This window comes from Streptosporangium sp. NPDC049376 (assembly GCF_044466505.1).
Taxonomy (GTDB): Bacteria; Actinomycetota; Actinomycetes; order Streptosporangiales; family Streptosporangiaceae; genus Streptosporangium.
In genome coordinates this window covers 224247-281917 of sequence record NZ_JBITMT010000006.1, presented here as the reverse complement: position 1 = coordinate 281917, position 57671 = coordinate 224247, and the positions used below count along the sequence as shown (strand labels likewise).

43 protein-coding genes and 2 pseudogenes (2 of these 45 cut by a window edge) are annotated in these 57671 nt (G+C 72.5%); 35 read left to right on the top strand and 10 right to left on the bottom strand.

Translation table 11 applies throughout. The annotated features are described in order from the left end of the window. Together ACIBVQ_RS19270 and ACIBVQ_RS19265 are read left to right on the top strand one after the other, a co-directional pair. Positions 1-908 carry the end of a xanthine dehydrogenase family protein molybdopterin-binding subunit gene (locus ACIBVQ_RS19270; RefSeq protein ID WP_399178890.1) on the top strand. Its footprint begins 1189 nt before the window's first position, so 908 of the gene's 2097 nt are visible here — the last part of the coding sequence; the start codon falls outside the window, past its left edge; its stop codon occupies positions 906-908. A gap of 59 nt (positions 909-967) precedes the next feature. Then, positions 968-2812, top strand: coding sequence for an FUSC family protein (locus tag ACIBVQ_RS19265; RefSeq protein ID WP_399178888.1), 1845 nt, complete (start codon positions 968-970; stop codon positions 2810-2812). 5 nt (positions 2813-2817) lie between these two features. Here ACIBVQ_RS19265 and ACIBVQ_RS19260 read toward each other — a convergent pair whose 3' ends face one another. Then, positions 2818-4248, bottom strand: coding sequence for an amino acid permease (locus tag ACIBVQ_RS19260; RefSeq protein WP_352012665.1), 1431 nt, complete (start codon positions 4246-4248; stop codon positions 2818-2820). A 197-nt stretch (positions 4249-4445) separates the two neighbouring features. On the opposite strand from ACIBVQ_RS19260, the gene ACIBVQ_RS19255 reads away from it, so the two are divergent. Continuing rightward, positions 4446-4853, top strand: a complete 408-nt coding sequence (locus ACIBVQ_RS19255; RefSeq protein WP_352012664.1) for a hypothetical protein — start codon at positions 4446-4448, stop codon at positions 4851-4853. Here ACIBVQ_RS19255 and ACIBVQ_RS19250 read toward each other — a convergent pair. The 3 genes from ACIBVQ_RS19250 to ACIBVQ_RS19240 form a co-directional block, all read right to left on the bottom strand. Then, the gene (locus tag ACIBVQ_RS19250; protein WP_399178885.1) at positions 4787-5632 is read right to left on the bottom strand and encodes an MBL fold metallo-hydrolase; all 846 of its coding nucleotides are present in this window, start codon (positions 5630-5632) and stop codon (positions 4787-4789) included. The two genes, ACIBVQ_RS19255 and ACIBVQ_RS19250, sit on opposite strands and share 67 nt — an antisense overlap. 51 nt (positions 5633-5683) lie before the next feature. Next, on the bottom strand, positions 5684-6745 hold the full coding sequence (locus ACIBVQ_RS19245; RefSeq protein WP_352012662.1) for an LLM class flavin-dependent oxidoreductase: 1062 nt from the start codon (positions 6743-6745) through the stop codon (positions 5684-5686). Positions 6746-6850: 105 nt separating this feature from the next. Beyond that, positions 6851-7699, bottom strand: a complete 849-nt coding sequence (locus tag ACIBVQ_RS19240) for a protein phosphatase 2C domain-containing protein (protein WP_399178883.1) — start codon at positions 7697-7699, stop codon at positions 6851-6853. A 553-nt stretch (positions 7700-8252) separates the two neighbouring features. Here ACIBVQ_RS19240 and ACIBVQ_RS19235 point away from each other — a divergent pair. Continuing rightward, on the top strand, positions 8253-8858 hold the full coding sequence (locus ACIBVQ_RS19235; RefSeq protein WP_352012660.1) for a DUF4142 domain-containing protein: 606 nt from the start codon (positions 8253-8255) through the stop codon (positions 8856-8858). A 55-nt stretch (positions 8859-8913) separates the two neighbouring features. Here the strand turns inward: ACIBVQ_RS19235 and ACIBVQ_RS19230 are convergent. Next, positions 8914-9144, bottom strand: a pseudogene (locus tag ACIBVQ_RS19230) (response regulator transcription factor); the annotation flags it as partial. A 91-nt stretch (positions 9145-9235) separates the two neighbouring features. Here ACIBVQ_RS19230 and ACIBVQ_RS19225 point away from each other — a divergent pair. The 8 genes from ACIBVQ_RS19225 (at position 9236) to ACIBVQ_RS19190 (ending at position 18164) form a co-directional block, all read left to right on the top strand. Next, positions 9236-9895, top strand: coding sequence for a TetR/AcrR family transcriptional regulator (locus tag ACIBVQ_RS19225; protein WP_386189056.1), 660 nt, complete (start codon positions 9236-9238; stop codon positions 9893-9895). After that, on the top strand, positions 9892-11406 hold the full coding sequence (locus tag ACIBVQ_RS19220) for an AMP-binding protein (protein ID WP_399178880.1): 1515 nt from the start codon (positions 9892-9894) through the stop codon (positions 11404-11406). Before ACIBVQ_RS19225 ends, ACIBVQ_RS19220 begins: the two co-directional genes overlap by 4 nt. Next, positions 11403-12272: an enoyl-CoA hydratase/isomerase family protein gene (locus tag ACIBVQ_RS19215; RefSeq protein WP_399178878.1), complete on the top strand. Its 870-nt coding sequence runs from the start codon at positions 11403-11405 to the stop codon at positions 12270-12272. The genes ACIBVQ_RS19220 and ACIBVQ_RS19215 overlap by 4 nt, the downstream gene beginning before the upstream one ends. A 300-nt stretch (positions 12273-12572) precedes the next feature. Then, on the top strand, positions 12573-13961 hold the full coding sequence (locus ACIBVQ_RS19210; protein WP_399178877.1) for an amino acid permease: 1389 nt from the start codon (positions 12573-12575) through the stop codon (positions 13959-13961). Further along, entirely contained in the window at positions 13961-15082 is a 1122-nt protein-coding gene (locus ACIBVQ_RS19205; RefSeq protein ID WP_399178875.1) for a serine hydrolase domain-containing protein, read from the top strand. Before ACIBVQ_RS19210 ends, ACIBVQ_RS19205 begins: the two co-directional genes overlap by 1 nt. Positions 15083-15248: 166 nt before the next feature. Further along, positions 15249-15479: a ferredoxin gene (locus ACIBVQ_RS19200; RefSeq protein ID WP_352012654.1), complete on the top strand. Its 231-nt coding sequence runs from the start codon at positions 15249-15251 to the stop codon at positions 15477-15479. After that, on the top strand, positions 15469-16863 hold the full coding sequence (locus ACIBVQ_RS19195) for an FAD-dependent oxidoreductase (protein WP_352012653.1): 1395 nt from the start codon (positions 15469-15471) through the stop codon (positions 16861-16863). Before ACIBVQ_RS19200 ends, ACIBVQ_RS19195 begins: the two co-directional genes overlap by 11 nt. 62 nt (positions 16864-16925) lie before the next feature. Further along, positions 16926-18164, top strand: a complete 1239-nt coding sequence (locus ACIBVQ_RS19190) for a cytochrome P450 (RefSeq protein ID WP_399178872.1) — start codon at positions 16926-16928, stop codon at positions 18162-18164. Positions 18165-18176: 12 nt separating this feature from the next. Here ACIBVQ_RS19190 and ACIBVQ_RS19185 read toward each other — a convergent pair. Beyond that, a pseudogene (locus ACIBVQ_RS19185) lies at positions 18177-19157 on the bottom strand (RNA polymerase sigma factor); the annotation flags it as partial. Between the two features lie 593 nt (positions 19158-19750). On the opposite strand from ACIBVQ_RS19185, the gene ACIBVQ_RS19180 reads away from it, so the two are divergent. From ACIBVQ_RS19180 to ACIBVQ_RS19135, 10 genes are all read left to right on the top strand, one after another. Beyond that, positions 19751-23587 (top strand): hypothetical protein, encoded by a 3837-nt coding sequence (locus ACIBVQ_RS19180; RefSeq protein WP_399178870.1) that lies wholly within the window; start codon positions 19751-19753, stop codon positions 23585-23587. A gap of 149 nt (positions 23588-23736) precedes the next feature. Beyond that, the gene (locus tag ACIBVQ_RS19175; protein ID WP_362917003.1) at positions 23737-24534 is read left to right on the top strand and encodes a TIGR03084 family metal-binding protein; all 798 of its coding nucleotides are present in this window, start codon (positions 23737-23739) and stop codon (positions 24532-24534) included. Positions 24535-24733: 199 nt separating this feature from the next. After that, on the top strand, positions 24734-25714 hold the full coding sequence (locus ACIBVQ_RS19170; RefSeq protein ID WP_352012649.1) for a DUF1702 family protein: 981 nt from the start codon (positions 24734-24736) through the stop codon (positions 25712-25714). Between the two features lie 178 nt (positions 25715-25892). Further along, a complete protein-coding gene (locus tag ACIBVQ_RS19165; RefSeq protein WP_352012648.1) occupies positions 25893-26915 on the top strand; it encodes a DUF1702 family protein in 1023 nt (340 codons plus the stop codon). 3 nt (positions 26916-26918) lie between these two features. After that, on the top strand, positions 26919-28886 hold the full coding sequence (locus tag ACIBVQ_RS19160; RefSeq protein ID WP_352012647.1) for a CRTAC1 family protein: 1968 nt from the start codon (positions 26919-26921) through the stop codon (positions 28884-28886). After that, positions 28883-29866, top strand: coding sequence for an enediyne biosynthesis protein (locus ACIBVQ_RS19155; RefSeq protein WP_352012646.1), 984 nt, complete (start codon positions 28883-28885; stop codon positions 29864-29866). The genes ACIBVQ_RS19160 and ACIBVQ_RS19155 overlap by 4 nt, the downstream gene beginning before the upstream one ends. Beyond that, complete coding sequence (locus ACIBVQ_RS19150; RefSeq protein ID WP_399178866.1) at positions 29863-35703, top strand: type I polyketide synthase; 5841 nt, start codon at positions 29863-29865, stop codon at positions 35701-35703. The genes ACIBVQ_RS19155 and ACIBVQ_RS19150 overlap by 4 nt, the downstream gene beginning before the upstream one ends. Further along, complete coding sequence (locus ACIBVQ_RS19145; protein ID WP_362772111.1) at positions 35703-36140, top strand: acyl-CoA thioesterase; 438 nt, start codon at positions 35703-35705, stop codon at positions 36138-36140. The genes ACIBVQ_RS19150 and ACIBVQ_RS19145 overlap by 1 nt, the downstream gene beginning before the upstream one ends. A gap of 24 nt (positions 36141-36164) precedes the next feature. Continuing rightward, complete coding sequence (locus ACIBVQ_RS19140) at positions 36165-36743, top strand: flavin reductase family protein (RefSeq protein WP_352012643.1); 579 nt, start codon at positions 36165-36167, stop codon at positions 36741-36743. Further along, entirely contained in the window at positions 36740-38146 is a 1407-nt protein-coding gene (locus tag ACIBVQ_RS19135; RefSeq protein ID WP_352012642.1) for a cytochrome P450, read from the top strand. The genes ACIBVQ_RS19140 and ACIBVQ_RS19135 overlap by 4 nt, the downstream gene beginning before the upstream one ends. Positions 38147-38238: 92 nt before the next feature. Here ACIBVQ_RS19135 and ACIBVQ_RS19130 read toward each other — a convergent pair whose 3' ends face one another. Beyond that, positions 38239-38964, bottom strand: coding sequence for an AraC family transcriptional regulator (locus tag ACIBVQ_RS19130; protein ID WP_362772115.1), 726 nt, complete (start codon positions 38962-38964; stop codon positions 38239-38241). Positions 38965-39535: 571 nt separating this feature from the next. On the opposite strand from ACIBVQ_RS19130, the gene ACIBVQ_RS19125 reads away from it, so the two are divergent. The 3 genes from ACIBVQ_RS19125 to ACIBVQ_RS19115 are packed head-to-tail and all read left to right on the top strand — an operon-like array spanning position 39536 to position 42861. Beyond that, on the top strand, positions 39536-40105 hold the full coding sequence (locus ACIBVQ_RS19125) for a DUF5987 family protein (RefSeq protein ID WP_352012640.1): 570 nt from the start codon (positions 39536-39538) through the stop codon (positions 40103-40105). Beyond that, the gene (locus tag ACIBVQ_RS19120; RefSeq protein ID WP_362916991.1) at positions 40102-41757 is read left to right on the top strand and encodes a GMC family oxidoreductase; all 1656 of its coding nucleotides are present in this window, start codon (positions 40102-40104) and stop codon (positions 41755-41757) included. The genes ACIBVQ_RS19125 and ACIBVQ_RS19120 overlap by 4 nt, the downstream gene beginning before the upstream one ends. Positions 41758-41811: 54 nt before the next feature. After that, on the top strand, positions 41812-42861 hold the full coding sequence (locus ACIBVQ_RS19115; protein WP_399178863.1) for a carboxymuconolactone decarboxylase family protein: 1050 nt from the start codon (positions 41812-41814) through the stop codon (positions 42859-42861). 93 nt (positions 42862-42954) lie between these two features. On the opposite strand, the gene ACIBVQ_RS19110 is transcribed toward ACIBVQ_RS19115, so the two are convergent. Beyond that, positions 42955-43476 (bottom strand): hypothetical protein, encoded by a 522-nt coding sequence (locus tag ACIBVQ_RS19110; RefSeq protein ID WP_352012637.1) that lies wholly within the window; start codon positions 43474-43476, stop codon positions 42955-42957. Positions 43477-43730: 254 nt separating this feature from the next. On the opposite strand from ACIBVQ_RS19110, the gene ACIBVQ_RS19105 reads away from it, so the two are divergent. Both ACIBVQ_RS19105 and ACIBVQ_RS19100 read left to right on the top strand, forming a co-directional pair. Then, a complete protein-coding gene (locus tag ACIBVQ_RS19105; RefSeq protein ID WP_399178861.1) occupies positions 43731-44840 on the top strand; it encodes an NAD-dependent epimerase/dehydratase family protein in 1110 nt (369 codons plus the stop codon). Positions 44841-44941: 101 nt separating this feature from the next. Then, on the top strand, positions 44942-46483 hold the full coding sequence (locus tag ACIBVQ_RS19100) for an acyl-CoA carboxylase subunit beta (protein ID WP_352012713.1): 1542 nt from the start codon (positions 44942-44944) through the stop codon (positions 46481-46483). On the opposite strand, the gene ACIBVQ_RS19095 is transcribed toward ACIBVQ_RS19100, so the two are convergent. Beyond that, positions 46480-47211 (bottom strand): TetR/AcrR family transcriptional regulator, encoded by a 732-nt coding sequence (locus ACIBVQ_RS19095; protein ID WP_399178859.1) that lies wholly within the window; start codon positions 47209-47211, stop codon positions 46480-46482. The genes ACIBVQ_RS19100 and ACIBVQ_RS19095 overlap by 4 nt on opposite strands. 84 nt (positions 47212-47295) lie before the next feature. Between ACIBVQ_RS19095 and ACIBVQ_RS19090 the strand changes: the two genes are divergently transcribed. The 6 genes from ACIBVQ_RS19090 to ACIBVQ_RS19065 all read left to right on the top strand — a co-directional run bounded on the left by ACIBVQ_RS19090 (position 47296) and on the right by ACIBVQ_RS19065 (position 54304). Further along, positions 47296-48447: a carotenoid oxygenase family protein gene (locus ACIBVQ_RS19090; protein ID WP_399178857.1), complete on the top strand. Its 1152-nt coding sequence runs from the start codon at positions 47296-47298 to the stop codon at positions 48445-48447. A 278-nt stretch (positions 48448-48725) separates the two neighbouring features. Further along, a complete protein-coding gene (locus ACIBVQ_RS19085) occupies positions 48726-50480 on the top strand; it encodes an amino acid adenylation domain-containing protein (protein WP_399178855.1) in 1755 nt (584 codons plus the stop codon). A 60-nt stretch (positions 50481-50540) separates the two neighbouring features. Beyond that, positions 50541-50756 carry an MbtH family protein gene (locus ACIBVQ_RS19080; RefSeq protein ID WP_352012632.1) on the top strand — a complete coding sequence of 72 codons (216 nt, stop codon included), beginning with the start codon at positions 50541-50543 and terminating at the stop codon, positions 50754-50756. Between the two features lie 153 nt (positions 50757-50909). Continuing rightward, entirely contained in the window at positions 50910-52043 is a 1134-nt protein-coding gene (gene pdhA / locus ACIBVQ_RS19075) for a pyruvate dehydrogenase (acetyl-transferring) E1 component subunit alpha (protein ID WP_386189085.1), read from the top strand. Between the two features lie 27 nt (positions 52044-52070). After that, a complete protein-coding gene (locus ACIBVQ_RS19070; protein WP_362916975.1) occupies positions 52071-53048 on the top strand; it encodes an alpha-ketoacid dehydrogenase subunit beta in 978 nt (325 codons plus the stop codon). Between the two features lie 2 nt (positions 53049-53050). Then, positions 53051-54304, top strand: a complete 1254-nt coding sequence (locus ACIBVQ_RS19065; protein WP_399178852.1) for a dihydrolipoamide acetyltransferase family protein — start codon at positions 53051-53053, stop codon at positions 54302-54304. Between the two features lie 60 nt (positions 54305-54364). Here the strand turns inward: ACIBVQ_RS19065 and ACIBVQ_RS19060 are convergent, their stop codons facing one another. Continuing rightward, positions 54365-54775 carry an SgcJ/EcaC family oxidoreductase gene (locus tag ACIBVQ_RS19060; RefSeq protein WP_352012629.1) on the bottom strand — a complete coding sequence of 137 codons (411 nt, stop codon included), beginning with the start codon at positions 54773-54775 and terminating at the stop codon, positions 54365-54367. 592 nt (positions 54776-55367) lie between these two features. Here ACIBVQ_RS19060 and ACIBVQ_RS19055 point away from each other — a divergent pair. Beyond that, positions 55368-56927: a 4-hydroxyphenylacetate 3-hydroxylase N-terminal domain-containing protein gene (locus ACIBVQ_RS19055; protein ID WP_362772130.1), complete on the top strand. Its 1560-nt coding sequence runs from the start codon at positions 55368-55370 to the stop codon at positions 56925-56927. Between the two features lie 207 nt (positions 56928-57134). Beyond that, on the top strand, positions 57135-57671 hold the 5' portion of the coding sequence (locus ACIBVQ_RS19050; protein ID WP_399178850.1) for a sensor histidine kinase. The gene runs 810 nt beyond the window's last position; 537 of the gene's 1347 nt are visible here — the first part of the coding sequence; the start codon lies at positions 57135-57137; the stop codon falls past the right edge of the window.

Genomic DNA, 57671 nt, shown 5'->3' with positions numbered 1-57671 from the left:
TCGCCTGCATGCGCGAGGGGGCGCGCAGGTTCGGCTGGGCGGATCGCGACCCGGCCCCCGGCGTCAGGCTCAGGGACGGCCTGCTGGTCGGCACCGGCGTCGCGGCCTCCACCTACCCGGTCTACCGCCGCCCCTCGAAGGCGAGCGCGACGGCCCTGGCCGACGGCACGTTCACCGTACGGATCGCCGCGATGGACATCGGCACCGGCGCCAGGACCGCGCTGACCCAGATCGCCGCCGACACGCTGGGCGTCCCGCCCGGCCTGGTCCGCGTGGAGATCGGCGACAGCGCGCTGCCCGACGCCTCACTCGCGGGCGGCTCGATGGGCACCGCCTCCTGGGGCACGGCCGTGGTCAGGGCCTGCGAGGCGCTCACCGGGGCGCTGCGGGAGCGGGACGGCCAGGTGCCCCCGGACGGCGTCGAGGTCTCCGCCGACACCGCGCGGGAGATCGGAGGGGAACGGCGTTTCGCGCAGCACGCCTTCGGCGCCCAGTTCGCCGAGGTCGGGGTGGACCCCGCGACAGGGGAGACACGGGTGCTGCGGCTGCTCGGGGTGTTCGCCGCGGGCCGGATCGTCAACCCCAAGACCGCCCGTTCGCAGTTCGTCGGCGGCATGACCATGGGCATGTCGATGGCGCTGTTGGAGGAGAGCGTCATGGACCGTGAGTTCGGCGACTACCTCAACCACGACCTCGCCCAGTACCACGTGGCCGCCTGCGCCGACGTCCGCGACGTCGAGGCCGTCTGGATCGAGGAGGACGATCCGCACCTCAACCCGATGGGGACCAAGGGCATCGGCGAGATCGGCATCGTCGGCACCGCCGCCGCCGTGGCCAACGCCGTCCACCACGCGACCGGGGTCCGCGTCCGCGACCTGCCGATCCGCATCGACAGGCTCGTGCGCTGATCTTCAGGCACACCGCGGGCAGGCTCGCGGACGCGGCGCCCGGCTGGCTCGTCGAGACGGTGCGGATCAGGCCCGCGGCGCCCCGCCCGTGGCCGATGCTGCGCACGGCGCTGGCCGTGGTCGCCCCACTGCTGGCGGGACTCGCCATGGGGCGCATCGCCCTGGGGCTGCTGCCCGCCATGGGGGCCATGGGCACCGCCCTGGCCGACCAGGGCGGCTCCTACCGGGCCAGGGTCGTCAGGATGGGCGCCACCGCGCTCGGCGGCGCGGCGGGCTTCCTGGTCGGGGCCGCGGCCAGGGAGACCGGCTGGTGGGCGGTGCTGGTCACCGTCGCGGTCGCGGTGCTGTCCGCGCTGGTCAGCACCACCGGCGCCGCCGGGTCGAGCGCCGGGCTCCAGCTCCTCGTGATGACCGTGCTCGGCACCGGCGTCCCGCTGGGACCGCCGGGGGCGGGCACGCTGCTGTTCCTGCTCGGCTCGGCGTGGGCGCTGGCGCTCGCGCTGGCCGACTGGCCGCTGCACCCGAGGGCGCCGGAGGAGGCGGCGGTGATCGCGGCCTACCGGGCGCTCGGCGCCCTGGCCGCCGGGCGTGACGCCGGTACCGTCGTCGCCTTCGACACCGCCCTCAGGAACGCCTACGACACCGTGTTCGGCGCCCGTTCCGCGTCGGCGGGGACCGACCCGTGGCGCACCCGCGCGGTCGCCCTGCTGAACCAGGCCTCGCTGGTCCGCAACGCCCTGATCTCCCTCGACCTGGAGGGGCGCGACCCGCCGGAGGGCACGAAGGCGGCCGTCGAGGGCGTCGCGGACGCGCTCGCCGGAGGGCCACTCCCGGCGAGGACGCCGCGGGAGGGGCCGGACTCGCCCGCGACCCGCGCCCTCGGCTCGGCCCTCGAAGGGGCCGTCGAACTGCTGTCCGGCGGGGACCCGCCCGCCGACGGCCCGCCGTACGAGTGGCGGGACCGGGGTGAGCGCCTCAGACAGGCCTGGGAACGGGTGTGGTCGGGCCGGCTGACCCGCGTCTACACCGTCAGGCTCGCGCTGTGCGTGGGGGTCGCGAGCGCGTTGAGCGAACTACACCTGGTCGAACGGTCCTACTGGACGACGCTGACCGTCGCGCTGGTGCTCAAACCCGACTTCGGCTCGGTCTTCGCCCGCGCCGTGCAGCGAGCCCTCGGCACTCTCGCCGGCACGGTGATCGGCACCGTCGTGCTCGTCGCCGTGCCGTACGGCCCCGCGCTCCTGGTCCCGGTCGCGGTCTTCGCCGCGCTCCTGCCGTACGGCATGCAGCGCAACTGGGGGCTGATGTCGGCCTTCCAGGCGCCGCTGGTGCTGTTGCTGGTCGACCTGCTGACCCGTGGCGGGCCGAGGCTGGCCGAGATCCGGCTGGTCGACACGCTGGCCGGGTGCCTGATCGTCCTGCTGCTGGGATACCTGCCGTGGCCCGCGAGCTGGGAGGCGCCGGTCGGGCCGAGGTTCGCCGACGCGGTCTCGGCGACCGCCGACTATCTCCGGCACGCCTTCGACCCCGGGCACACCGGCAGGGCGGCGCTGCGCCACCGCGTCTACGACGCCCTGGCCGACCTGCGCACCGTCTTCCAGCGGGCGATGACGGAACCGGCCGTGGTCAGCAGGCGCGTCACCACGTGGATGCCCGCGATGACCGCCCTCGAACGGGTGGCCGACGCGACCGCCGCGACCGTCGCCAGGACCGAGCACGGCGCCCCGCGGCCGTCGGCCGGCGCGGTCGGGGCGGCGGTCGCCTCACTTGAGGGGATCGCGCGGGACGTGCGCGCGGGCACCTCGCCGGGACGGCCGGAACTCGCGCGGGAGGACGCGCTGGAACGGGTGAACGCCGCGGTGCGCGGCCTGGGCGACACCGTCTCCGGGCACCACACCTGCTGACCCGGCTAGCCCTCCCCGGCGCGCTCCTCTGAGGCCAGGGCGGAGTGCCGGTAGGAGTAGGCGAAGTACACGACCAGGCCGATCGCGAACCACACCGCGAAGCGGACCCATGTCTGCCACTGCAGGAAGGTGATCAGCCAGAGTGAGAAGAGGATGCCGATCGCCGGGACGACGGGCATCCCCGGGCAGCGGAAGGTCCTGGGCAGGTCGGGCCGCCGGTAGCGCAGGACGATCACCGAGGCGCACACCACGACGAAGGCCAGCAGGATGCCGATGTTGGTCAGCTCGGCCGCCTCGACGATGGGCAGGAACCCGGCGATGAGCGCGGAGATGACGCCGACGATCCACGTCACCCGGGTCGGCACGTGCCGGGTGGGGTGCGTCTTGGCGAACCACCTGGGCAGCAGCCCGTCACGGCTCATCGAGAACCACACGCGGCTGACGCCGAGCATGAAGGTGAACATGACGGTCAGGATGCCGACGATCGCGCCGACCGCGATCACGTCGGCCAGGCCCCGCAGGCCGACCGCCTTGAACGCCGTGGAGAACCCGCTCTCCTTGTCGATCTCGGTGTAGTGCTGCATGCCCGTCAGCACCAGGCAGGCCAGCACGTACAGCACCATCGAGACGCCCAGCGAGTAGATGATCGCCTTGGGCATGTGGCGCTGGGCGTCCTTGGACTCCTCGGCGGCCGTGCTCATGGCGTCGTAGCCGAAGACGGCGAAGAACACCGTGGCCGCGCCGGTGAACGCGCCGCCGATGCCGTAGGGGAAGAAGGGGGTGTAGTTCGAGGTGTTGATGTGGAAGAGGCCGACCACGATGACCAGCAGCACCACGGCGACCTTCAGGCCGACGACCGCCATCTCGAACCTGGCCGCGTTGCGCATGCCGAGGTTCAGCAGGTAGGCGATCAGCAGGCACAGCAGGGCGGCGAACAGGTCGACCCGGTGCCCCGCGCCCGTCCCCGGCGCGCCGAGCATCCACGAGGGCAGGTTCACGCCCAGGTCGCCGAGCAGGAAGGAGAAGTAGCCCGAGATGCCGATGGCGACGACCGCGACGATCGCGGTGTACTCAAGCAGCAGGTCCCAGCCGATGAACCAGCCCGCGATCTCGCCGAGCACCGCGTAGCCGTAGGTGTAGGCCGATCCGGCCTTGGGGATCAGCCCGGCGAACTCGGCGTAGGAGAAGGCCGCCGCCGCGCTGGCGATTCCGGCGATCAGGAAGGAGACGACGACGGCCGGTCCGGCGATGCCGTTGGCGACGGCGCCCGCCAGGGTGAAGATGCCCGCGCCGATGATGCCGCCGACTCCGATGGCGGTGAGCTGCCAGAGTCCCAGCACGCGGGTGAGCTGTTCGGTTCTTCCACCCTCGGGTTCCTCGATGTGCTCGATGGGCTTGCGGCGCAGAAGGCCGGTTCCCGTCCGCAGTCTGGCCATGGCGCTCCCCTCGCACGACGACTCACGACGACTGCGGCGGACGACCCGATCTGGCCCGCCACGTCCGGGTCTTACCCCTTTTTCGTGATGCTTACTCCATGAGAGGTGTTCTGTCAGATTGGGGAGTATTGGCTGGTAGGAGGGGTTTTTGCAGGGTAGCGTCGAGGTATCGAATCCCGGACACGGGGGGAGACGCCATGCCGAGCGATCCCGATCATGTGCTCGACGCCATCGACGGAGTCGTCGACGAGTGGCTCGCCATGAGCGAGGACTCCATGCGCTGGGCGCCACCGGAGAAACCCGCGCCGAGACCGCGGCTCACGCTGCCCACGCCACCCCTGCCGCCCCTGGTCGAGGGGCTGCTGCAGGAGGCGGGCGCCCGCGCCCAGGCCGTGGTCGAGGCGTTGCGGCCCCTGGGGGAGGGGGTGGCCGGAGTCCTGTCCTCGATCTTCGACGGCGACGCCGTACGCCGTCTGATCGAGCCCGCCGACTGGCCCGAGGAGCACCCCGAGCTCGACGTCGACGACCCTGAGGAGCCTCAGCCGCCCTCGGGGGCGTCGGCTGAGGCGTCGCCGGGGGCGTCGTCGAGGGCGAACCGCAGGTAGCGCTCGGCCGAGCGCCGCACGGCCCGCGCCCCGTCGGTGCGCACGACCCGCTTCCACCAGCCGCCGTAGACCCGCTCGAAGTCGTAGGGCTCAAGCAGCGACAGGGCGCGGCGGACCGTCCTCGGGCGCTCGGGGATGAGATTCGGGTAGCTGTACATGAACGAGACCCAGCGCCGGTCGGAGACCACCTGGAGGATGTCGCCGGAGAACAGCGCCGCCGGGCCGTGCGCCCCCTCGCGCCGGTGCAGCACCTGGCCGCCCTCGAAGTGCACGCCCGCGTTGACCAGGGTCAGGTCGTCGCCGATCTCCAGGGTCTCGCCCTCCCAGAACACGACCGACTCGTCCGGGCGGGCCACCCACGCGCGGTCCTTGGCGTGGATGTAGACCGGCGCGTCGAAGGCGTGCGCCCACTCGACCATCGAGCCGTAGAAGTGCGGATGGCTGATCGCGATGGCCTTGATCCCGCCCAGTTCGCGGACCTGCCGGACGACCTCATCGTCGAAGTGGGTGACCATGTCCCACAGCACGTTGCCCCCGGCGGAGCGCACCAGCAGCGCGCGCTGGCCGATCGCGGTCGCCGGGTCGGTGCCCAGGCCGACGACGCCGGGCCCCTCCTCGGCGACCACGGCCCTGTGGCCGGCCGCGCTCAGCTCGGCCAGCGACGTCCAGCGCTGCCCCTGCCAGCCGACGTACTGCCGCTCGTCCTCACAGATCGGGCAGTTCTCCCTGAGAGCGGCGTACTGAACACCACAGGTCACACAGATCGGCAGGTCGTTCACGGTGACTCCCTCGTGAGCCGTACGGTTCCCCGAAGACTTCCTGAGCCGACGCTAGCCGACGGGTCCGCGGGGCAGGTCGTAGGCCTGGGCGAGAAGTTCGTAGGAGCGGATCCTGTCCTCGGGGTCGTGCACCATCGTGGTGATCATCAACTCGTCGGCCTCGGTACGCTTGCGCAGCGCGTTCAGGCCCTCCCTGACCTCCCCGGGGTCGCCCAGGACCACGTTGGACAGGTAGTCCTCGACGAAGACCCGCTCGGCCGGGGTGTAGGGGTGATCCCGCGCCTCCTCGGGCGTCGGCACCGGCTGGGGAGCCCCCCTGCGCAGCCTGAGCATGGACAGCGCGCCGGGCAGCGCCAGGCTCAGCGCCCGCTCCGAGGTCTCCGCGGCGACGGCGGAGACCCCGATCATCGCGTACGGCCGCTCCAGCACCGCGGAGGGCTGGAAGGCGGAACGGTAGAGCTCAAGGGCGGGCAGGGTGTTGGCCGCGCTGAAGTGGTGGGCGAAGGCGAACGGCAGGCCGAGGATGCCCGCGAGCTGGGCGCTGAAGCCGCTCGATCCGAGCAGCCAGATCGGCGGGCGCCCCGACTCCGGAGTCCTGGGGGTGGCGACGACCTTGCGCAGCGGGTGCCCCTCGGGGAAGGAGCCGTCGAGGAAGGCGGTCAGCTCGGCCAGCTGCTCGGGGAAGTCGTCGGCGTCCGGGCCGTTCCTGCGCAGCGCCCGAGCGGTCGCCTGGTCGGTGCCCGGCGCCCTGCCGAGCCCGAGGTCGATGCGGCCGGGATGCAGCGCGTGCAGGGTGCCGAACTGCTCGGCGACGACCAGCGGGGCGTGGTTGGGCAGCATCACGCCGCCGGAACCCAGCCGGATGGTCCGTGTCGCCGCGGCGAGGTGGGCGATCAGCACGGCGGGGGAGGAACTGGCGACCGAGGGCATGCCGTGGTGCTCGGCCACCCAGATGCGGTGGTATCCCCACTCCTCGGCTCTCCTGGCCAGCTCGGTGCTCGCCCGCAACGCCCTGGTCGGGCTCACTCCCGACCCGACGACCGCCAGCTCCAGGATCGAGAGCGGAACCTCGGCGGCCCCCCGGGCCACACCTCGGATGATGTCTTCAGCCATGACAGTGGCAACCCCAACGAACCGGAGGGTATTTCCGGTTGCCCGGGATCGTCCTTCCGCCCGAGGCCGGTGCCCCCGCCGGACCGGGGGCACCGGGGACGGGACTCAGCGTCTCCAGGCGCAGACGGCGGTGCGGTCGTCCTCGTGGGACTCGTCCCGGAAGCTGAGCTGCCAGAAGAACTCGGGCAGGGACGGCACCGAGGGCTGCGACCACCAGGCGGAGACCTGCTCGCTGATCTCCTCCGCGCCCATCGGCCTGGCCAGGCCGCCGGTGCACAGCAGCAGCATGTCGCCCCGCAGGAGATCGGCCATCGCGGTCCCGGCAGGGCCGTCCCCGGGGAGCGCGTCCGGCGTCCGCGCGCCGTCCCCGGCGGGCAGGACCGGGGACCAGTGCCCCTCGCGCAGGAGCGACGCCGTGCCGTCGCCGATCCGCGCCACGTGGACGCGGTGCTCGGCGGTGTCGATGATCGCGGCCAGCAGGGTGGTGCGCAGGGCGGCGGCGGGAACGCCGGTCCGCTCGGCCCGCTCGGCGAGGTCACGGGTGACGGCGGCGAAGAAGTCCTCCACCGGGGCTCCGTCCTCGGCGTGCCGCAGCAGGCCGAGCAGGTTGCGGCGGGCGGAGGCGCAGGCCTCGGCCGCGCCGACGTGGGACAGTTCCGCGTCCGCGAGTCCTCCCGCGGCGCACGCGAGCAGCCGGGAGCCGTCGATCTGCCACAGCCCCATCGCGTCCCTGCGGGGAGCCCCGTCGCGGCGGTTGGCCTCCCCCCTGACCGAGGCCGCCCTGACGGACAGCTCCGGCAGGTCGGCGCCGTCGAGCTCACTGTCCGGTCGTTTCCCGATCGCGTCGGGGACCGCCCCGGTGACGGGACGCGCCATCGGCCGCCCGCCGATGACGAGCGGGTCGAGGACCCTTCCTGCGGGGACGAATCGTGGCTTCGCCTGGAGTCGCTTCACATCCGTGCTTTCTGTTCGATCCGATGTCAGACCGCGTCCGCGGGCATGGGAGGGGAACCCTCCTGATCTGGTCTGGTCGGGACGATCGATCGCACGCCGGTCGGGGCGGACGGCCCGTGCGGGCTCCGTCACGAAGGGCCGGCGTCCTCTCGGTCGTTGGAGCTCCCGGCCGGGAATCCCGAAATTACCCTAAACCCTGGCAAATCATTTGATATCGGGAATTGGGCTTGCTAATCCGGCTTGTGGTGCGCATGTCAAACCGACGTGGCAGGGCGTGCGGGGGTTTACCGCAGGCCCAAAAACAGTCACCACTGTGACATGGCCGGGGGCGCTCGCCGTACGGCTCGTGCCCGGCGGTGGGAACGGCCGGTCCGGGACGGGACGGCCCGCTCAGCGGGACACTCACCCGTGCGATCCGTACGGCTCGGCTCGCCGGGGTCCTCCGCGGAACTTTGGACTTCATTTGCTGATTAATGCTGATATCTCGGTGAATATCGGTGCATATGGGGAGGAGATCCTAAATATTCCTAAGGAGTGATCCGCGGGGGTTTCAATGATGAGAAGGATCATCGTGCTGCTGGCCACCGTGGCCGTCGTACTCGGTGGCGGTGCCACCAGAGTCCTCGCCCAGCCCAGCCTCAACGAACAGGACAAGACCTTCCTGGCTCAGGCCCACCGGTCGAACCTGACCGAGATCGAGGCGGGCAGGCTCGCCGAGAAGAAGTCGAGCAACCAGGCCGTGCAGAACATCGCCAAGAAGATCGTGGCCGACCACCTCAAACTGGACGCGGCCGTCAAACGGGAGGCGCAACGGGCGGGCGTCACGCTTCCCGAACAGCCCGCGCCCAAGCAGCGCGCCACACTCGACAAGCTGTCGAACCTGAACGGCGCGGCCTTCAACAACGCCTGGATCAGGGCGCAGATCGCCGGGCACCGCCAGACCCTCACGGTCATCAACACCGAGCTGAGGGACGGCTCCTCCGCCGCGGTCAAGAAGGTCGCCTCGGAGGCCAAGCCCGTCGTGCAGGCCCACCTGGAGATGTTGCAGCAGGCCAGGGGCAACGGCGGCGGCGGGGGCGGCAACGGCGGCGGTGGCGGTGGGGGCGGGTCCCCCGCGCCGCGGAGCACCCCGACCGGCAGCATCCTCCCGCACGAATAGGCCCGCCTGGGAGACGGCGCGGTACGGAGACACCCCTGACCCGGCTCCGGCCGGGTCAGGGGTTTCCGGAAAGGCCCTGATGGCCCAGATAACGCAGGACCGCCAGGACGCGGCGGTTCCCGCTCGCGGTCGGCGGCAGGCCCAGCTTGGTGAACACACCGGAGACGTGTTTCTCCACGGCCGCGGCCGACAGGTGCAGCCGCGCCGCGACCTCGGCGTTCGAGCAGCCCTGCGCCATCAGCGCGAGCACCTCCCTCTCGCGGGGGCGGAGCGGGGGAAGGTCATCCATGGCACACCGTCTTCCTGGAGGTAGGGAAAACCGGAGAGTTGGCGCAGGCCCCTTGCGGGTTTGCGGCCGTACGGCCTAAATGTAGGCCATGCGGTCGAAAATTACGCCGGATGGCCGGAAAACACCGGGCAGGAAGAAGTCCACGTTCATCGAGGAGACGCGCAGGCGTCAGATCGTGGGCGGCGCGATCACGACGATCGCCAGCGCGGGGCTCGCCCAGGCGTCGCTGGCCCGGATCGCCGACGAGGTGGGGATCAGCAAGAGCGTGATCTCCTACCACTTCGACGGCAGGGACGAGCTGATCGAGGAGATCGTCACCTCCCTGCTGGCGGAGTCGAACCGGTTCATCAGGTCCAGGGTCGAACGGGAGACCGGCGGCCCGGCCAGGCTCCGCGCCTACATCGAGGCGAGCTTCGCCTTCATGGCCGACCATCGCGAGAACTTCGTCGCCATGGTCGACATCTGGGGAAGTTTCGGGACGGCGGAGGCGAAACGCGCCTTCAACGCCACCGCCTACGACCCCTGCCGCAGGCACATCGAGGGGATCCTGCGCAGAGGACAGCAGGACGGCGACTTCCGGGACTTCACCCCCCGCACGCTCGCCTCGACCGTTCAGGGCGCCATCGACGGCGTCATGCTGCAGTGGGTCTTCGACGAGGCGGCCGTGGACCTCGCCGGGTGCGCCGCCGAGCTGGCCGACATGTTCGACCTGGCCACCCGCGCGAGCGCCCCCGGGGAAGCCCGGTGAGCGCCACCAGCCTCGGCGACCTGCTCAGGAGGCGGGCCGCGACCGACGGGCGACGGCCGCTGTTCCGCTTCGGCGGCGTCACCACCACCGTCGCACAGGTCGAGGAGCGGACCAACCGGCTGGCGGCCGTGCTGCGGGCCCACGGGGTGCGCCGCGGCGACCGGGTGGCCGTCATGCTGCCCAACGGCGTCGGCTTCCCCGTCGCCTGGCTGGCCGTGGGCAAGCTCGGCGCGGTCACCGTCCCGGTCAACGCCGGCTACCGGAGCGACGACCTCGCCCACGTGATCGCCGACTCGGGCGCCGTGCTCGCCCTCGCCGGTACGGCACAGGCCGCGCGGGCGCTGCTCGGCACCCGGGTCGGGCAGGTCGGGCTGCTCGACCCGGCCAGCGCGGGGCCCTTCGGGCAACCGGTCCCCGGCGCCTTCGACGCGGGAGCGGAGGCCGACGCCGCCTCGCCGTACCTCGAACCTCCGCAGGTCGGCCCCGAGGACCTGGCGAACCTCCAGTACACCTCGGGCACGACGGGGTTCCCCAAGGGGTGCATGCTCACCCACGGCTACTGGCTGCGCCTGGCGGAGCTGGCGGCGGGCATCGTCGGGGCCGGTGAGGACGACGTCGACCTGACCGCCCAGCCCTTCTCCTACATGGACCCGCAGTGGAACACCGTGCTGTGCCTGATGAAGGGCATCCCGCTGGTGATCCTGCCGAGGTTCTCCGCCTCGACGTTCTGGCGCTCCGCGCGTGAGGAGGGCGCCACGTTCTTCTACCTGCTCGGCACCATGCCGGTCTACCTGTACCGGCAGCCGGAGGACCCGCTGGACCACGCGCACCGGGTCAGGCTCGTCCTGTGCTCGGGCATCGTCGCCGACCTGCACGCCGCGTTCGAACGACGCTGGGGGGCGCCCTGGCGGGAGGCGTACGGCATGACCGAGACCGGCGTCGACCTGGCGGTCCCGGCGGGCGACGACGCCTGTGTCGGCAGCGGGGCCGCGGGGGTTCCCGTACCCGGCAAACAGGTCGAGATCATCGACGGTGAGATCGTCGTCACCGGCAGCCCGATGATGCTCGGCTACTGGAACGACCCCGAGGCCACCGCGGAACGCATCCGCGACGGCAGGCTGTACACCGGCGATCTCGGCCGCAGGGACGAACGCGGTTACATCCACCTCGTGGGCAGGCGCAAGGACATGATCCGCCGCGGCGGTGAGAACGTCGCCGCCGCCGAGGTCGAGGCGGTCCTCGCCCGGCACCCCGGCGTCCGGGCCGCGGCGGTCGTCGCGGTCCCGGACGACCTGCGGGGCGAGGAGGTCAAGGCGTTCGTCCAGGTCGCGACCCCCGTGCCACCAGGGGAACTGGTGGAGTTCGTCCGAGGGCGCCTGGCCGGTTTCAAGGTGCCGCGTTTCGTGGAGTACGTCGAGGAGTTCCCCATGACCCCGTCAGAACGGATCGCCAAACACCTGCTGCCCTCAGGCAGGGAGAACGAGTACGACGCGCTCGGGGAGGCCGTGTGAGCGACACCGCCGAAAACACCGCCGAAAACACCGCCGAGGACACGGCCGAGGACACGGCCGAGGACACCGTCGGAGACGCCGTCAAAGACATCGTCACGGCCCGCCACGGCGCGGCCCTGGTGGTCACCTTCGACCGCCCCGAGGTGCTGAACGCCTTCAGGGACCGCACGTTCGCCGAGCTCGGCGCGGCCCTGGACGAGGCGGAGCGGGACGAGACGGTGCGCGCGGTCGTCCTGACCGGGCGCGGACGCGCCTTCTCCTCGGGCGTCGACCTCACCGAGACACGCGAACGCCTGAGCCGTACGGCGTCGCGGGACCTGGCCGCGACCGTCGAGGACTTCCAGGACGTCACCAGGCGCCTGGTCGCCTTCCCGAAGACCGTCATCTCCGCGGTGAACGGCATCGCGGTCGGCGTGGGCGCGGAGCTGGCGATAGCGAGCGACCTGCGGATCGCGGCGGAGGAGGCCGAGTTCGCCTTCATGGAGGTGCGCCGCGGCCTCTACCCGACCAACGGCGTGCTGTACTTCCTGCCCCGCCTGGTCGGGCACGGCAGGGCGGCCGACCTGCTGCTGTCGGGAGAGCGGATCGGCGCCGCCGAGGCGCTCGGCGCGGGCCTGGTCAGCCGGGTCGTGCCCGGTGAGGACCTGCTCGCCACCGCCGTCGCGCTGGCCGAGACCATCGGGTCGGCCGCCCCCGTGCCGGTCGGCCTGATCAGGCGGCACCTGCGCAGGACCTGGGAACTCGACCTGGAGGGCGTGCTCGCCCTGGAGGTCGAGGGCTGCCTGGCCTGCCTGCGCAGCGCCGACCTCGCCGAGGGGCTGCACGCCTTCGGTGACGGGCGCGGCCCCGAGTTCCACGGCGACTGAACCGGCCGCCGCCCCTTCCACCACACCCGCTCTGAACGGCCGTGTCACTCCGGCACGACCGCGCCGGCCCGGACCGGCCACGCTCACCCGGAACGGCCGCGCCGGCGCGGAGGAACCCCGAACCGGCCGCGCCGTTCCCGGAACGGCCGTGAAGCCCGCAGACCGTTCCGGGAGATCCCCCGTCCCTTCGCACCCCGCCTGCCCGCCGACCGTGGCCGCAGGCGGCCCTGGCGTGACCGCGCGCCCGGACCCGTGACGCCGGAAAAACCCGCTCGGGGGCCACGAAACCAAGGAGCCTCGATGGCGCAAGGTGAGACAGCGCTCCGCCGCGGACTGCGGCGGCGGCACATGACAATGATCGGCATAGGCGGCGTCATCGGCGCCGGCCTGTTCGTCAGCAGCGGCTCGGTGATCGCCATGGCGGGTCCCGCCTCGGTCGTCGCCTACGCCGTGGGCGGCGTGATCGTCGTCCTGGTGATGCGGATGCTCGGCGAGATGGCCGCGGCGCACCCGACCACCGGGTCCTTCTCCCGCTACGCGGAGCTGGCCCTGGGCCGCTGGGCGGGATTCCTCGTCGGCTGGGGCTACTGGTACTTCGCGGTCGCGGTGATCGCCTTTGAGTCCGTCGCGGGCGCCAGGCTGGCCTCCGGCATCGTCCCCGGCCTGCCGGTGTGGCTGGGCGCCCCGGCGCTGCTGGCCGTTCTCACCGTGGCGAACCTGGTCTCGGTGCGGGTGTTCGGCGAGACCGAGTTCTGGCTGGCCTCGGTCAAGGTCGTCATGGTCGTCGCCTTCCTGGCCGTCGGCGCGCTGTACCTCACCGGGCTGTGGCCGCACGGCGGGCCGGGCCTGTCCGCGCTGACCGAGCACGGCGGGTTCGCCCCGAACGGCTGGGCGGCGGTGCTGGCCGCGCTGGTGACGGTGGTCTTCTCCTACTTCGGCGCGGAGATCGTCACGATCGCCGCCGCGGAGTCCGCAGAACCCGCCAGGGAGGTCGCGCGGGCGACCGTCAGGGTGGTGTGGCGGGTGCTGGTCTTCTACGTCGGCTCGATCCTGCTGATCGTCGCGGTCGTGCCGTGGAACCGGGTCCCGGCCAACGGGGAGGACAGCCCCTTCGCCACCGCCATCGAGGTTTTCGGCGTCCCCGGCGCGAGCGGCCTGATGACCGCGGTCGTCCTGGTCGCCGTGCTGTCGATCCTGAACGCGGGGATCTACGGCTCCTCGCGAATGCTGATGTCCCTGGCCGAGCGCGGGGACGCGCCCGCCGTACTGGCCAGGGTGCGGCCCTCGGGGGTGCCCGCCCCGGCGATCCTGGCGGGAAGCGGTCTCGCGCTGGTGGTCGTGGCCGTCGCGGGCCTGGTCAGCCCTGATGAGATCTTCGCCTTCCTGCTGAACGCCTCCGGCCTGCTCACGCTGGTCCTCTACCTGTTCATCGCGGTGAGCCAGCTACGGCTGCGCGCCCGCACCGACCCGGGGACGCTGCAGGTGCGCATGTGGGGCCACCCCTGGCTGAGCTGGACGGTGCTCGTCCTGCTCGGCGCGGCCCTGCTGGCCGTCTCCGTCTCTCCCGGCGTCGGGCCCGTCGTGCTCGGCGTCGGCGTCATCCTGGCTGTGACGCTGCTGGCGTACACGGTCAGGACCCGGCTGGGCCGTACGGTCCCGCCGGTCACCGATCCACTGGAGGTCCCCTGATGCGTCCGCCCGGCAGAACCTCGGCCGTGGTCGCCGTTCTCACCGCGCTGTTCCTGCTCCTCACCGCGGGTCCCGTGGCCGCCGCCGAGGCAGGGTTCGCCTGCCTCGTCGGCAGGGCGGCCAGGCCACCGGTCCCCGGGGTCATCCTTGACGTCCGGGGCCCCGGGGTCGCCTACACCGGCGCCGCCGGCGCCTTCCGGCTCGGCGGCAGGGACCTGCGGCCGACGGACGCCTTCCGCGCGGCCAGCGTCACCAAGACCTTCACCGCCGCGACCGTGCTCAAGCTCGCAGAACAGGGCAAGCTACGCCTCGACGACCCGATCAGCAAATATCTCGACCCTTCCCTGGTCGGGCGGGTGCACGTGCTCGGCGGCCGTTCCTACGGCGCGCGGATCACCGTGCGCGAGCTGCTCGACCACACCGCGGGCCTGTACGACTACGCCGCCGACGAGAGGTGGATCGCCGAGGTCGCCGCCCATCCCCGCAGGACGTGGACACCGGGACGGCTGGTCGACTGGGCTCTCGCCCACGGCAGGCCGTACTTCAGGCCGGGCAGGGGCTACCACTACTCCGACACCGGCTACATCCTGGCCGGGTACGTCATCGAGAAGGTCAGCGGCCTGCCCCTGCACCGCGCCTACCGCACGCTGCTCCTCGACCCGCTCGGGCTGCGCGGGACCTACCTCGAACACTGGGAACGGCATCGCGGGGCGCCGCTCTCGCACCCCTACCTCGGCTCCGTGGACACCAGGAACTGGAACCCGACCTTCGACACCTTCGCCGGAGGCGGCCTGGTCTCCACCGCGGCCGACCTGACCGCCTTCTTCCGCGCCCTGTTCGAGGGCGGGGTCTTCCGCGATCCGGCGACACTGCGGGCCATGCTGACCGCGACCCCGCAGAGCAAGGGCACCTACGGCCTCGGCATCCAGCGCCTGACATCCGGCGACGAGGTCGTGTGGTTCCACCCCGGAGCCTGGGGCGCCGTCGCGGCCTACGCGCCCGCGCGGCGGATCTCGGTCGTGGCGACCGTCAACCAGGCGCAGGACGAGGGGGCGCTGGCGGCGCTGTTGCGCGACGCCTACGCCACGGCCCTCGGCAGGTCCGTCCCGGGCTGCGGATGACGACCAGGATGAAGTCCCACTATCCCCCTGGGAAGCGGCAAAGGTCCCGCAAAAGGGTCGTAACACGGTAATCGCCGACCTTGTCCTCCCAGGTCACCGCCCTAGTCTGGACATCACCCAAGGGCCGTTCCCGCCACGGGGACGGCCGAAGGGGCCGGGGGGTTCCGTGAGGATTGTCGTCGATCTCAACCGTTGTGAGGGCTACGCCCAGTGCGCCTTCCTGGCGCCGGACGTCTTCTCCATGCACGGCGAGGAGGCCCTGATGTACGACCCGGGCCCCGGCGAGGAGCGGCGCGAACAGGTCCTGCGGGCCGCGGCGGCCTGCCCGGTGCAGGCCATCACCGTCGAGTGGGACACCGCGCGACGGCCAGGGGGAGCGCTGACCGATGTCGGCTGAGACGGCCGCACGGGAGCTCAGACGGCGGGGCCGGGTGGTCGTCGTCGGAGCCTCCCTCGCGGGGCTGCACGGAGCCGAGGCGCTGCGCGCCGGAGGCTTCACCGGATCGCTGACCGTGATCGGCGACGAGCCGCGCGAGCCGTACGACAGGCCGCCCCTGTCCAAGCAGGTCCTGCTGGGCAGGACGGCGGCGGAGGCGACCACACTGCCGCGCGCCCGCGACCTCGACGTCCGCTGGCGGCTCGGCGTGGCTGCGACCGGGCTCAACCTGGCCGAACGGCGGGTCAGCCTCGCCGACGGCGACGAGATCGAGTACGACCGCCTGCTCATCGCGACCGGCACCCGCGCCAGGCCGTGGTTCAAGGAGACGGAGGCCGCCCTCGACGGGGTGTTCGTCCTGCGCACCGCCGACGACGCCGCCGGGCTCAACCGGCATCTGGCGGCGGGCCCCCGCCGGGTGCTGGTCGTCGGAGCCGGGTTCACCGGCTCGGAGATCGCCTCCGCCTGCCGGGAGAGGGGCCTTGAGGTCACGGTCGCCGAGCGCGGCCCCGCCCCCCTCGTCGGGGCGCTCGGCGGCGTCGTGGGCGCGGTCGCGGCGCGGCTGCAGCGTGAGCACGGCGTGGACCTGCGCTGCGGCGTCACGGTGACCGCTCTGGAGGGCGACGCCGCGGGACGGCTCAGGCGCGCCCACCTTTCCGACGGGAGCGCGATCGACGCCGACGTCGCGGTGGTCGGGCTCGGCGCGATACGCAACACCGAGTGGCTCGCCGGATCGGGGCTGGCCGCCGGGCCGAGGGGCGTCGCCTGCGACGCGGGATGCCGCGCCTTCGACGTCCACGGCATCGTCACCGACGACGTCTTCGTCGCCGGGGACGTCGCCAGGTCACCCCACCCGCTCTTCGGCTACCAGTTCCTCTCGCTCGAACATTGGGGCAACGCGGTCGAGCAGGCCGAGATCGCCGCCCACAACATGATCAACTCAGGGCTCGACCGCCGCCCCTACCTGTGGGTCCCGGCCTTCTGGTCCGCCCAGTTCGGGGTCAACATCAAGTCCATCGGCGTCCCGCCCATGGGGGAGGAGATCGTCGTCACGCAGGGTGCCCTGGAGGAGGACCGCTTCGTCGTGACGTACGGCTTCCAGGGGCGCGTCATCGCCGCGGTCGCCTTCGACCAGGCCAGATGGATCGACTTCTACCGCAGGCTGATCGAGTCGGCGGCGCCCTTCCCGCCCGACTTCCCCAACGTGGACAGGCGCGCCGGGGGCATCCGGCCGATCCCCGCCGACTTCCCCGACCCCTCCCTGCCGAGCCACGGCCCGACCGTGACGCTGAGCGGATACGCGCCCAGCGAGCGCAGACTCCAGTTCACCCCGGCCCGCGCCTGACCGGCGACGCGCCAGACGACGCCCGAGGATCTGAGGACCGTGAGGACCGTGAGGAAGCAGCCATGACGCAGGGCACCCTGCTGCGGCAGATCACCGACTACGCCAACCGCGCCGACCCCTACCCGCTGTACGCCGAGCTCCGCAGGACACCGGTCTCACGGCAGGACGACGGGGTGTACGCGGTCAGCACCTACTGGGAGATCCTCAGCCTGCTGCACGACCCGAGGATCAGCTCCGACATCCGTAACCGGCTGCCGGGCGCGGCGGGCGGCCTGCCGCCCGACGCAGAGGAGGACACGGACCTGCCGCCCAGCTTCATCAGGCTCGACCCGCCCGAGCACGACCGGTTGCGGCGGCTGGCGATGCGGCCGTTCGGGCCGCCGCACACCCCCCGGCGGATCCACGACATGCGCGGGGAGCTCAGCCGGATGGTCACCGGCCTGATCGACGACCTGGGGGACAGGCGGGAGGCGGACCTGGTCGACGACTTCGCCTACCCCTTCCCCGTGATGGTGATCTGCAGGCTCCTCGGTGTGCCCCACGAGGACGAGGCGCGCTTCCACGTCTGGGCGGAGAGGATCGTCGCGGGCATCGACCCGAGTTCGTCCGAGGACCCCGCGCAGCGGCAGCTCACCGCCCAGCAGGCCCGGGTCGAGCTGGGCCGCTATCTCGCCGGGCTCGCCGAGGAGCACCGCCGTACACCCGGCGACGACCTGCTGTCGGCCATGGTCACCGCGCAGGACCCGCAGGGACGCCTGACACCGATCGAGATGATCACAACGGCCGTCCTGCTGTTCATCGCGGGCCACGAGACCACCGTCAACCTCATCACCAACGGGATGCTCACCCTGCTGCGCCACCCCGAGGCCCTGGCCAGGCTCAGCAAGGAGCCGGAGCTGGCCGTACCGCTGGTCGAGGAGCTGCTGCGCTTCGAGCCGCCGGTGCAGTTCCTGCCGCAGCGCACCGCCCTGGCCGACATCGAGGTCGCCGGGACCGTCATCCCGAAGGGGGCGCCGATCTGGCTCGTACTGGCCTCGGGAAGCCGCGACCCCAGGCGTTTCGACGAGCCCGACAGGTTCGACCCGGAACGGGCGGACAACCAGCACTTCGGCTTCGGCAGTGGAGTCCACTACTGCTTCGGCGCGCCGCTGGCCCGCCTTGAGGCGCAGATCGCGCTGACCCAGCTGGCCCGCAGGCTCAGCGACCCCGGGCTCGCCGAAGACCCGCCGCCCTACCGGCGGAATCCGGTCCTGCGCGGCCCCCGCCACCTCAGGGTCGCCTTCGACGGCCTGACGGGGTAGGCCGGACGGCCGTCAGCTCAGGTAGTCGCGCAGCGCCTGGGACCTGGACGGGTGACGCAGCTTGGACATGGTCTTGGACTCGATCTGGCGGATGCGCTCCCGGGTGACCCCGTAGACCTTGCCGATCTCGTCCAGCGTCTTCGGCTGGCCGTCGGTCAGCCCGAACCGCAGGGCCATCACCCCGGCCTCACGCTCGGACAGGGTGTCGAGGACGGCGTGCAGCTGCTCCTGCAGCAGCCCGAACGCCACCGCCTCGTCGGGGGTGATCGCCTCGGAGTCCTCGATGAGGTCGCCGAACTCGCTGTCGCCCTCCGTGCCGAGCGGGCTGTGCAGGGAGATCGGCTCCCGGCCGTACCGCTGGACCTCGACGACCTTCTCCGGGGTCATCTCCAGCTCGCGGGCCAGCTCCTCCGAGGTCGGCTCACGGCCCAGGTCGGACATCATCTGCCGGTGCACCCGGGCCAGCTTGTTGATCACCTCGACCATGTGGACCGGGATGCGGATCGTCCGCGCCTGGTCGGCCATCGCCCGGGTGATCGCCTGCTTGATCCACCACGTGGCGTAGGTGGAGAACTTGAACCCCTTGGTGTAGTCGAACTTCTCCACCGCGCGGATCAGGCCCAGGTTGCCCTCCTGGATCAGGTCCAGGAAGAGCATGCCCCGGCCGGTGTAGCGCTTGGCCAGCGAGACCACCAGACGCAGGTTGGCCTCAAGAAGGTGGTCCTTGGCGTGACGGCCGTCCTCGGCGATCCACTCCAGCTCGGCGCGCACGTCGACCGGCAGCCGGTCGCCCTCGACCTCTAGCTGTTCCTCGGCGAACAGGCCGGCCTCGATGCGCTTGGCCAGCTCGACCTCCTGCTCGGCGTTGAGCAGGGGAACCTTGCCGATCTGCCGGAGGTAGTCCTTGACCGGGTCCACACTCGCACCCGCGACCGTCACCAGGGCGTCGGGCGTCTCGTCATCGTCGTCGGCCAAGATCAGCACGTTTTCCTCAGCGGAGGCCGTCACGGCGATCACATCCTTCATGGAGCCGGCAGGGCAAACACCTGTGCATTTCAACGTACGTCCTGCACGGGTGTGCTGCGGCCACTCAGGGGCGGCGTGGCGCGGGACATCCGGGGCCGGTGGGGTGCGCGGTACGGCGGCCGCACGCCACCGAGAAGGGCACAGCGGTGGTCACTGTGACGGTTCCGGCCTCTCGGGACAGGAGATCCCTCATCGGACGCGTGATTTCGCTCCCTTCCTCGTCGGCGTTCCTGGAACGCGGTGGAGAACGACCCGGAAACACCCGCGACGCGGCGCGGCGGGCCCAGGTCGTCAACGTTCTCCGCCGGCGACCGGACGGCGAGCGAAAGATGACCCGCAACGAGGGGTACGGCGGGCCGCCATGCCGTGAAAGCGCTTGTCGTGATGGATGATGATCTCGCCGGAGACGCGAGGAGAACCGGCTTCCGGCCTGTTGGGGCGTGTGCAACAATCGCCGGGCGAGTTCCCGGTGTCGAAGGGCCCGCCGGAGGCTCGGACGGCCGCCTCCGGCTGTCTCCCGGCGTCACCTCGCGCGGGCACCGGGGGACCGGACCGAGGAGGTGGGGGCGCTGCCGCGTGGCGAGCGACCACTGGACGAGGGGAACAGCGCGCTGCTGCGGTTCGCGGCCGAACTGCGCGAGCTGAGGGAGAAGGCGGGTGGCCCGCCGTACCGGCTGCTGGCACGCAGGGCGCGCTACTCGGTGGCGACGCTGTCCGGCGCGGCGGCGGGCAGGAGACTGCCGAGCCTGGCGGTGACCCTGGCCTACGTCGGCGCCTGCGGGGGCGACGGCACCGAGTGGGAGCGGCGCTGGCACGAGGTGGCCGCGGAACTCTCGGGGAGCGGCCCGCGGGAGACAGGGGAACGGGCGGCCGGACAGGAACCGCCGTACGTCGGCCTGGCGGCCTTCCGCAGTGAGGACGCCGACCGGTTCTTCGGCCGCGAGCGGCTCGTCGAGGAGTTACGGACCCGTCTGGCGCGGCGGAGACTGGTCGCGCTCTTCGGCACCTCGGGCGCGGGGAAGTCCTCGCTGCTGCGGGCCGGGCTGGTGCCGCGCAGGAGGGCCGAGGGCGGACAGGGCCCCGTGGTGCTGTTCACCCCGGGTCCGCGCCCCCTGGAGGAGTGCGCGCTCCAGCTCGCCCGGCTCACCGGGGACGCCCCGGGCGGGTTGTGCGAAGAACTGGCGGCCGGCCCGCACGGCCTGCACCGGATCGTCCGCCGGGCCCTGGCCGGCCGGCCGGAACAGGCCGAGCTGCTGCTGGTCGTCGACCAGTTCGAGGAGGTCTTCACCCTCTGCGACGACGAGACGGAGCGCGGCCGTTTCTTCGCGGCGCTGGTCACCGCGGCCGGCGCGGGCGACAGCCGCTGCCGGGTCGTGCTCGGGGTGCGCGCCGACTTCTACGCCCACTGCACCCGCCACCCGGACCTGGTCGAGGCCTTCGCCGACGCGCAGCTCGCCGTTGGACCCATGACCACCGACGAGTTGCGCCGCGCCGTCGTGCAGCCCGCGGTCCGCGCGGGCTGCACGGTCGAGACCGCGCTGCTGACCGCCGTCGTGGCCCAGGCGAACGGGCAGGCGGGAACGCTGCCCTCGCTCTCGCACGCCCTGCTGGAGACCTGGCGCAGACGCAGGGGGAACGCGCTGACCCTGGCGGGCTTCCAGGCGGCGGGCGGCCTGCACGGCGCGCTCGCGCAGACGGCCGAGTCGCTCTACGCCGCCTTCGGCCCCCGGAGGCAGCGGCTGGTCAAGAGCCTGTTCCTGCGGCTGACCGCCCTCGGCGAGGGCACCGAGGACACCAAGCGGCCCGTCTTCCGCCGTGAGCTCGACCAGGACGACCCCGACACCCCGGTCGTCCTGGAACGCCTGGCGGCCGCGCGCCTCATCACCCTCGACCGCGAAACCGTGGAGATCTCCCACGAGGCGCTGCTGGGCGCATGGCCCCGGCTGCGCGGCTGGCTGGCCGAGGACCGTGAGGGGCTGCGCGTCCACCGCAGGCTCACCGAGGCGACCGGCACCTGGGAGTCGCTCGGTCACGACCCGGGAGCCCTCTACCGGGGGGTCGGGCTCGCCCAGGCGCAGAGCTGGGCCGAGACGGGAGACGCCGTGCTCACCGGCAGGGAGCGCGCCTTCCTCGACGCCAGCCTGGCCGCGCGGGCCGCCGAGCTCGACGCAGGCAGGCGGCACACCCGCCGCCTGCGTCAGCTCGTCGCCGCGCTCACCGCGCTGCTCCTGCTGGCCGTCACCGCCGTCGTCTACGCCGCCGACGCCAACGGCACGGCCACCCGCCAGCGCAACATCGCCGTCTCCCAGAAGGCCGCGGGCGAGGCCGCCGCGCTGCGCGCGACCAACCCCGCCCTGGCCGCCCAGATCGGGCTCGCCGCCTACCGGCTGGTGCCGACGGAGCAGGCCAGGGGGACCCTGCTGAGCGCCTTCGCCACCCCCTACGCCACCCGCCTGACCGGGCACACCGACAACGTCGGCGCGGTCGCCTTCAGCCCCGGCGGGCACACGCTGGCCAGTGCGAGCCGCGACCGTACCGTGCGGTTGTGGGACCTGGCCGACCCCCACCGCCCGGCGGCGCTCGCGGTCCTGACGGGGCACACCGGCGGCGTCGGCGCGCTCGCCTTCAGCCCGGACGGGCGCACGCTGGCCAGCGCCGGGCAGGACCGTACGGTGCGGTTGTGGGACCTGGGCGGCCCTCGCCGCGCCGCGGCGCCGGTCGTCCTCACCGGGCACACCGGCGATGTGAACGCGGTGGCGTTCAGCCCCGACGGACGGGTGCTCGCCAGCGCGGGAACCGACCGCACGGTGCGCCTGTGGGACGTCGCCGACCCCGCGCGCCCCAGACCGCTGGCCCGCGTGACCGGGCACGACGACGCCGTCGTCTCGGTCGCCTTCGACCCGCGAGGCCGCACCCTCGCCAGCGCCGGGCAGGACCGCACGGTGCGGCTGTGGGATCTCACCCGGTCGCGGGCCCCTGCCCGGACGGCGGTCCTGACCGGGCACACCGGCACCGTGAACGCGGTGGCGTTCAGCCCGGACGGCCGCTCGCTGGCCAGCGCGAGCCAGGACCGCACCGTCCGGCTGTGGGACACCGGCGACCCCGGGAAGGTCCGGGAGAGACGTGTCCTGCGCGGCCACGCCGACGGCGTGCGCTCGGTGGCCTTCAGCCCGGGAGGACGCGACCTGGCCGGCGCGAGCACGGACCGCACGGTGCGGATGTGGGACGTGTCCGACTCCGGCGCCGAGGAGCCCGCCGTGCTGTCGGGCCAGGCCGGGGCGGTCGTCTCGGTGGCCTTCGCCCCCGGCGGCAGGAGCCTGGCCAGTGCCAGCGACGACCACACCGTCTGGGTGTGGGACCTGCCGGGTCCCGTACTCGCCGCGCACCGCGACACGGTCTGCTCCGTCGCCTTCAGCCCCGACCGGCGCGCCCTGGCCAGCGGGGGATCGGACCGTACGGCGTGGCTGTGGGACGTCGCCGACCCCTTCAGGCCCAGGGCGCTGAGCGAGCTGACCGCGCACCGCGGCCCGGTGTGCGGGCTCGCCTTCGCCCCCGGTGGCCGTGTCCTGGCCACGGCGGGCCGCGACCGCACGGTGCGGCTGTGGGAGGTCACCGACCTGCTCCGTCCGAAGGCCCTGGCGACGCTCACGGACTTCGCCGGCGACGTCAACGCGGTGGCCTTCTCGCCCGACGGCCGTCTCCTGGCCACGGTGGGACCCGACCGCGAGGTGCGGTTGTGGGACGTCTCCCGTCCGGTCCGGCCGGAGCCGGTGGCGACGCTGACGGGTCACACCGACGGGGTGAGCGCGGTGGTCTTCTCCCCGGACGGGAAGGCGCTGGCCACCGGCGGCTGGGACCGTACGGTGCGGTTGTGGGACGTCTCCCGTCCGGTCCGGCCGGAGCCGGTGGCGACGCTGACGGGTCACACCGACGGGGTGAGCGCGGTGGCGTTCTCCCCGGACGGGAAGGTGCTGGCCGGCTCCGGCTTCGACCGCACCGTCAGGCTGTGGGACGTCTCCCGCCCGGGGAGCGCTCGGCCCCTGTCCACGCTGACCCCGCACACCGACACCGTCTACGCCGTGGCGTTCGCCCCCCGGGGCCACATCCTGGCCACGGCCGGAGCCGACCGCACGGTGCGGTTGTGGGACACGACCGACCCGCGCCTGCCCGTGGAGCTGGCCACCCTCGGCGGCCACACCGAGGGGATCCACGCGCTGGCGTTCAGCCCGGACGGGCACACCCTGGCCACCGCGGGCCGGGACCGCAGGGTGCGGCTGTGGGAGATCGACTCCGAGCGCGCCGCCGCCCTGGTGTGCGCCGTCGCGCACCCCAGGATCACCCGCGCCGAGTGGGGTCACCACTTCCCCGACATGCCGTACGAGCCACCCTGCCGGTGACCACCCGGTGACCACGGACAGCACACAGGGAGAAGACAGCCGGTTCGCACCGATGCATGCTGGGGCAGAACGCGCCGCCGCGGTGAGGTGTTCGGCAGACCTCCTTCCCTGGAGGTTCCCTGCGAGTTTCCCTGCGAGAGGACAGGCTCGTGACCCAGTTGCAGGACGTGATCTCCGACCTGGCCGCGGAGGGCGAGGAAGTCGACCGCATGGTCGAAGGCCTCGACGCCGACGGGTGGGCGCTTCCCACCCCCGCGCCCGGATGGACGATCAGACACCAGATCGCGCACCTCACCTTCATCTTCCGCCTGGCCGAACTGGCGGCCTCCGACCCCGAGACGTTCGGGGCGCTGGCCGCGCGGGCGGGCAAGGACTTCGACGGGGCGGTGAACGCCGCCCTCGCGGACTATCTGGACGACCCGCCGGAGAAACTGCTGGCCCGCTGGCGGGCGGGACGCGCGGCGTCGCTCGCGGCGCTCGCCGCGGTGCCGGAGAACCAGGTCGTGCCGTGGCTGGTCAGGCCGCTTCCGCCCGCCGTGCTCGGCTGCGCCGGATACATGGAACTCTTCGGGCACGGCCAGGACATCGCCGACGCGCTCGGGGTACGGCGGGAGCCGACGGACCGGATCAGGCACCTGGCCTGGTTCGCCACCCTGACCAGGGACTTCGGCTACCAGGCGCGGGGCCTGACGCCGCCGGGTGAGGAGTTCCGCTTCGAGCTGACCGCGCCCTCCGGCGAGTCGTGGGCCTTCGGGCCCCAGGACGCCGGGCAGCGGGTCGTCGGCCCGGCCCACGACTTCTGCCTGCTCGTGGTCAGGCGCAGGCACCGTGCCGACCTCGCGCTCACCGCCTCGGGGGCGGAGGCCGACCGGTGGCTGGACATCGCCCAGGCCTACCGGGGGCCCGCAGGCCAGGGCCGTACCCCGGGACAGTTCGCCACCCGCTGACGGAAAACCCGCGACGACCCCCACGACGACCTCCGCGACGACCCCGCGCGGCCCGGGGCGCGCCCACGACGGGCGCGCACCGGGCCGCGCACGCGTGGGGCGGATGACGTGATCCGTCCGCCGGGGTGGCGCAATCCAAGAGATGCGTCACGACCCGTGGGAAGGGAGCATGAAAGGGTCACCCGAGCAGGGAGGTCCCATGCCCACCGTCTTCGGATCGCTGCGCAGCCTGCTGCTCGCGCCCTCCCTGGCCGAGGTGACCTTCGCGGGGCGCGGCTTCCAGGTCGTCCCCTCCGAGGCGACCCGGCGCCTGGAGGCGATCCCCCAGGCGGTGGTGTGCGGGTTCGAGTGGGGCGTCAACGCGCGGGACCAGTGGGAGGTCGAGCGCAGGCTCGCGATGGTCGACCGGGAACTGCGCGGCTTCGCCTACGAGGGCGCGACGATGGCCTGCGCCGTCCTCGACGCGATGGGCGGCGGCCGTGGCACCCGCACCCGCGACCTCCTGCTCGGCCCCGGCAGGCCGCACCTCTTCCTGACCTACATCGGCATCGGGTTCGCGCTCGCCCGGCTGCCGAGGGTGCTGTGGAGCAGGGCGGTTCCCGACCTGACGGGCCTGCCGTACCACCCGACGATGAGCTGGCTGGCCGTCGACGGGTACGGCTTCGACCGCGCCTACTTCGACACCGCGCGCTGGGTCGGCCGGCAGCGCGTGGCCGCGCCCTACCCGTGGGAGGGCATGCCGGACTACTTCCCGAGGGCGGCGGACCAGGGGGTCGGCCGGGCGCTGTGGTTCGTCCACGGAGGCCGTCCCGGCGACGTCGCGGCCACGGTCGGGCGCTTCGCGGAACACCGGAGGGCCGACCTGTGGAGCGGCGTCGGGCTGGCGGCGGCGTTCGCGGGCGGGGCGGAGGCGGAGGATCTGGCCGCGCTGCGCGAGGAGGCCGCCGGGCACGGGGCGGAACTGGCCCAGGGCGCGGTCTTCGCGGCCAAGGCCCGCCACTACGCGGGGTTCGTGCCGCCGCACACCGAGACGGCGGTCCGGGCCCTGGCGGACCTGACCGCGGAGGCCGCGGTCGCGCTCGCGGACGACTCGGCCGTCGAGCGGGGCTCCGGCGGGCTGCCCGCCTACGAGCTGTGGCGCGGGAAGGTGCGCGCCCACCTGTCCCTGCGGACGGGCTGACGGCGGACGCCGCATTTCCGCGTAATTGTTGCGGCCTTTTTGTGAATTGATGGCGCGGGACCATCCGCTGTCGTCGCCGTTAATCATGCGCCCGATTGCAGGAAGGCTTCCTTTGCGTTTCCGTGAGCACGTTTGAAGTAGACAGTCGGTCAAGGTGCCTGTGTAGATTTGTCGGCAGATGGGCGAGGAGACGAATCTATCCGGAATAAGGGGCGTGAGGCGGCAAGTGGCCAATGCGTTGAGGGCGCTGAGGCGCCGAATTCTGACCCCGGGCGTCTCGGCCACGAAACTCGGGACGCGCGGTTTCAATGAGAAAAGCCCACAGGCGAGGGAATTGCTGGAAACGATTGGTGAATCGTTTCTGGCCGGTTACGCGCACGTGGCCGGTTCACGCTCGGCCCGTGAGGCGGAACAGCGGCTTGAGACGATTCCCACCCGTTTCCGCGGCTTCGCCTACGAGGGCGCGGGCATGGGTTCCGCCGTACTGGACGCCCTGCCGTTCACCGGAGGCCGCAGAACGGGAGACCTCCTCGCCGGGCGCGGTGACGACCACCTCTACATGGTCTACGTCGGGGTCGGCTGGGCGATGGCCAGACTGCCGCGTTTCCTGTGGCCCGACGTCTCGGCCTACGATCCGCTGCTGCGCTGGCTCGTCCTCGACGGGTACGGCTTCCACCAGGCCTACTTCCACACCGGCCGATACGTCCACGCCCGTTTCCGCGACCCCGACTTCCCCTGGACGGCCGACCGCTTCCGCTGGTACGCCGGGCACGCCATCGACCAGGGCGTGGGACGGGCCATGTGGTTCGTCGGCGGGACGGACGTGGAACTCGTCGCCACGATGATCGACGGATTCCCCGAGGAACGCAGGGCCGACCTGTACGCGGGCGCCGGGCTGGCCGCCAGCTACGCGGGCGGCGCGGAGGAGGGGGAACTGCTGGCCTTCTGGGAGCGCGCGGGCCGATACCGCCCGCAGATCGCCCAGGGCTGCGCGTTCGCGGCCGAGGCCAGGCAACGGGCCGGCCTCGTGGTGCCGCACACGCTCCTGGCCACCCGGGTCTTCTGCGACATGACCCCGGAACAGGCGGCGCGGATCAGTGAGAAGGCCCGTCCCGACGGGCCCGTCCAGGGCGAGGTGCCCGCCTACGAGGTGTGGCGGCGGCGCATCGCCGACGAGTTCGCATCCCTTGGGAGGTGTTAGGACGTGACAGCGACAGCGGGCTGGCTGCGCAGGCAGCTCCCCGGAGTCCTCGCGCTCGTGCTGATCGTGAGCGCGTTCGTGGTGGCCCGCATTCCCACGCCCTCGGCCGCGGACACGGCCCGCATGGCGAGCAGGTACTCCTTCGCCCCGATGTCCATCGCCCTGCCCGGAGGCTTCCGGCAGCAGGAGATCCGCGGGGTGCACCCCGACTACACGCACATCGACGCGTGGATCTCCTCGGTCGGGGCGGCGATCGCGATGAACGACCTCGACGGTGACGGCCTGTCCAACGACCTGTGCCTGGTCGACCCGCGCATCGACCAGACCGTGGTCACCCCCGTCCCCGGCGGGAAGACCGACAGGTACGCGCCCTTCGCGCTCGACCCCGGCGCGCTGCCCATGAACGACCACATCGCCCCCATGGGGTGCGTCCCCGGCGACTTCAACGAGGACGGCCGCCTCGACCTGCTCGTCTACATGTGGGGCCGTACGCCGATCCTCTACCTCGCCAGGCCGGGCGCCACCAGGCTCGGCCCCGGCGCCTACCGGCCGGTCGAGCTGGTGCCCGGTCCCAACGCCACCGGCGGCCTCTACAGCGGCCCGCAGTGGAACACCAACGCCGCGACCGTGGCGGACTTCGACGGCGACGGACACGACGACGTCTTCATCGGCAACTACTTCCCGCAGAGCGCGGTGCTCGACTCCCGCGGCACCGGCCTGGTGCGCATGAACCACTCCATGTCCGACGCGCACAACGGCGGGGACGACTTCTTCTTCCGCTGGACCGGCTCGGTCACCGGAGCCGACCCCTCGGTCACCTACCAGCGGCTCGACGACGTCCTGCCCGAGACGGCCTCCAAGGGGTGGGAGCTCGCCGCCGCCGCCACCGACCTCGACGGCGACCAGCTGCCCGAGCTGTACCTCGCCAACGACTTCGGCCCCGACCGGATGTTCTACAACCGCTCGACGCCCGGCCACATCAGGCTCTCGCTCGTCGAGGGGGTGCGCTCGCCGCTGATCCCCAAGTCGAAGACGATCGGCCACGACTCCTTCAAGGGCATGGGCCTCGACTTCGGCGACCTCAACGGCGACGGCGTCTACGACATGTTCGTCAGCAACATCACCACCTCCTTCGGCATCGAGGAGAGCAACTTCCAGTTCATGTCCGCCTCCGGCGACAAGGCCGCCCTGCGCGAGAGGCTCAGCCGGGGCGAGGCGCCGTGGACCGACCGCAGCGCCCAGGCGCGCACCGCCTGGTCGGGCTGGGGCTGGGACGTCAAGATCGACGACTTCGACAACGGCGGGGACCTCAGCATCGTCCAGGCCACCGGGTTCGTGAAGGGCGAGGTCGACCGCTGGCCGCAGCTGCAGGAACTGGCCACGGCCAACGACCAGCTGCTGCAGAACCCCTACTGGTGGCCGAACGTGCGCGCGGGCGACGACGTCGCGGGAACCCAGACGCTGCACTTCTTCGTCAGGTGCCCCGACGGCACCTACGTCGACGTGGCCAGGGAACTCGGGCTGGCCGTACCGGTGCCGACGCGGGGGGTCGCGACCGGTGACGCCGACGGCGACGGCAGGCTCGACTTCGCGGTCGCCAGGCAGTGGGGCGAGCCCGTCTTCTACCGCAACCAGAGTCCCTCACCCGGGGCCTTCCTCGAACTGCGGCTGACCCGCGAGGCCACCCCGGTTCCCGGCGCGCTGCCCGCCCCCGGCTCGCCGGTGACCGGCGCGCAGGTCACGGTGACGACGCCGGACGGGCGCAGGCTCCTCGGCAGGGTGGACGGCGGCAGCGGGCACTCGGGCAAGCGCAGCAGCGAGGTGCACATCGGGCTCGGCAGGAACGTCACCGGTCCCGTGCGGGTCAACCTGCGCTGGCGCGACCGGGCCGGACAGGTACACGACCAGGATCTTCAGCTGACGCCGGGCAGGCACCGCCTCGAACTCGGCGGCCAGGCCAAGGAGAGATGACCGAGATGTCTGACAGGACGCACAACCCCCCGCGCCACGACCCCAAGGTCACCATCGCACTGCGCAACTTCGCGATATCCATCACGGTCTTCAACACCGTCGGCTACATCCTCCTCGGGTTCGAGCAGCCGTGGCTGTGGCCCTTCGTCGCCGTGGCGACCGGCTACGTGGTGGAGATCGCGCTTGAGTTCGTCTCGGCCAGGGCCGAGGGACGGGCACCGCGCTACACGGGCAACGGCCCGCGCGGCCTGGTGGAGTTCCTCTACCCGGCGCACATCACCAGCCTGGCCATGAACATGCTCATCTACGTCAACGACCAGATCCTGGTGATGATCTTCGGGGTGGTCGTCGCGGTCGGCGCCAAGTGGGTGCTGCGGGCACCGGTCCGCGGGAAGATGCGGCACTTCATGAACCCGTCGAACTTCGGCATCGCCGTCATCCTGCTGATCCTGCCCTGGGCCAGCATCGCGCCGCCGTACCACTTCACGGAGAACGTCGACACCTGGATCGACTGGCTCATCCCCGCGATCATCATCCTCGGCGGCAGCATGATCAACGGCAAGCTCACCGGGCGGATGTGGCTGATCGCCGCCTGGGTCGGCGGCTTCGCCGTGCAGGCGGTCCTGCGCGGCCTGTTCTTCGGCACCTCGATCTCCGGGGCGCTGGGCATGATGACCGGCGTCGCCTTCATCCTCTTCACCAACTACATGGTCACCGACCCGGGGACGAGCCCGTCGAGACCCGCGGCGCAGATGCTCTTCGGCGGCGGCGTCGCCCTGACGTACGGCCTCCTCACGGCCGTGCACATCCCCTACGGCATCTTCTTCGCCACCGCGGCCGTCTGCCTCGTCCGCGGGGTCTTCCTGTGGTCGCTCCACTTCGTGGACAAGGGACGCGAGCAGCGCGAGACCCTGGCGCGCCTGACCGCGCGCGCCCAGGACGGCCTGGCGAGCACCGGCAAGGAGGTCGCCTCGGTATGAGCAGGATCGCGATCGTCGGCATGGCGTGCCGCTATCCCGACGCCGCCTCGCCGAGGGAACTGTGGGAGAACGTCCTGGCCGGACGGCGGGCGTTCCGCAGGCTGCCCGACACGCGCATGCGGCTTGAGGACTACTGGGACGCCGACCCGGCCGCCCCCGACCGCTTCTACGCGCGCAACGCGGCCGTCATCGAGGGCTACGCCTTCGACCGGATCGGTTACAAGATCGCCGGAAGCACCTACCGCTCGACCGACCTCACCCACTGGCTGGCGCTCGACACGGCCGCGCTCGCCCTGGCCGACGCGGGCTTCCCCGGCGCGGAGGGACTGGCCAGGGAACGCACCGGCGTCATCGTCGGCAACACCCTCACCGGGGAGTTCGCCAGGGCCAACCTGATGCGGCTGCGCTGGCCGTACGTGCGGCGCACCGTCGCGGCGGCGCTCAAGGAGCGGGACTGGGACGACGAACGGCTCGCCGGTTTCCTCGACGACCTGGAGGCCGCCTACAAGAGCCCCTTCCCCGTCCCCGACGAGGACACCCTGGCGGGCGGGCTCTCCAACACGATCGCCGGGCGCATCTGCAACCACTTCGACCTCAAGGGCGGCGGCTACACCGTGGACGGCGCCTGCTCCTCCTCACTGCTGTCGGTGGTCACCGCGGCCAGGGCCCTGGCCGACGGCGACCTCGACGTGGCCGTCGCGGGCGGGGTCGACCTGTCCATCGACCCGTTCGAGATCGTGGGCTTCGCCAAGACCGGCGCCCTGGCCAGGGGGGAGATGCGGCTCTACGACCGCGGGTCGAACGGCTTCTGGCCCGGCGAGGGCTGCGGGATGGTCGTGCTGATGCGCGAGCGGGACGCCGTCGAGGCCGGAAGACGGATCTACGCGACCGTCGCCGGGTGGGGCGTCTCCTCGGACGGAAGGGGCGGCATCACCAGGCCCGAGGTCAGCGGGTACCGGCTGGCGCTGCGCCGCGCCTACGAACGGGCGGGCTTCGGCATCGAGACCGTCGCCATGTTCGAGGGGCACGGCACCGGCACCGAGGTCGGCGACAGGACCGAGCTCACGGCCCTGACCCAGGCCCTCTCCCACGCCGGCGGCCCGCGGGCGGCGATCAGCTCGATCAAGGGGATGATCGGGCACACCAAGGCCGCGGCCGGGGTCGCCGGGCTCATCAAGGCCACCCTGGCGGTGCACCACCAGGTGCTGCCGCCGACCACGGGCTGCGTCGACCCGCACCCGGTGCTGACGCAGGAGACGGCGCGGCTGCGGGTGCTGCGCAAGGCGGAGCCGTGGCCCGGCGGGACGCCGGTGCGCGCGGGCGTGACCGCCATGGGCTTCGGCGGCATCAACACCCACGTGGTCCTTGAGAAGCCCGGCCCGCGCAGGCAGGCCAGGTTCGACGGCAGGACCAGGGCGCTCGCCTCCTCGGCCCAGGACGCCGAACTGCTGATGCTCGACGGCGCCTCACCGCCCGAGCTGCGCGAACGCCTGGCCGAGCTGGCGGACTTCGTGCCCGCCCTGTCGTACGCGGAGCTGGGTGACCTGGCCGCCACGCTCCAGCGTGAGCTGCGCGGCCTGCCGTACCGGGCGGCCGTCGTCGTCTCCTCGCCCGAGGACGCCGAACGCGGGCTGCGCCGGGTGCTCGCGGCCCTCGACGCGGGGGAGATCCCGCTGTTCTCCGCCGACGGCAGGGGCTTCCTCGGTCACGTGAGCGGGCCGGGCAGGATCGGCTACCTCTTCCCCGGGCAGGGTTCGGGCAGGGGCACCAGCGGCGGTGCCCTGCGCAGGCGTTTCGCCGAGGTCGAGGAGGTCTACCTCAGGGCGGACCTGCCCTCTGGCGGCGACATGGTCGCGACCGAGGTGGCCCAGCCGCGCATCGTCACCGGCTCCGTCGCGGGCCTGCGCGCCCTGGCCGTCCTCGGCGTCGAGGCGGACGTCGCCGTCGGCCACAGCCTGGGCGAGCTGTCCGCGCTGCACTGGGCGGGGGCGATGGACGAGGAGACCCTGCTGCGGGTCGCCGAGGCCAGGGGCAGGGCCATGTCCGAGCACGCCGCCTCGGGGACCATGGCGGGCATCGCCGCCTCCCCGGACACGGTCACCGCCCTGACCGGGGACCTGCCCGTCGTGATCGCCGGATACAACGGCCCCCGGCAGACCGTCGTGGCCGGGCCGGCCGACGCCGTACGGGAGGCCGGGCGCAGGGCCCTCGCGGAGGGGCTGCAGTGGACCCCTCTGCGGGTGTCGCACGCCTTCCACTCGCCGCTCGTCGCGCCCGCCGCGCGGGAACTGGGCGAACGGCTGGCCGGAGAGGAGTTCGACCGGGTCGGGGCGCGCGTCGTCTCCACGGTCACCGGGGAGGCGCTGACGCCGGAGACCGACATCCCGGCGCTGCTGCGCAGGCAGGTCACCGACCCCGTGCTGTTCGCCCAGGCGGTGGAACTGGCGGCCAAGGACATCGACCTGTTCGTCGAGGTCGGCCCCGGACGGGTGCTCAGCGGGCTGGCCGCCGCGGTGACCGACGTGCCCGCGGTCGCGCTGGACACCGACGAGGAGTCGTCGGCCGGGCTGCTGCGGGTGGTCGCCGCCGCCTACGTCGCCGGAGCCCCGGTCGCGCACGAGGCGCTCTTCCACGGCAGGCTGGTCAGGCCGCTGCGGCTCGGCGCGCCGCTGTCGTTCTTCGAGAGCCCCTGCGAGCGGGCCCCCGAGGTACGGCTGAGCCCCGCCGTACGGCCTGCGGAGCGGCGGGAGGCCCCGCGGGCCCCGCAGCCGCCGCAGGAGGGCGGCGAGGGGGAGAGCGCCCTGGACATGCTGCGGAGGCTGGCCGCGGAGCGCGCCGAGCTGCCCATGAACATGGTGCGTGCCGACAGCCACCTGCTCGACGACCTGCACCTGAGCTCCATCACGGTCGGGCAGATCGTCAACCAGGCGGCCCGGCGGATGGGCCTGTCCTCGGCGCAGGCGCCGACCAACTTCGCCACGGCGACCGTGATGGAGCTGGCCGACGCCCTGGGCACGCTCGCCGAGACAGGACAGGGCCAGGAGACGGCGGCGACGGTCGCCGGCGCCGCCGCCTGGGCCAGGCCGTTCTCGGTGGACCTCGACGAGGTGCCGCCGCCCGCCGCACGCGTACGGGAGGACAACGGCCGCTGGACGCTGCACACGGCGGGGGAGCACCCCTTCGCCGAGACGCTGCGCCGGGAGCTCGAAGGGGCGGGCGTCGGCCGGGGAGTCCTGGTCTGCCTGCCGCCCGAGTGCGCGCGGCAGGACCTGGAGCAGGCCCTGCTCGGCGCCCAGGCGGCCCTGGCGGCCGAGCCGGGGACCCGGTTCGTCCTGGTACAGCACGGCAGAGGCGCCGCCGGACTGGCCAGGACGCTCTTCCTTGAGGCGCCCCATCTGCGCACGACCGTCGCGCACGTGCCGGTGACCGGACAGGCCGTCGGCTGGGTCGTCGGCGAGGTCGCGGCGACCACGCGCTACGCGGAGGCCCACTACGACGAGGAGGGCACACGCCGGGTGCCGACCCTGCGCGCCATGCCCGTACGGCCCACCCGGGTCGTCCAGCCGCTGGACGGCACGGACGTGCTGCTGGTGACCGGAGGCGGCAAGGGCATCACCGCCGAGTGCGCGCTCGCCCTGGCCTCCGACAGCGGCGCCGCCCTCGTCGTCGTCGGACGCTCCGACCCGGAGCAGGACGAGGAACTCGCGGCCAACCTGCGGCGGATGTCCGACACCGGGGTGACCGTCAGGTACGCCAGGGCCGACGTCACCGACGCGGACGGGCTGCGCGCGGCCGTGGCGGAGGCGACGGCGGAGACCGGGCCGGTCACCGCGGTGCTGCACGGCGCGGGACGCAACGAGCCGGGGGCGATCACCGGCCTGGACATGGCGGCCTTCCACCGCACCCTCGCCCCCAAGGTCGACGGGCTGCGGGCGGTGCTCGACGCGGTCGATCCCGGCTCGCTGCGCCTGCTGGTGACGTTCGGCAGCATCATCGGCCGGGCGGGACTGCGCGGGGAGGGGCACTACGCCACCGCGAACGAGTGGCTGGCCTGCCTCACCGAGGAGGTCGCCCGCGACCACCCCGGCTGCCGTGCCCTGTGCGTCGAGTGGTCGGTCTGGTCGGGCGTCGGCATGGGGGAGCGGCTCGACGTCGTCGAGACGCTGTCCAGGGACGGGGTCACCCCGATCACCCCCGACCAGGGGGTAAGGATCATGCGCAGGCTGCTGGCCGACCCCGAGACGCCCACCGTCGTGGTGGTCAGCGGGCGCACCGAGGGCGTCGGCACCGTCCGCCACGACCTGCCCCCGCTGCCGCTGCTGCGCTTCGTCGGCAGGCCGCTGGTCCGCTACCACGGCGTCGAACTGGTCGTCGAGACCGAGCTGAACGCGGGCACCGACCTCTACCTCGCCGACCACCACCTCGACGGCAACCTGCTCTTCCCCGCGGTCTTCGGCATGGAGGCGATGACCCAGGTGGCCGTGGCGACCCTCGGTACTGCCCGGGAGAGGCCGCCGACGATCGAGCAGGCCGAGTTCCTGCGGCCCATCGTGGTGCCGCCGGACGGCACGACGACGATCAGGATCGCCGCAGCCGTCACCGGGGACGAGACCGTCGAGGTGGCCGTGCGCAGCGCGGAGACCGGCTTCGACGCCGACCACTTCAGGGCGCGGCTGCGCTTCGACGGGGAGGCGGCCCAGGACGGGCCGCCGGAGCAGGTCGCCGAGGGGCTGCCCCCGGTGCCGCTCGACCCGGCGGCCGACCTGTACGGCGAGATCCTGTTCCAGGGCGGGCGTTTCCAGCGGCTGCGCCGCTACCACAGGGCCGCGGCCAGGCACGTCGACGCCGACGTGGCGGCGGACGGGGACACCGGCTGGTTCGCCGGGTTCCTCTCCGGTGAGCTGCTGCTCGGCGACCCCGGCGTACGCGACGCGCTGATGCACGGCAACCAGGTCTGCGTGCCGGACGCGACGCTGCTGCCCTCGGGGATCGAACGCCTCCAGCCGGGCGGCGCCGCGCTGACCGAGGCGGGCGGGCTGCGCTACTGCGCGACCGAACGGCTGCGCGACGGCGACACCTACGTCTACGACATCGCCGTGCGGGACGGCGCGGGCCGGGTCGTCGAACGCTGGGACGGGCTGCGGCTGCGGGCCGTACGTAAGGGGGACGGGCGGGGGCCGTGGGTCGCGCCGCTGCTCGGCCCCTACCTGGAGCGTACGGTCGAGGACCTGACCGGGGCCGCCGTCGCCGTCGTCGTCGAACCCGGCCCGGCCGAGCCTGCCCCTGGGCCCGGCCCCGACCTGCGGAGCCTGCCCGACCTGCCCCACCTGCCGGAACGGACCGGGAGCACGGCGGAGCGCAGGGCCATGACCACCGTGGCGGCCGGGCGCGCCCTCGGGCGTCCCGTCGAGGTCCGCCACCGCCCCGACGGGCGGCCCGAGGTGGACGGCGGCAGGACGGTCTCGGCCTCCCACGGCGCCGGGCTGACCCTGTGCGTCGTGGCCGTCGGCACGACCGGCTGCGACGTCGAGGCCGTGCGGGAACGGACGGTCGAGGACTGGCGGGGACTGCTCGGCCCGCACTTCGGGCTCGCCGAGCTGGTCGCGATGGAGCTGGGCGGCAGCCTGGACGCCGCGGCGACACGCGTGTGGGCCGCCGCCGAGTGCCTGCGCAAGGCGGGCCTGCCCCCTGGGGCGCCGCTCACCTGGACCTCGGAGCGGAGGGACGCGTGGACGGTCCTCGCCTCCGGCGGCCTGCGGGTCGCGACGCTGGTGACGACGCTGCGGGACGCCGTGGAGCCGGTGGTCTTCGCGATCCTCACCGAGGGGCGGCGGTGATGGGCAACTACTTCGAGTATCTGCACACGGTCGGCTTCGAGGAGACCAACCTCGTCGGCAACGTCTACTACGTCAACTACCTGCGCTGGCAGGGGCGCTGCCGGGAGATGTTCCTCAAGCTCCACGCCCCCGACGTGCTCGGCGAGCTGCAGGAGGACCTGAAGCTGTTCACGCTGCGGGTGGACTGCGAGTTCTTCGCCGAGATCACGGCCTTCGACGAGCTGTCCATCAGGATGCGCCTGGTGGACCTCGCCCAGACCCAGATCGAGTTCGGCTTCGACTACGTCCGGCTCGACCCGGGAGAGGCCCCATGCGGGGAGACGCTGGTCGCCAGGGGCAGGCAGCGGGTCGCGTGCATGCGCGGCCCGAACAGCCGGACCGTCCCGGCCAGGGTCCCCGAGCCGCTGACCCGCGCGCTCGAACCATACCTGTCCTAGGAACGGCCAACCGGGGAGATCAGTATGAGCGTCAATCCTGAGCCGTCCCACGAGACGGGTTCCGCCGGACCGGAGCCGGAAACCGGGACGAGCGCCGTGGCGGACCCCAAGGCGATGCGCAGGGCGTTCGGGATGTTCGCCACCGGCGTCACCGTGGTGACCGTCGGCGGAGGCGGTCCGCACGCCATGACGGCCAACTCCTTCACCTCGGTCTCGCTCGACCCGCCGCTCGTGCTGGTCTGCGTCGACCGCGGCGCGATCATGCACGGCTGCCTCGCCGCGGAGGGGACCTTCGGGGTCTCCGTCCTGGCCGCCGGCCAGGAGCCCCTGGCCAGGCACTTCTCCAACCGGTGGCGGCCCCTGGGAGCCGCCCAGTTCGACACCGTCGACTGGCTTCCCGGGCCGCTCACCGGCGCCCCGCTGCTCGCGGGCACACTCGCGCGCTTCGAGTGCGAGCTGTGGCGCGCCTACGACGGAGGCGACCACTCGATCTTCGTCGGGCGGGTGCTCTCCATGGAACAGCAGGACGACCGGGACGGCCTGCTGTTCTTCCACGGCAGGTTCCGCCGGATCATCCCAGATCGAAGCGAGGTGACAGCTTGAACCCCACCGGAGGAGGCGCTGCGGCCGTGCCGGGCGGCGGGGCGTCGTCCCCGGCGCCCGGCCGGCTGAGACCGCCCGGACCGCCGCGCAGAGCCGCGATGGGCCTGTTCCTGAAACTGGCCCGTGACCGGCTCTCGCTGATGACGTCGGCCGCCGAGCGGTACGGCGACGCGGTCCGGATCTCCCTCGGGCCGAAGACGCTCTACTTCTTCAACCACCCCGACCACGCCAAGCACGTGCTGGCCGACAACAGCGCCGGCTACCACAAGGGGATCGGACTGGTCCAGGCGCGCCGTGCCCTCGGGGACGGGCTGCTGACCAGCGAGGGCGAGCTGTGGCGCAAACAGCGCAGGATGATCCAGCCCGCCTTCCAGCACCGGCGGATCGCCCAGCAGGCGGGTGCCGTCGCGGAGGAGGCGGCGGGACTGGTCGGCAGGCTGCGGGCGCACCGGGAGGGCGAGCCGGTCGACGTGCTGGGGGAGGTGACCGCCCTGACGCTCGGGGTGCTCGGCCGTACCCTGCTGGACGCCGACCTGGGCGCCTTCGGCTCGGTCGCGCACTCCTTCGAGGCCGTGCAGGACCAGGCGATGTTCGAGATGGTCACGCTCGGCGCGGTGCCGACATGGCTTCCGCTGCCCAGGCAGCTGCGCTTCCGCCGGGCCCGTGAGCAGTTGCAGCGGGTCGTCGACCGCCTGGTGGCCGAACGTTCGGCGCGCGGCGCGGCCGAGGGGGACGACGTGCTGTCCCGGCTGATCGTCTCGACCGGGCAGGAGACCGACCCCCGGGTCGGCGGCAGGCGGATGAGGGACGAGCTGATCACCCTGATGCTCGCCGGGCACGAGACGACGGCCAGCACCCTGGGGTGGACCTTCCACCTGGTGGACCGCAACCCCGGGGTGTGGGACGGGCTGCACGCCGAGGCGGTCGAGGTGCTCGGTGACCGGCTGCCCGGCTACGAGGACCTGCACCGGCTGAGGTACACCACGATGGTGGTCGAGGAGGCCATGCGGCTCTACCCGCCGGTGTGGATCCTGACGCGCAGCGCGCAGCGGGACGACCTGGTCGGCGCCTACCACGTGCCGGCCGGGGCGGACGTGCTGATCTGCCCCTACACGCTGCACCGGCATCCGGGGTTCTGGAGGGACCCTGAGCGCTTCGACCCGGAACGGTTCGCCCCCGAGGGAGCCGCCTCCCGGCCGAGGTACGCCTACATTCCCTTCGGCGCCGGTCCCCGCTTCTGCGTCGGCAACAGCCTGGGCATGATGGAGGCGGTCTTCGTGGTCGCGATGGTCGCCAGGGAGCTGCGCCTGACCGGGGTTCCCGGCCACCGGGTGGTCGCCGAGCCCATGCTCTCGCTCAGGATGCGCGGAGGGCTCCCGATGACGGTGCGCCCGGCCGGGTGAGGGGGGTTTCGGGCGGGAGGTTCCCGGGACGGGACGGGACGGCGACGGCCGCAGGCCTTCATGGCTGCGGCCGTTTCCGATGGCGCGGGAGGTCAGCTCGCCACCGAGTTGAGCGCCACCAGGCGCACGTCGAGCAGGGCGAGCAGCACCGGGGGGTCGAGGGTTCCCATCGGCCGCAGCTGTACGTCGGCGGGCTTGACCACGACGTCGCGCCGCACCGTGATCGGTCCGTAGCTCCCGACGTAGAGTGACGGGTCCCTGCCCAGACTGCTGATGATCTTCTCATTTCCCGGGGCGACGGAGTGGGCCAGCAGATGCCAGGTGCCCTGGGGCACCCTCTCAAGCACGTAGGGGCCGGGCCTGCGCAGCACCGTGCAGCGGACCGGCGGCCCCTGTGGGATGCAGGTGGGGAAAAGCCCGACGAAGATGAGGCCGCACTGACCCGTGGTCGGAGCCCAGATCTTGCCCTGGACGGTCGTCAGCCGGGTCTCCTCACCGTCGTTCCTGCCGCTGGTGAGGATCAGCGGGGCGAAACCGCCGTGCTGCCGGTAGGTGGTCGGCGCGAGACCGACGCAGCTCTTGAAACGGGAACTGAAGGTGCCGACGCTTGAGTAGCCGACCTGGATGCTGATGTCGGCGACGCTCAGCGAGGTCGACAGGAGCAGCCGTTTGGCCTCCTGCAGCCGCAACGCCGACAGGAAACGCCCAGGTGAGATACCGGTTACCTGTCTGAAGACCCGGGAGAAGTGAAATTTGCTGAACATGGCGGTGCGGGCCATGTCATCGATGGTGAGCTCGTCGCCGAGATGCTCACGCATGGTCTCGATAACTCGTCTCACAGCTTTCTCAAGAACTTCCTCCATCATTCCTCTCCGTGTGTTGAATGTTCATCAATATGAATGACGGGAAAGGTCGGCCTGTAGTCGGCTGGTCGTCTCGGAGAGTTCGACTCCCATATTCATTCGCCCCTTCCGGGGCTTGTATGTGCCAGTCGAACGACTAATAAAAAAGATCGGCATCAATATTTCTAAATCAACATCTGACTGCTGTCAACTGTGCTAGTGAAGCGTGCTCACCGTGTCTGAGCTGCTACTCTAGGTTGTGAGCGGCGTTAATTGGGTGTTAGTGCGCCACAGAAAACCCTGAAGAATGAGGCTTGACAGGACGGCAATTCAGAAGATGCGTCGGACGGGGTGCCGCTCGGACGATGGATCAGACCGGAACTGAATTCGATATGTGAGTTCCAATTGGTCGCAGATCCCGCCGTGCCGGGCCAGGGCCTCGACGTCCCGCGCCCGCTGCCGGGCCGGTCCGTGAAACGAGGGTTCGGCCGACGCGCCGGCTTCCGGCCCCCACGCCGCACCCCCTCGCCGACAGGAGGAAACGCCGGTGCAACCGGGTATCCCAGACGAAGAACAGGCCAGGACCATGACGCTGGAGGCCTTCGCGGACACGATCGTCCCCGGTGAGAAGCGCTCACCCGGCGACGAGGCGGTCGCGGGGGCGGCGGCGGGCGGGGGCGCGGTCGCCGCGGGCGCCGTCGAACTGCTCGAAACCCCCGCGGCCGGGCTGGCGCCCGCGCTCGGTGACCTCGCCCGGCTGCTCAACGAGCACGCGCGGGCCTACGCGGACCAGAACGGGATCGACCTGACCGCGGCGCTGCCGCCGTTCGTGGCCCTGCCGTTCCCGCATCGGACCGCCCTGGTCGGGATACTGACCTCCCCCGGTCACCCGGAGCGGGAGGTGTGGGTCAGCGTCGCGCTGTTCAGCAACATGGCCTTCGACACCGCGGCCCACATGCACACCCTCGACGCCCTGGCCGCCGGTCACCCGGGGCTGACGGCGATGGGCTTCTCCGGGCCGCAGGAGGACGGCCTGTGGCGCTTCCCCGTCTACTCCTACGGCCGCGAACTGGCCCGCCTCCACCCGGCGACGACCTCAACGGGGAGCCCCGCATGACCGTGACCGAGACGACGGACGTCCTCGTGGTCGGCAGCGGCTTCGGCGGCGCGATCACGGCCTACCACCTCGCGGCGGGCGGCGCGCGGGTCGTGGTGCTCGAACGCGGTCCCTGGCTGCAGGGCGAGGACTTCGACCACGACTTCAAACTCGGGTCGAGCTACACGCGGATCTTCGACTTCGTGGTCGGCGACGGCATGAGCCTGCTCGGCGGCAACTGCGTCGGCGGCGGCAGCGTCGTGTACTTCGCCGCCATGCCCCGCGCCCCCCGCTTCGTCTTCGACCGCAGGGGGGCCATCGGCCGCAGGATGTGGCCCAAGGCCGTCACCCGCGACACCCTGGAGCCCTGGTACGACCGGGTGGCCGAGGCACTGCCCGTGACCAGGCAGGACTGGGACGCGGTCACCTACTCAGGCGGCCTGTTCGCGGCGGCGTGCGCGCACGCGGGGCGCACGGCCAACCCGGTGCCGGTCGCCATCGACGGCGAGAGGTGCACCAACTGCAACTGGATGATGGCCGGGTGCCGCTTCGACGCCAAACGGTCGCTGCTGTTCAACTACCTGCCCGCCGCGGTGGCGCACGGCGCCCAGGTACGGCCCATGCACGAGGTGCAGCGCCTGACCAGGAACGACGACGGCGGCTACCGGGTGCACTACGACATCGTCGACGACGAGGACTACCGGGTGCACACCGGGAGCGGGACGATCGACGCCAAGATCGTGATCCTGGCCGCGGGCGCCGGGGCGACCCCGGTGATCCTGCAGCGCTCCGCGCCGGACCTGGGGGCCATGCCGTACGCGGTCGGCAGGTACTTCTCCGGCAACGGCGAGCGGCTCAACACCGCGATCCTCAACGAGGACAGGGTCCGTGACCTGCTCGGGCTGTCCCGCGGAGACGGCCCGGCCTACGCGGCCTCCCAGATCGGCAAGGGGCCGTGCGTGGCGAGCTGGGACCGCCTGGACGGCACGCTGCCCGAGTACTCCCGCTACTCGCTGGAGCAGCTCTACTTCCCGCCCGGCTTCGGCACCATCCTCGCCCAGGTGCCCGACGCCACCGGCCCGACCTGGTTCGGCGCGGAGAAGAAGGAGATCGTACGGCGCTGGCAGTCGTGGCTGACCGTCTTCACGATGAGCGAGGACGACAACGAGGGCGTCTTCGGACCGCCTCCGCCGACGGGCAACGCCGTACGGATCTCACAGCAGATGCTCGGGCGCGGCCCCATCCAGTACCGCCCGACCGCCAACACGCTGCGCGGCTGGGAGCTGGCCGACGCCGAGGTCCGCGACATCCTGGAGCGCGACGGGCTGTCCAGGGTGATGCCGTGGACCAACGACGTGGTCGGCGCCTACACCGTGCACCCGCTGGCCTCCTGCCGCATCGGCGACGACCCCAGCACCTCGGCGCTCGACGACCGCCACGAACTGCGCGGGCACCCGGGCATCTTCGTCACCGACGGCTCGGCCGTGCCGGGGGCGCTGACGGTCAACCCGGCGATGACCATCGCGGCGCTGGCCGAACGCGCCGTCCCGGGCATCGTGCGGGCCGCCAGGCAGCGCGGCGTCGAGGTCACCTACGGCGCCCCCTCCCCGGACGGCGCCACGAGCGGCAGGCGCGCCGCGCTGCCGTTCGTGGCCGGCCTGACGCACAAGTAGCCCTCCGGGCGCGGGCGGGTGAGCCCGCGCCCGGCCGACCTCAGGGAGCGCGCGATGGAAACGACACTCCTGCGGCGGGTCCTCAGGAAACCGCTGCGCGGCTCGCTCCGCCAGGTCAGGTACGTCCGCCCGGTGCCGCCCGCGCGGGCGCGGGGCCTGGTCGCCGAGGTGTACACGCGCTCGGAACGGGAGTTCGGCATGCTGGCGCCGCCGGTCGCCCTGCACTCGCCCGCCCCGGAGATCCTGGCCGCCTGCTGGATGATGCTGCGGGAGACGCTGCTGACCGGCGGCGGACCGGGCCGGGCGGTCAGGGAGGCGGTCGCGACCGGCGTCTCGCTCGGCAACGCCTGCCCCTACTGCGCAGGCGTGCACGGCGCCGCCCTGGGCGGCCTGGTCCCCCCGGAGGGTGGCGCGCGGCGTGACCTCGCGCCGGTCGAGGAGTGGGCCAGGGCGAGCGGGACGCGCGGGCGGGCGACGCCGTTCCCCGGGGAACAGGCCGCCGAGCCCGTCGGGGTCCTCGTCGGAGTCGCGGTCACCTTCCACTACCTCAACCGCATGGTCAACGTGTTCCTCGACGAGACGCCGCTGCCGCCGCGGACACCGGGGATGGCACGCGGCACCCTCATGCGGGCGCTGGGCCGGCTCATGCGGCCGACCGGTGGGGGCGTCGAGCCGGGCGGCTCGCTCGACCTGCTGCCCACGGCCCCGCTGCCCGGCGACCTGTCCTGGGCGGCGGGCGCGCCGGGCGTCGCGGGCGCCTTCGCCCGCGCGGCCTCGGCGATCGAGGCGGCGGGCCGCCGTTCGGTGCCGGGCCCCGTCCGTGACCTGCTGACGGCCAGGCTGGCGGCCTGGGACGGCGGCCACCCCGGGCTCGGCGGGGCGTGGGCGGAGGAGGCGGTCGCGGACCTGGCCGCCGAGGACCGCCCCGCCGGGCGGCTGGCCCTGCTGACGGCCTTCGCCTCCTACCGGGTCGGCGAGGCCGACGTGGACGCCTTCAGGGAGAGTCGTGGGACGGGAGACCGGGAACTGGTCGAACTGACCGCGTGGGCGAGCATGGCGGCGGCCAGGACGGTGGGCGGCTGGACGCGCGGGGAAAGTCCGTGAACCCCTTTCCCCGGCCGGTGGAAAACGCCCGGCCGCGACACGGGAAACGCGCCGCGGCCGGACATTCGAGAAAGCTTTCCTTTTCCGGGGCCCTCAGGTGCGCGCCGTCGCGCAGCCACACGCCATGGCCGACCGCTCGGATTCGTTCGGACGGCGGTGCAGGACCATCGCGACCACCATCGGGGCGAAGACGACGGCGTTGTAGAACAGGTGCAGCTCGACCCGGGGAAAGAAGACCTGCAGGACGCTCGTGGGGACCGGCCTGCCCATCAGGTGGTTGCCGGTCATCGCCTGCAGGAGCAGCAGCAGGTGCTCGAAGTGGTGCCAGACCTGGATGCCGAGTGAGATGTTCCACCAGGTGCGGGAACGGCCGGTGAACCCCTTCCTGAGCATGACGAGACCGATGAGCATGAACAACGCGTAGCCGTAGTGCATCCACTCGGAGGTCACCAGCCACGGGAACGGCAGCCCGAGCACGCCGCGCGCCTGCGGGACCGGCCAGCCGAGGACGTAGATCTGCACGGCCTGCGCCACGTGCTCTGCCCAGTGGGCGACGACGAGCACGAGGAAGACGTTCAGCCACGTCCTGTGCCGGGGTCCGTTGACAATTGCCATTCTTCCAGGAAAGCGACCCGCCGAAGCCGCCTCAGAAGCCATGCGGAAACCTCCGCTCTCGCGCCGAACAATTTCTCTGACGTTGCGACGACAACGTCGTCAACCGTAGCGGTGCCGAATCGGCCGCTTCTTCTCCTGGATTGCCGAATTCGCCTTACGCGGACGATAACGCCGGTCCGCTGAAAGCACAATGGGAGAAGACAGTGGGATCTTCACTCGTGCACGCTTGCTGCGAAACGCCCAGTGATTCCGCCATGAGCGAGGTATTTCTGATGCTGGTGAGCGTGACAGGCGGCACCGGATTCGTCGGGGCCCATTCGGTCGCGGCGTTCCTGCGGGCGGGGCACCGGGTCCGCCTGCTCGTCCGCGAGCCGTCCGGGGTCGCCCGTGCCCTGGCCCCTCTCCTGCCCGGCCCGGCGCCGGGCGGGAACGCCGACGAGGACACCTTCGCGGACACCTTCGGGGACGCCGTCGAGGTGGTGACCGGAGACGTCACCGACGGCGAGGCGGTCGGCCGGGCGGTGCGGGGGGCGGACGCCGTGCTGCACGCGGCGGCGGTCTACACCTTCGACAGCAGACGGCGCGCGAGTGTGCGGCGGACCAACGAGCGGGGCGCCGAGGTCGTGCTCGGGGCCGCGCGCGCGGCGGGAGCCGACCCGATCATCCACGTCTCCAGCGTCGCGGCGTTGTTCCCCGCCCCCGGCCGGGTCGTCCGCGAGGACACCCCCGTCGGCAGGCCCCGCGAGCCGTACATGGCGAGCAAGGCGGCGGCCGAGGCCGTGGCCCGGGGCCACCAGCGGGAGGGCGCCCCGGTGGTGATCACCTACCCGCCGGCCCTGCTCGGCCCGCACGACCCCAGGCTCGGCGACCAGACCGCCAGGCTCCGGGACGTCCTGCGGGGCCTGATGCCGGTCTGGCCGCTCGGCGGGCTGCCCCTCGGCGACGTGCGGGACACCGCCGCGCTGCACGCCGAACTGCTCACGCCGTACGGCGGCGGCCCGGCCAGGCACTTCGGGCCCGGCCACTACCTGACGACCCGGCGCTATGTGGAGGTGCTGCGCGAGGTGACCGGACGCCGCCTGCCGACACTCTTCCTGCCCGCCCGCGCCATGCTCCCGGCCGGGCTGCTGGCCGACCTCGCGCAGCGGGTGTGCCCCTGGCACATCCCGGCGCAGTACGGCGCCGTCTACGTGTGCGCCTGCGCGACACGGGTGGCGGAGGGGGCGAGCACCGGCGGCGTCGTCCCGCGTCCCGTCGCCGAGACGGTCGGCGAGACCGTGCGCTGGCTGCACGCCAACGGGTCGCTGTCGGACCGGCAGGCGGGCACGGCACGCGGGGACCTGACGCCGGTGAGGGCGTCGTGACCCCGGCAGGCAGGCGGACCGGCCTGCGGGACGACGTCAAGGACGTGCCCGCCCCCTCCGGCGCGCGAGGGGAGGACGGGCCCGGCGAGCCGCCGCGCTCGATGGACCTGCTGCGTGAGCGGCACGGCAGGCTGCGCGGCCGGATCGCCGCGGGCTCCCGGGCCGCGGTCGAGCGGCAGCGGTCGCTGGGCAAACGGACGGCGCGGGAGCGGCTCGACCTGCTGCTCGACGAGGGCTCCTTCACCGAGATCGACATGTACCGCCGCCACCAGGCGAACGACCTGGGGATGGGTGAGCGGCGCCCGCACACCGACGGGGTGGTCGCCGGCTCGGGCACGGTGGACGGGCGCCGGGTCTTCGTCTACGCCCAGGACTTCACGATCTTCGGCGGCTCGCTGGGCCACGCGCACGCGGCGAAGATCCACAAGGTGATGGACCTGGCGATCGCCACCGGAGCGCCCCTCATCGGGCTCAACGACAGCGGCGGCGCCCGTATCCAGGAGGGGGTGATGTCCCTGGACGGCTACGGCGGCATCTTCCGCCGCAACGTCCAGGCCTCCGGCGTGATCCCGCAGATCAGCGTGATCCTCGGCCCCTGCGCCGGGGGAGCGGCCTACTCCCCGGCTCTGGCCGACTTCACCTTCATGGTCCGCGAGACCGCGCGGATGTACCTGACCGGCCCCGACGTCGTCGAGGCGGTCAGCGGCAGGCGGGTCACCCACGACGAACTGGGCGGCGCCGAGGTGCACGGCGGTCGCTCCGGGGTGGCCACCTTCGTGCACGACGACGAGGAGAGCGCACTTGAGGACGTGCGCTACCTGCTGTCCCTGCTGCCGAGCAACAACCTGGAGCCGCCGCCCGCCGGGCCGCCGCGCCAGGCCACGACCGACCACCGGCCCGGGTTCGCCGAGATCGTGCCCGTCGAGCCGAACAGGCCGTACGACATCCGCTCGGTCGTCGCCGAACTGGTCGACGACGGCGAGTTCCTCGAACTGCAGGAGGGCTGGGCGCCGAACGTGGTGTGCGCGCTGGCCCGCGTCGACGGCGAGGTGGTCGGCCTGGTCGGCAACCAGCCCATGGTGCTCGCGGGGGTCCTGGACGTCGCGGCGTCACAGAAGGCGGCGAGGTTCGTCCGCTTCTGCGATGCCTTCGGCATCCCGCTGGTGACGCTGGTCGACGTCCCCGGCTTCCTGCCCGGCCCCGACCAGGAGCACGCGGGCATCATCAGGCACGGCGCCAAACTGCTGTACGCCTACTGCGAGGCCACCGTGCCCCGCGTCCAGGTCATCCTGCGCAAGGCGTACGGCGGCGCCTACATCGTGATGGACTCCCGCTCCATCGGCTGCGACCTCTCCCTGGCCTGGCCGACGAACGAGATCGCCGTGATGGGCGCGCAGGGAGCGGTCAACGTCATCTTCCGCAAGGAACTGGCCGCCGCGGCCGACCCGGCCGAACTGGCCGCCGAACTCGTCGCCGAGTACTCCGAGCGGCTCATGCACCCGCACTACGCCGCAGAACGGGGGCTGGTCGACGACGTGATCGACCCGGCGGAGACACGCGCCGCGGTCGCGCGCGCCCTGGCCATGCTGCGCAACAAGCGCCAGACGCCGCCGCAGCGCAAACACGGCAACATCCCCCTCTAGGTTCCGTTCCGCGGAGCCTCACGCCCGCCGCGGTCACGCAGGGGTGCCTCGCGGAACAGGCCCTGACCTCCGGTCTCCTCGACCTCGGCCCGCATCCGGTCCCTGGACAGGGCGACCGATCTCCTCGCGCTGTCCAGGTCGTCCCCCGAGCTGACCATCAGGGCGGTGAGCTGGGCCTCGAAGCAGCGCTCGGCGTCGTAGGGGGCGATGAGGTAGCCGCCGAGCTCCAGGGTGACCAGCCCGTGGATCGCGCTCCACATCTGGTGGGCGACGAGTTCGGCGTCCTCCGCCCTGAACCGGCCCGCCTCGAAGCAGCGGGTGGCGCACTTGACGACGTTGCCCAGCGTGTAGCGCCCGTGCTGGCGGTCCTCCTCCGTCAGGGAGAAGCCGGCCAGCGACGCCCCGCCGAACATCACCGCGTACAGATGCGGGTTGGCCAGCGCGTTGTGGCGGTAGGCCCTGCCGAGCAGCGCCATGTCGGCCACCGGGTCACCGGTCTGGCGCACGTGGGTGAGATGGCGCTGCAGCCGGGCGAACCCCTCGTGCACGATCTCCCGCACCAGCCCGCTCATGCCCCCGAAGTGGGTGTAGACCGCCATCGTCGAGCTGTCGGCCTCGGTGGCGAGCCGCCGGGTCGACAGGGCCTGCGGCCCCTCCTCGGCGAGCAGCCGGGCGGCGATGTCGACCAGTGCGGGACGTGTCCTGGGGTCTGCTCGGCGGGGACTCATGTTGACAAGTATTACATAACGCCGATATGTTTCTAAGCACAACACCGTTATGGTATTGCTGACCCCGCCCGGAGGAGGCGCCTCATGGCCGCCCCAGCTCGCGCGTCCGGCCCGGCCCCCACCTGGGTGCCGTCACCGTTGCGGCTCCCCGTCGAGGGAGCCCTTCCCGAGGGGCTCGACGGGTGCTTCCTCCAGGCCTTCCCGCATCCCCTCGGCGACGGCAGGACCCTCCTGTCCGGCGTCGGCCTGCGCGGGGGAGAGGCCTTCCGGCACCGCGCCCGCACGACCGTCCCCCCGGCGAGCCCCTTCGGGCCGGTGCCCGCCCTGGCCCCCGCCGTACGGCCCGCGAACCCCGGCGGCCGGGTCCCCGGGCCCCTCTCGCTCGCCAGGCCCGTCCGCGACCCCGCCACCGGCCGGTGGCACGCCGTCGCCTCCTACCCCGGGCTGGGACACGCCGAGCACCTGGTCGCCGACTCCGGCGGCGCCGTCCGCCGCGCCCGGCCCTTCGCCCTCGACGGCGCGCCCCTCATGAGCGCCGCCGCCCTCACCGGGCACCACGTCGTCGTGTTCGACCCGCCGGTCCTCCACGACCGCGCCGCCGTCCTGGCCGGGACCCGCCCGCCGTACTCCTGGCGGCCGGGCGCGAGGGCGCGTGTCGGCCTGCTGCCCCGCGAGGGGGCGCCGGAGCCGCGCTGGTTCGAGATCGGCCCCTGCCACGTCTCCCGGGCGGTGAACGCCTACGAGGAGGACGGGAAGGTCGTGGTCGACGCCGTGCGCCACCCCCGGGCCTATGACGGGGCCCCCGGCCCGCAGGGGTCGCCGCGGCTGTGGCGCTGGACACTCGACCCGGTCACCGGCGCCGTCGGGGAACGGGAGCTGGCACCGGGGGCGGAGACGGCCCTGGCCGACGAACGGGCGACGGGGCGCGCGCACCGCCACGTGTTCGGCTCCCGTGACCCGCGGGAGGGCGCCGCGCTCGTCCGGTACGACCTGACGACCGGCGGCCTCCGGGAACACCGGCTCGGCGCGGGGAGGCGCGCCGGGGACCCCGTGTTCGTGCCCCGGGGGCCCGCTGAGGGCGACGGCTGGCTCCTCGTCTTCGTCCGGGACGACGCCAGGCGAGAGGGCGGGTTGCTGGTGCTCGACGCGCTCGACCTGGCGGCCGGGCCGTACGCCGTCGTCCACGTCCCCTGCCCGCCGCCCGCCTACGGCCGCGCCGCCTGGCTGCCCGCCTGACCCCGGCGAAGAGCCGCGCCGGAGAGCGCCGGAGAGCGCCGGAGAGCACCGGAGAGCATCGCAATCCGGGAGATGCGCTGTACAGCGGGCGGATGTGACGCTGACTGCGTGACCGGACGCGACGGCGGCCGTCCACGGCGGGGGTGACGGCCCCGGCCGCCGGCGCCCGCCCGTGCCCGTCGTGCCCGCGAATCCGCCCCGCCCCCGGCCCCCGGTTCCCGCCCGCGCGGGCGGCCCGCACGGCGGGCTCAGGCGGAACGAACGGATTGGAGTACGCGATGGCTTCCCCTTCCACCCAGGGTTCCGTCCAGGGACGCTTCGCCGCCCAGGCGGCGCTGACCCCGGACGCGACGGCCGTCTCCTTCGGCGACCTCCGCCTGACCTACCGGGAGCTGGACGAACGGGCCAACCGGCTCGCGCACCTGCTGCTCGGACGGGGAGCCCGTCCGGAGAGGCCGGTCGCGGTGCTGATGGAGCGTTCGGCCGACATGGTCGCCGCCATCCTGGCGGTGCTCAAGACCGGGGCGTTCTACCTGCCGCTGCACACCTCCCACCCGCCGGAGCGCATCCAGTGGATCATGGACCACGCGGGCGCGCCGATCCTGCTCGCCGACGCGACGACCCTCGGGCGCGGCCTGCCGGAGGGCGGCCCGCTCGTCGTCGTCGACGGAGGCCGTGAGTCGGCGGGGGAGTCCCCGGCCGACCCGGGCGTGGACTCCCACCCGGACCAGCTCGCCTACCAGATGTACACCTCGGGCTCGACGGGAGAGCCGAAGGGCGTCGGCGTCACCCACCGGGGCGTCCTCGGGCTGGCCTTCGACTCCTGCTGGGAGGGCGGGCGGCACGAACGGGTGCTGATGGTCGCACCGCACGCCTTCAGCGTCTCCACCTACGAGCTGTGGGTGCCGCTGCTGAACGGCGGCCGGATCGTCGTCGCGCCCCCCGGCGTCCTCGGCGTGGCCACCCTGGGCAGGCTCGTGACCGAGGAGGCGATCACCGGTCTGCACCTGACGGCAGGGCTGTTCCGGGTGCTCGCCGAGGAGGCGCCCAAGTGCCTGGCCGGGGTGCGCGAGGTGCTGACCGGCGGGGACGTGATCGCGCCCGAGGCCGTACGGCGGGTGCTCGACGCCTGCCCGGACACGGTGGTCAGGGCCATGTACGGCGCCACGGAGACGGCGCTGTTCGTCACCCACGGCCCGATGACCGCCCCCTACACCGAGGAGGGTGCCGTACCGGTCGGCGGCCCGCTCGACGACGTACGGCTGCGCGTCCTCGACGAGGCCCTCACCCCCGTCCCGCCCGGCACGGTCGGCGAGCTGTACGTGGGCGGCACCCGCCTGGCGCGCGGCTACGCGGGCCGGGCCGACCTGACCGCGCAGAGCTTCGTCGCCGACCCGTTCGCGGGACCCGGCGAGCGGATGTACCGCACCGGCGACCTGGTACGGCTGACCGCCAGGGGACAGCTCGACTTCGTCGGCCGCGCGGGCGACCAGGTGAAGATCCGGGGCTTCCGGGTCGAACCCGCCGAGATCGAGGCGGTCCTGGCGAGACACCCCGGGCTCGCCCACGTCGCGGTCGTCGCCAGACGGGCCGAGGACGGAGAGAGAAGACTGGCCGCCTACGTCGTGCCCGGACCCGGTGGCGCCGACGTGGAGGCGTTGCGCGCCCACGCGGCGCGGGCGCTGCCGGACTACATGGTGCCCGCCGCGTTCGTCGTGCTCGACACCCTGCCGCTGACCCCCAACGGGAAACTGGACCGCGCGGCGCTGCCCGGGCCCGACTTCACGGGCCTGCCCGCCTACCGCGCCCCGAGCGGCCGGCTTGAGGAGACCCTGTGCGCCCTGTTCGCCGAGGTGCTCGGCGTGACGCGGGTCGGCGTCGACGACAGCTTCTTCGACCTCGACGGCCAGTCACTGCTGGCGATGCGGCTCATCAGCCGCATCCACGCGGAACTGGGCGAGGACCTGCCGATCAGCGCCCTGTTCGACACCCCGACGGTCGCGGGCCTGGCGGCGCGGTTCGGTGGCGCCTGACGGCTTGTCAGCTCTTCGAGCCCTCGCGTCCGAAGCCCGGTAACGGAGAAGGAGAACGAGATGGCCAACCCCTTCGAGAACCCGGACGGAACCTTCCTCGTGCTGGTCAACGAACAGGGCCAGCACTCCCTGTGGCCCGTCTTCGCCGCCGTGCCCGCGGGATGGGCCGTCACCCACGGCCCCGCGGGGCGTGAGGACTGCCTCGGCCACGTCAGGCGGCACTGGACCGACACCCGGCCCCGTGACCTCGCCGCCCACCTGGACACCCCGCGCTGAACGCCCAGGCCGGGGCCGTACGCCGCGATCCGCACGGGTCCCTCACCGGCCGCTCGCGGGTTCCGCGGACACGCGGGGGCCCGCACCCACGGACACCACCGGCAACCGGCCGCGCGCCGGTTCCCGACCACCGCAACGCACGAGGAGTGGCACGTGACCATCGACGCCGCGCGCGGTACGCCCCCGGGGACCGTCACAGCGCCCCCGCCCCCGCCGACCCCGCAGGAACCCGTCCGGCTGCTCACCCCGGACGGCAGGCGGGTCGAGCACCCGGACTACGACGCCGTCTTCACCGCGCGGGAGGTCAGGAGCCTCTACCGGGACCTGGTGATTGTCAGGAGACTCGACGAGGAGGCCCTGGCCCTGGCCAGGCAGGGAGAGCTGGCCGTCTGGCCCTCGCTGCGCGGCCAGGAGGCGGCGCAGGTCGGCTCGGCCCGCGCCCTGCATCCCGGGGACATGGCCTTCCCCAGCTACCGCGAGCACGGCGTCGCCTGGTGCAGGGGCGTCGACCCGGTGCGGGAACTCGGCTCCTTCCGGGGGATCAACCACGCCGGGTGGGACCCCAGGGAGCACAACCTGCACCTGCCGACGATCGTCATCGGCAGCCAGGTCCTGCACGCGACCGGCTACGCCATGGGCGTCCAGCGCGACGGCGCGGAGGACGCGGTGATCGCCTACTTCGGCGACGGCGCGACCAGCGAGGGCGACGTCAACGAGGCGTTCGCCTGGGCGGCCGTGCAGAACGCGCCGATCGTGTTCTTCTGCCAGAACAACCAGTGGGCGATCTCCGAACCCACCGAGCGGCAGTCACGCGTCCCGCTGCACCGGCGCGCGGACGGCTTCGGCTTCCCCGGCGTCAGGGTGGACGGCAACGACGTGCTGGCCTGCCTGGCGGTGACCGCGAGGGCGCTGGACAACGCGCGCAGCGGGCAGGGGCCGACGCTGGTCGAGGCGTTCACCTACCGGATGGGGGCCCACACGACGACGGACGACCCCGGCCGCTACCGCCCGCGCGCCGAGACCGAGGCCTGGCTGCTCAAGGACCCCGTCGAACGGGTCAGGACCTACCTGCTGGCCTGCGGCGCCGCGGACGAGGCCTTCCTCGCCGAGGTCGAGGCGGAGGCGGAACGGATCGGGGCGGACCTGCGCACCCGGTGCCGGGAACTGCCCGATCCGGACCTCGACGAGCTGTGGGACAACGTCTACGCGGCCGAGCACCCGCTGGTCGAGGACGAGCGCGCCGCCTTCGCCGCCTACCTCGCCTCCTTCGAGGACACGCCGCGATGAGGGAGACACGCGAAGGGAGGCACGACGGTGGGCGTTGAGACCCTGTCTTTGTCCCGGGCGATGAACGAGGGCCTGCGCAAGGCCATGGAACGCGACCCCAGGGTCCTCGTCATGGGGGAGGACGTCGGCAGGCTCGGCGGTGTCTTCCGGGTGACCGACGGCCTGCAGAAGGACTTCGGCGAGAGCAGGGTCATCGACACGCCCCTGGCCGAGTCGGGCATCGTCGGCACGGCCATCGGGCTCGCGCTGCGCGGCTACCGCCCGGTGTGCGAGATCCAGTTCGACGGCTTCGTGTTCCCCGCCTTCAACCAGATCACCACCCAGCTCGCCAAGATGCGGTTGCGTTCCCTCGGCACACTCGAACTTCCCGTCGTCGTCCGGATCCCGTTCGGCGGCGGCATCGGCGCCGCCGAACACCACAGCGAGTCCCCCGAGGCGTACTTCACCCACACCGGCGGCCTGCGCGTGGTCGCCTGCTCCAACCCCTCCGACGCCTACACGATGATCCAGCAGGCCATCTCCTGCCCCGACCCGGTGATCCTGTTCGAGCCGAAACGGCGCTACTGGGACAAGGCGCCGGTCGAGCTCGACCCGTCGGGAGCGGTGCCCCTCGGCCGGGCCGTGGTCGCCCGCCCGGGGCGGGACGTGACGCTGCTGGCCTACGGCCCGGCCGTACGGACCTGTCTCGAAGCCGCCCAGGCCGACGAGAGCCGCTCCGTCGAGGTCGTCGACGTCCGCTCGCTCAGTCCCCTGGACGAGGCGACGGTGTTGTCCTCGGTGCGCAGGACCGGCCGGTGCGTCGTCGTGCACGAGGCCCCGGTGTTCAGCGGGTACGGCGCGGAGCTGGCGGCGAGGATCACCGAACGGTGCTTCTACGACCTGCGGGCCCCGGTGCTGCGGGTCGGCGGCTTCTCCACGCCCTACCCGCCCTCGCGCCTCGAACGGCACTACCTTCCCGACCTCGACCGCGTCCTCGACGCCGTCGACCGGACCATGGCCTGGTGAGCATGAGCGAGCTGAGACGGTTCGCGCTCCCCGACGTCGGTGAGGGGCTCGTCGAGGCGGAGATCGTCAGGTGGCACGTGCGCCCCGGCGAGCCCGTGCGGGTCAACCAGGTCATCCTTGAGATCGAGACGGCCAAGGCCGTCGTCGAGCTGCCCTGCCCCTTCGCGGGCGTCGTGGGGGAACTCCTCGTCGAGGAGGGCACGACGGTCGAGGTCGGCACACCGCTCATCACCGTGGCCGTCGGCGGGGACGCCCCCCGGGTGGACCCGCCCGTCGCCTCTCGGGAGCAGGAGCGGGTTCCCGTGCTCGTCGGGTACGGGGCCATGCCGGGCGCGACGAGCCGCAGGCCGCGCAGGCGGACCGCCCCTGAAAGGCCCGGAAGATCCGAAAGGCCCGGAGGAAGCGGAGACGGTGGCGCGGGCGAGCCGACCGTCCGCAGACTGGCCAAGGACCTCGGCGTCGACCTGGCCGCCCTCGCCAGGACCGGCCCGGGAGGATCGGTCACCCACGAGGACGTCCGGCGGGCGGCGGCCGTACCGGACCCGGAGCCCGGCGGCGGGCAGGAGCGGATCCCGGTCAGGGGGGTGCGCAGGCGCACGGCGGAGGCGATGGTGCGCTCGGCGTTCACCGCCCCGCACGTGACCACCTGGCTGCAGGTCGACGTCACCGCGATGACGGAGCTGGTCACGAGGCTGCGTGGGCTGGCCGACTTCGCCGGGGCCAGGGTCTCGCCGCTGCTGCCCGTCGCCAGGGCGCTGGTGACCGCGGTCAGGCGCAACCCGATGATCAACTCCTCGTGGGACGAGGCCGCCCAGGAGATCGTGCTCTGGCGGCGGGTGAACCTCGGCGTCGCCGTCGCCACGGAACGCGGGCTGATCGTCCCCAACGTCAAGGGAGCCGACGACCTGTCGCTGCCCGCCCTGGCCCGCGCCCTGACGGAGCTGACCGAGACCGCGCGGGCGGGCGGGACCACCCCCGGGGACCTGTCGGGGGGAACCGTCACGATCACCAACACGGGCGTCTTCGGGGTGGACGCCGGAACCCCGATCCTGCCGCCGGGTGAGTCGGCGATCCTCGCGCTCGGCCAGATCAGGGACATGCCCTGGGTGCACGAGGGACGGGTCACGGTCCGCAGGGTCGCCACGCTGGCGCTGTCGTTCGACCACCGGATCGTGGACGGCGAACTGGGCGCCACGGTGCTCCGCGAGATCGGCGCCATGCTGGAGGATCCGCTCCTGATGCTCGCCTGGTCCTGACCGGCCCCGGCACGAGGACGCCGCCCGGCCGTGGGGCCGGGCGGCGTCCGCGCGGGCGGGTCAGGCAGGGTTGACGGGGCTGTTCTGGTAGGCGGCGAGCCGCCACTGGCCGTCCTCCTTGACGACCAGCCAGGAGGCCCGGATGGCGCGTTCCGGGGAGACCTCGGTCTCACCCGGGGCCAGCACGCCGCCCTGCGTGATCAGCACCCCGGTCGTCTCGCCGAGGAACCTGATGTCGATCGGGCGCCCGGTCACCTGGGTGCCCTTGAACGGGCCCTCGAACGCCTCCGCCATGAACGAGTGGATCTCCTGACGGCCCTTGCGGTAGAGGCCGGGCAGGATCATGCTCCCGTCCTCGGTGAAGACGCCGGCGAAGGCCTCCGCGTCGTGTTCGGCCCACGCGTCGACGACGCGCTGGGGGACGGCCGCCACGGCGGCCCTGTCAGCGTCCGAGGGGCTGGTCGTTGTCATGTTTCTCCCTTTCTCCTGGCTGTCCGATGGTCGTCGGGAAGTCTCAGGCGGCCTCGTCCGGAATCTCCCAGGCGGGGGACGGGCACGCGCGGGCACGCGCCGCCCTCCTCCGTGCCAGGGTCCAGGTCACACCCTCCGTCTCCTTGTCGTCCCCCGGCGGACAGGACGGGTCCTCCCGCCGGGCCGGGGGCAACTCGGACACGCGGCCGGTCGGCCGTCCTGATGCGGGAACGTCGGCGGTCAGCACCATTTCCTCCTGGGAACCAGCTGGGAACTAGCGGATGAGAACCGGGAGGCGTGCCGCTCGTACGGTCACGGAAGGCGGGAGAGCGGTGGTCCCCATGAGACGGTCGGGAACCGCCCGGAGCCGGACGCCCCTGTCATCCACTGTCATCCACCGGCGATGGCGGCGACCGCCTCCGGTGTGCTCACCCTCCGACCGTCCCACCCGGTCCCGGGGCCCCGCATCTCTCGGATTGCGCTGTCCGGGAGAACCGCGGTGATCAGCGCAATCTGGGAGAAAGGCATCGCCACCACCGGGTGTCACCATTGAGTTCCGCGGCGCCGCCCACAACTTCCCCGAGGAGTCGAGGTGCGAGATGAGCAGACAGGCCCCGTGACCCGCCCGCTGACCGGTGAGGAGTACATCGAGAGCCTGCGCGACGACCGTGAGATCTACGTGTACGGCGAACGCGTCAAGGACCCCACGACCCACCCGGCCTTCCGCAACCCCATCCGGATGACGGCGCGGCTCTACGACGCGCTGCACGACCCGGCCAGGCGCGAGGTCCTCACCGCGCCGACCGACACGGGAAGCGGCGGATACACCCACAGGTTCTTCACCACGCCGCACAGCGCCGAGGACCTCGTCGCCGACCAGCGGGCCATCGCCGAGTGGGCGCGCATGAGTTACGGCTGGATGGGCCGCAGCCCCGACTACAAGGCCTCCTTCCTCGGCACGCTCGGCGCGAACGCCGACTTCTACGAGCCCTTCGCCGACAACGCGCGCCGGTGGTACGCCGAGTCGCAGGAGAAGGTCCTCTACTGGAACCACGCCATCGTCCATCCCCCGGTCGACCGCAGCCGCCCGCCGGACGAGGTCGCCGACGTCTTCGTCCACGTGGAGCGGGAGACCGACGCGGGCCTGGTCGTCAGCGGGGCCAAGGTGGTCGCCACCGGCTCGGCGCTCACCCACTACAACTTCATCGCCCACTACGGACTGCCGATCAAGAGACGGGAGTTCGCGCTGGTGGCCACGGTGCCGATGGGCGCGCGGGGGATGAAGCTGATCTGCCGCCCCTCCTACACCGCCGCCGCGGCGGTGATGGGCAGTCCCTTCGACTACCCGCTCTCCTCGCGCCTCGACGAGAACGACACCATCCTGGTGCTGGACAAGGTCCTCATCCCCTGGGAGAACGTCTTCGTCTACGGCGACGTGGGAAAGGTCCAGCTGTTCACCGGGCACTCCGGCTTCATCGAACGCTTCACCTTCCACGGCTGCACCCGCCTGGCGGTGAAACTGGAGTTCATCGCGGGCCTGCTGGCCAAGGCGCTTGAGATCACCGGCACCAGGGACTTCCGGGGCGTGCAGAGCAGGATGGGCGAGGTCCTGGCCTGGCGGAACCTCTTCTGGGCGCTGTCGGACGCCGCCGCGCGCAACCCCGTCCCGTGGCGCAACGGCGCGGTGCTGCCCAACCCCCAGTACGGCATGGCCTACCGGTGGTTCATGCAGGTCGGCTACCCCAGGATCAGGGAGATCGTGCTGAAGGACGTCGCCAGCGGGCTGATCTACGTCAACTCCAGCGCCGACGACTTCAAGAACCCGGACATCCGTCCCTACCTGGACAGATTCGTCCGGGGCTCGAACGGGGTGGACGCCGTCGAGCGGGTCAAGGTCATGAAGCTGCTGTGGGACGCGGTCGGCACCGAGTTCGGCGGCCGGCACGAGCTGTACGAGCTCAACTACGCGGGCAACCACGAGAGCACCCGCGTCGAGCTGCTGCTCGGGCAGGGCGCGTCGGGGCAGATCGACGACTACAAGGCGTTCGTCGAGCGGTGCCTCGGGGAGTACGACCTGAACGGCTGGACCGTCCCCGACCTGTCCTCCTTCGACGACCTGCGCCACGCCAGGAACGACCTGCTCAACGGCTGACCCCGCCGCGCCGTCCGGACACGCCCGGACCGGGACAACCGTGGGTTCGCACCGTTCCGCGGGCGGCGCGGCCTGAGGTGGCCACGCCCTCCGCATGGCGCGGGCCGCGTCTTCGGTGAAGACTGACGGGGAAGTACACGGGGGTGTGACGGGGGGTGTGACGGTCGGCGGACCCCGGAACGGCGCCGGGGAGAGTGGAGAGAACGGGTGCGGCGCTCATGCTCCCTTGGCTGGCGTGACTCCGAGTACCTCGCGGCCCGGCCGGGACGGGATCGGGTCAACCGGTTCGTCGTGATGCTGCTGGTCCTGCAGCGCGCGAGCTACCTGGTGCCCGCCGTCGCGGGAGTCTTCAGCGCCGACCGCCTCTACCGGAGCGCCACGCTGAACGTGGTCCTGCTGGCCGTCGCGGTCGCCTGGAACGCCGCGCTGGTCGTGACCACCCGGCGCCGGGGCTGGTTCGCCCGCTGGGCGGTGGCCGCGGACGTCGCGGTGACCTGCGGGCTCCTGCCGGCGGTCGGCGCCAACTGCCTCGGTGACTCCCGAGCCCCGGCGAACTGGTCGTCGTCGGCCCTCATGGCCACGGGGGCGTTGACCGGGGCGGTCGCGGAGTCCCTCGCGTGGGCGTGGGCGCTGCTGCCGCCCGCGCTGGCCTACCTGGTGGCGCACGCGGGCGACCTCGGCAGCAGGTATCCGTTGCCGATCGACATCGCGGTGCGCCTGAACTCCTACCTGTGGTTCGCGGTC

What these genes read in the sequence shown, in the direction of transcription:
- ACIBVQ_RS19080 (WP_352012632.1), top strand. Translation starts at nt 50,541, where the DNA reads ATGGCCAACCCCTTCGAGAACCCGGACGGAACCTTCCTCGTGCTGGTC.
- ACIBVQ_RS19150 (WP_399178866.1), top strand. Translation starts at nt 29,863, where the DNA reads ATGAGCAGGATCGCGATCGTCGGCATGGCGTGCCGCTATCCCGACGCC.
- ACIBVQ_RS19085 (WP_399178855.1), top strand. Translation starts at nt 48,726, where the DNA reads ATGGCTTCCCCTTCCACCCAGGGTTCCGTCCAGGGACGCTTCGCCGCC.
- ACIBVQ_RS19235 (WP_352012660.1), top strand. Translation starts at nt 8,253, where the DNA reads ATGATGAGAAGGATCATCGTGCTGCTGGCCACCGTGGCCGTCGTACTC.
- ACIBVQ_RS19120 (WP_362916991.1), top strand. Translation starts at nt 40,102, where the DNA reads ATGACCGTGACCGAGACGACGGACGTCCTCGTGGTCGGCAGCGGCTTC.
- ACIBVQ_RS19090 (WP_399178857.1), top strand. Translation starts at nt 47,296, where the DNA reads ATGGCCGCCCCAGCTCGCGCGTCCGGCCCGGCCCCCACCTGGGTGCCG.
- ACIBVQ_RS19140 (WP_352012643.1), top strand. Translation starts at nt 36,165, where the DNA reads ATGAGCGTCAATCCTGAGCCGTCCCACGAGACGGGTTCCGCCGGACCG.
- ACIBVQ_RS19245 (WP_352012662.1), bottom strand. Translation starts at nt 6,745, where the DNA reads ATGGCTGAAGACATCATCCGAGGTGTGGCCCGGGGGGCCGCCGAGGTT.
- ACIBVQ_RS19115 (WP_399178863.1), top strand. Translation starts at nt 41,812, where the DNA reads ATGGAAACGACACTCCTGCGGCGGGTCCTCAGGAAACCGCTGCGCGGC.
- ACIBVQ_RS19170 (WP_352012649.1), top strand. Translation starts at nt 24,734, where the DNA reads ATGCCCACCGTCTTCGGATCGCTGCGCAGCCTGCTGCTCGCGCCCTCC.
- ACIBVQ_RS19255 (WP_352012664.1), top strand. Translation starts at nt 4,446, where the DNA reads ATGCCGAGCGATCCCGATCATGTGCTCGACGCCATCGACGGAGTCGTC.
- ACIBVQ_RS19060 (WP_352012629.1), bottom strand. Translation starts at nt 54,775, where the DNA reads ATGACAACGACCAGCCCCTCGGACGCTGACAGGGCCGCCGTGGCGGCC.
- ACIBVQ_RS19190 (WP_399178872.1), top strand. Translation starts at nt 16,926, where the DNA reads ATGACGCAGGGCACCCTGCTGCGGCAGATCACCGACTACGCCAACCGC.
- ACIBVQ_RS19225 (WP_386189056.1), top strand. Translation starts at nt 9,236, where the DNA reads ATGCGGTCGAAAATTACGCCGGATGGCCGGAAAACACCGGGCAGGAAG.
- ACIBVQ_RS19145 (WP_362772111.1), top strand. Translation starts at nt 35,703, where the DNA reads ATGGGCAACTACTTCGAGTATCTGCACACGGTCGGCTTCGAGGAGACC.
- ACIBVQ_RS19155 (WP_352012646.1), top strand. Translation starts at nt 28,883, where the DNA reads ATGACCGAGATGTCTGACAGGACGCACAACCCCCCGCGCCACGACCCC.
- ACIBVQ_RS19130 (WP_362772115.1), bottom strand. Translation starts at nt 38,964, where the DNA reads ATGCGTGAGCATCTCGGCGACGAGCTCACCATCGATGACATGGCCCGC.
- ACIBVQ_RS19210 (WP_399178877.1), top strand. Translation starts at nt 12,573, where the DNA reads ATGGCGCAAGGTGAGACAGCGCTCCGCCGCGGACTGCGGCGGCGGCAC.
- ACIBVQ_RS19260 (WP_352012665.1), bottom strand. Translation starts at nt 4,248, where the DNA reads ATGGCCAGACTGCGGACGGGAACCGGCCTTCTGCGCCGCAAGCCCATC.
- ACIBVQ_RS19100 (WP_352012713.1), top strand. Translation starts at nt 44,942, where the DNA reads ATGGACCTGCTGCGTGAGCGGCACGGCAGGCTGCGCGGCCGGATCGCC.
- ACIBVQ_RS19105 (WP_399178861.1), top strand. Translation starts at nt 43,731, where the DNA reads ATGAGCGAGGTATTTCTGATGCTGGTGAGCGTGACAGGCGGCACCGGA.
- ACIBVQ_RS19195 (WP_352012653.1), top strand. Translation starts at nt 15,469, where the DNA reads ATGTCGGCTGAGACGGCCGCACGGGAGCTCAGACGGCGGGGCCGGGTG.
- ACIBVQ_RS19095 (WP_399178859.1), bottom strand. Translation starts at nt 47,211, where the DNA reads ATGAGTCCCCGCCGAGCAGACCCCAGGACACGTCCCGCACTGGTCGAC.
- ACIBVQ_RS19205 (WP_399178875.1), top strand. Translation starts at nt 13,961, where the DNA reads ATGCGTCCGCCCGGCAGAACCTCGGCCGTGGTCGCCGTTCTCACCGCG.
- ACIBVQ_RS19165 (WP_352012648.1), top strand. Translation starts at nt 25,893, where the DNA reads ATGGGCGAGGAGACGAATCTATCCGGAATAAGGGGCGTGAGGCGGCAA.
- ACIBVQ_RS19065 (WP_399178852.1), top strand. Translation starts at nt 53,051, where the DNA reads ATGAGCGAGCTGAGACGGTTCGCGCTCCCCGACGTCGGTGAGGGGCTC.
- ACIBVQ_RS19110 (WP_352012637.1), bottom strand. Translation starts at nt 43,476, where the DNA reads ATGGCAATTGTCAACGGACCCCGGCACAGGACGTGGCTGAACGTCTTC.